General features: G+C 72.6%; 59 protein-coding genes and 1 pseudogene (2 of these 60 running past the window's edge). 23 read left to right on the top strand and 37 right to left on the bottom strand.

What is annotated here, in order from left to right:
- Together KBX46_RS15055 and KBX46_RS15050 are read right to left on the bottom strand one after the other, a co-directional pair.
- Window positions 1-974, bottom strand: partial view of a bifunctional 2-polyprenyl-6-hydroxyphenol methylase/3-demethylubiquinol 3-O-methyltransferase UbiG gene (locus KBX46_RS15055; protein ID WP_141912627.1) — the 5' portion only. 457 nt of this gene lie to the left of the window's left edge; 974 of the gene's 1,431 nt are visible here — the first part of the coding sequence; its start codon is at window positions 972-974; its stop codon lies off the left edge, out of view.
- Window positions 975-991: 17 nt separating this feature from the next.
- Complete coding sequence (locus tag KBX46_RS15050; RefSeq protein ID WP_179778832.1) at window positions 992-1,141, bottom strand: hypothetical protein; 150 nt, start codon at window positions 1,139-1,141, stop codon at window positions 992-994.
- 191 nt (window positions 1,142-1,332) lie between these two features.
- On the opposite strand from KBX46_RS15050, the gene KBX46_RS15045 reads away from it, so the two are divergent.
- Complete coding sequence (locus KBX46_RS15045) at window positions 1,333-2,190, top strand: arginase family protein (RefSeq protein WP_210792965.1); 858 nt, start codon at window positions 1,333-1,335, stop codon at window positions 2,188-2,190.
- Window positions 2,191-2,202: 12 nt separating this feature from the next.
- On the opposite strand, the gene KBX46_RS15040 is transcribed toward KBX46_RS15045, so the two are convergent.
- From KBX46_RS15040 to KBX46_RS15020, 5 genes are all read right to left on the bottom strand, one after another.
- Complete coding sequence (locus KBX46_RS15040; protein ID WP_210792964.1) at window positions 2,203-3,453, bottom strand: dolichyl-phosphate beta-glucosyltransferase; 1,251 nt, start codon at window positions 3,451-3,453, stop codon at window positions 2,203-2,205.
- Window positions 3,450-5,648 (bottom strand): glycosyltransferase family 39 protein, encoded by a 2,199-nt coding sequence (locus KBX46_RS15035; RefSeq protein ID WP_210792963.1) that lies wholly within the window; start codon window positions 5,646-5,648, stop codon window positions 3,450-3,452. Before KBX46_RS15035 ends, KBX46_RS15040 begins: the two co-directional genes overlap by 4 nt.
- A gap of 44 nt (window positions 5,649-5,692) precedes the next feature.
- Complete coding sequence (locus tag KBX46_RS15030) at window positions 5,693-7,198, bottom strand: HAMP domain-containing sensor histidine kinase (RefSeq protein ID WP_210792962.1); 1,506 nt, start codon at window positions 7,196-7,198, stop codon at window positions 5,693-5,695.
- Window positions 7,176-7,916, bottom strand: a complete 741-nt coding sequence (locus KBX46_RS15025; RefSeq protein ID WP_370453086.1) for a response regulator transcription factor — start codon at window positions 7,914-7,916, stop codon at window positions 7,176-7,178. The genes KBX46_RS15030 and KBX46_RS15025 overlap by 23 nt, the downstream gene beginning before the upstream one ends.
- A 119-nt stretch (window positions 7,917-8,035) precedes the next feature.
- Window positions 8,036-8,266, bottom strand: coding sequence for a hypothetical protein (locus tag KBX46_RS15020; protein WP_088947960.1), 231 nt, complete (start codon window positions 8,264-8,266; stop codon window positions 8,036-8,038).
- A 199-nt stretch (window positions 8,267-8,465) separates the two neighbouring features.
- Here KBX46_RS15020 and KBX46_RS15015 point away from each other — a divergent pair, with 199 nt between their 5' ends.
- From KBX46_RS15015 to KBX46_RS15005, 3 genes are all read left to right on the top strand, one after another.
- Complete coding sequence (locus tag KBX46_RS15015) at window positions 8,466-9,413, top strand: serine/threonine-protein kinase (RefSeq protein WP_210792961.1); 948 nt, start codon at window positions 8,466-8,468, stop codon at window positions 9,411-9,413.
- Window positions 9,414-9,486: 73 nt separating this feature from the next.
- A complete protein-coding gene (locus KBX46_RS15010) occupies window positions 9,487-9,912 on the top strand; it encodes an OsmC family protein (protein ID WP_088947958.1) in 426 nt (141 codons plus the stop codon).
- Window positions 9,913-10,207: 295 nt separating this feature from the next.
- The gene (locus KBX46_RS15005; RefSeq protein ID WP_210792960.1) at window positions 10,208-11,059 is read left to right on the top strand and encodes a hypothetical protein; all 852 of its coding nucleotides are present in this window, start codon (window positions 10,208-10,210) and stop codon (window positions 11,057-11,059) included.
- Window positions 11,060-11,089: 30 nt separating this feature from the next.
- Here the strand turns inward: KBX46_RS15005 and KBX46_RS15000 are convergent, their stop codons facing one another.
- The 5 genes from KBX46_RS15000 to KBX46_RS14980 form a co-directional block, all read right to left on the bottom strand.
- On the bottom strand, window positions 11,090-11,611 hold the full coding sequence (locus KBX46_RS15000) for an ATPase (protein ID WP_210792959.1): 522 nt from the start codon (window positions 11,609-11,611) through the stop codon (window positions 11,090-11,092).
- 115 nt (window positions 11,612-11,726) lie between these two features.
- Window positions 11,727-12,173: a response regulator gene (locus KBX46_RS14995; protein ID WP_088951715.1), complete on the bottom strand. Its 447-nt coding sequence runs from the start codon at window positions 12,171-12,173 to the stop codon at window positions 11,727-11,729.
- A gap of 67 nt (window positions 12,174-12,240) precedes the next feature.
- The gene (locus KBX46_RS14990; protein ID WP_088947956.1) at window positions 12,241-12,588 is read right to left on the bottom strand and encodes an STAS domain-containing protein; all 348 of its coding nucleotides are present in this window, start codon (window positions 12,586-12,588) and stop codon (window positions 12,241-12,243) included.
- 105 nt (window positions 12,589-12,693) lie between these two features.
- Window positions 12,694-13,731, bottom strand: a complete 1,038-nt coding sequence (locus tag KBX46_RS14985) for a B12-binding domain-containing protein (protein ID WP_210792958.1) — start codon at window positions 13,729-13,731, stop codon at window positions 12,694-12,696.
- Window positions 13,728-15,494, bottom strand: a complete 1,767-nt coding sequence (locus KBX46_RS14980) for a PP2C family protein-serine/threonine phosphatase (protein ID WP_210792957.1) — start codon at window positions 15,492-15,494, stop codon at window positions 13,728-13,730. Before KBX46_RS14980 ends, KBX46_RS14985 begins: the two co-directional genes overlap by 4 nt.
- 221 nt (window positions 15,495-15,715) lie before the next feature.
- Between KBX46_RS14980 and KBX46_RS14975 the strand changes: the two genes are divergently transcribed.
- Complete coding sequence (locus tag KBX46_RS14975) at window positions 15,716-16,045, top strand: STAS domain-containing protein (RefSeq protein ID WP_210792956.1); 330 nt, start codon at window positions 15,716-15,718, stop codon at window positions 16,043-16,045.
- 67 nt (window positions 16,046-16,112) lie between these two features.
- On the opposite strand, the gene KBX46_RS14970 is transcribed toward KBX46_RS14975, so the two are convergent.
- Entirely contained in the window at window positions 16,113-16,427 is a 315-nt protein-coding gene (locus KBX46_RS14970; RefSeq protein ID WP_088947952.1) for a hypothetical protein, read from the bottom strand.
- A 200-nt stretch (window positions 16,428-16,627) separates the two neighbouring features.
- Between KBX46_RS14970 and KBX46_RS14965 the strand changes: the two genes are divergently transcribed.
- The 3 genes from KBX46_RS14965 (at window position 16,628) to KBX46_RS14955 (ending at window position 19,699) form a co-directional block, all read left to right on the top strand.
- Window positions 16,628-17,605, top strand: coding sequence for a DUF2267 domain-containing protein (locus KBX46_RS14965; RefSeq protein WP_210792955.1), 978 nt, complete (start codon window positions 16,628-16,630; stop codon window positions 17,603-17,605).
- A gap of 115 nt (window positions 17,606-17,720) precedes the next feature.
- Window positions 17,721-18,503, top strand: a complete 783-nt coding sequence (locus KBX46_RS14960; protein ID WP_210792954.1) for a spermidine synthase — start codon at window positions 17,721-17,723, stop codon at window positions 18,501-18,503.
- A gap of 95 nt (window positions 18,504-18,598) precedes the next feature.
- Window positions 18,599-19,699, top strand: coding sequence for an AI-2E family transporter (locus tag KBX46_RS14955; protein ID WP_210792953.1), 1,101 nt, complete (start codon window positions 18,599-18,601; stop codon window positions 19,697-19,699).
- A 20-nt stretch (window positions 19,700-19,719) separates the two neighbouring features.
- Here the strand turns inward: KBX46_RS14955 and KBX46_RS14950 are convergent, their stop codons facing one another.
- The 3 genes from KBX46_RS14950 to KBX46_RS14940 all read right to left on the bottom strand — a co-directional run bounded on the left by KBX46_RS14950 (window position 19,720) and on the right by KBX46_RS14940 (window position 22,804).
- Complete coding sequence (locus KBX46_RS14950; protein WP_141909214.1) at window positions 19,720-21,021, bottom strand: NAD(P)/FAD-dependent oxidoreductase; 1,302 nt, start codon at window positions 21,019-21,021, stop codon at window positions 19,720-19,722.
- Window positions 21,022-21,212: 191 nt separating this feature from the next.
- On the bottom strand, window positions 21,213-21,740 hold the full coding sequence (locus tag KBX46_RS14945) for a GNAT family N-acetyltransferase (protein ID WP_308159525.1): 528 nt from the start codon (window positions 21,738-21,740) through the stop codon (window positions 21,213-21,215).
- A gap of 62 nt (window positions 21,741-21,802) precedes the next feature.
- Window positions 21,803-22,804, bottom strand: a complete 1,002-nt coding sequence (locus tag KBX46_RS14940; protein WP_210792952.1) for a LacI family DNA-binding transcriptional regulator — start codon at window positions 22,802-22,804, stop codon at window positions 21,803-21,805.
- Between the two features lie 123 nt (window positions 22,805-22,927).
- Between KBX46_RS14940 and KBX46_RS14935 the strand changes: the two genes are divergently transcribed.
- Window positions 22,928-23,491, top strand: coding sequence for an ABATE domain-containing protein (locus tag KBX46_RS14935; protein ID WP_210792951.1), 564 nt, complete (start codon window positions 22,928-22,930; stop codon window positions 23,489-23,491).
- Here KBX46_RS14935 and KBX46_RS14930 read toward each other — a convergent pair.
- Complete coding sequence (locus KBX46_RS14930; protein ID WP_247667517.1) at window positions 23,488-23,877, bottom strand: nuclear transport factor 2 family protein; 390 nt, start codon at window positions 23,875-23,877, stop codon at window positions 23,488-23,490. The genes KBX46_RS14935 and KBX46_RS14930 overlap by 4 nt on opposite strands.
- A 68-nt stretch (window positions 23,878-23,945) precedes the next feature.
- Between KBX46_RS14930 and KBX46_RS14925 the strand changes: the two genes are divergently transcribed.
- Window positions 23,946-24,725 (top strand): helix-turn-helix domain-containing protein, encoded by a 780-nt coding sequence (locus KBX46_RS14925; RefSeq protein WP_210792950.1) that lies wholly within the window; start codon window positions 23,946-23,948, stop codon window positions 24,723-24,725.
- Here the strand turns inward: KBX46_RS14925 and KBX46_RS14920 are convergent.
- A complete protein-coding gene (locus KBX46_RS14920) occupies window positions 24,715-25,467 on the bottom strand; it encodes a VOC family protein (RefSeq protein ID WP_374224976.1) in 753 nt (250 codons plus the stop codon). The genes KBX46_RS14925 and KBX46_RS14920 overlap by 11 nt on opposite strands.
- A gap of 113 nt (window positions 25,468-25,580) precedes the next feature.
- On the opposite strand from KBX46_RS14920, the gene KBX46_RS14915 reads away from it, so the two are divergent.
- The gene (locus KBX46_RS14915; RefSeq protein ID WP_141909209.1) at window positions 25,581-25,988 is read left to right on the top strand and encodes a pyridoxamine 5'-phosphate oxidase family protein; all 408 of its coding nucleotides are present in this window, start codon (window positions 25,581-25,583) and stop codon (window positions 25,986-25,988) included.
- 251 nt (window positions 25,989-26,239) lie between these two features.
- Here the strand turns inward: KBX46_RS14915 and KBX46_RS14910 are convergent, their stop codons facing one another.
- From KBX46_RS14910 to KBX46_RS14890, 5 genes are all read right to left on the bottom strand, one after another.
- Complete coding sequence (locus KBX46_RS14910) at window positions 26,240-26,533, bottom strand: DUF6510 family protein (protein WP_210792949.1); 294 nt, start codon at window positions 26,531-26,533, stop codon at window positions 26,240-26,242.
- A gap of 31 nt (window positions 26,534-26,564) precedes the next feature.
- The gene (locus KBX46_RS14905) at window positions 26,565-27,326 is read right to left on the bottom strand and encodes a ferredoxin reductase (protein ID WP_210792984.1); all 762 of its coding nucleotides are present in this window, start codon (window positions 27,324-27,326) and stop codon (window positions 26,565-26,567) included.
- 7 nt (window positions 27,327-27,333) lie between these two features.
- Window positions 27,334-27,933, bottom strand: coding sequence for a sulfite oxidase-like oxidoreductase (locus KBX46_RS14900; protein ID WP_099852975.1), 600 nt, complete (start codon window positions 27,931-27,933; stop codon window positions 27,334-27,336).
- A 76-nt stretch (window positions 27,934-28,009) separates the two neighbouring features.
- Entirely contained in the window at window positions 28,010-29,035 is a 1,026-nt protein-coding gene (locus tag KBX46_RS14895) for a TerC/Alx family metal homeostasis membrane protein (protein ID WP_088947942.1), read from the bottom strand.
- A gap of 231 nt (window positions 29,036-29,266) precedes the next feature.
- Window positions 29,267-29,677: a DUF2267 domain-containing protein gene (locus KBX46_RS14890; RefSeq protein ID WP_088947941.1), complete on the bottom strand. Its 411-nt coding sequence runs from the start codon at window positions 29,675-29,677 to the stop codon at window positions 29,267-29,269.
- Between the two features lie 154 nt (window positions 29,678-29,831).
- On the opposite strand from KBX46_RS14890, the gene KBX46_RS14885 reads away from it, so the two are divergent.
- Both KBX46_RS14885 and KBX46_RS14880 read left to right on the top strand, forming a co-directional pair.
- On the top strand, window positions 29,832-30,104 hold the full coding sequence (locus KBX46_RS14885; protein ID WP_088947940.1) for a DUF2795 domain-containing protein: 273 nt from the start codon (window positions 29,832-29,834) through the stop codon (window positions 30,102-30,104).
- Window positions 30,105-30,146: 42 nt separating this feature from the next.
- Window positions 30,147-30,815: a DUF1345 domain-containing protein gene (locus KBX46_RS14880; RefSeq protein WP_210792948.1), complete on the top strand. Its 669-nt coding sequence runs from the start codon at window positions 30,147-30,149 to the stop codon at window positions 30,813-30,815.
- Window positions 30,816-31,106: 291 nt separating this feature from the next.
- On the opposite strand, the gene KBX46_RS14875 is transcribed toward KBX46_RS14880, so the two are convergent.
- The 5 genes from KBX46_RS14875 to KBX46_RS14855 all read right to left on the bottom strand — a co-directional run bounded on the left by KBX46_RS14875 (window position 31,107) and on the right by KBX46_RS14855 (window position 35,945).
- The gene (locus KBX46_RS14875; protein WP_210792947.1) at window positions 31,107-31,775 is read right to left on the bottom strand and encodes a hypothetical protein; all 669 of its coding nucleotides are present in this window, start codon (window positions 31,773-31,775) and stop codon (window positions 31,107-31,109) included.
- Between the two features lie 106 nt (window positions 31,776-31,881).
- On the bottom strand, window positions 31,882-32,856 hold the full coding sequence (locus tag KBX46_RS14870) for a pirin family protein (RefSeq protein ID WP_210792946.1): 975 nt from the start codon (window positions 32,854-32,856) through the stop codon (window positions 31,882-31,884).
- Window positions 32,857-33,037: 181 nt separating this feature from the next.
- Window positions 33,038-34,045, bottom strand: coding sequence for a hypothetical protein (locus KBX46_RS14865; RefSeq protein ID WP_247667516.1), 1,008 nt, complete (start codon window positions 34,043-34,045; stop codon window positions 33,038-33,040).
- Window positions 34,046-34,327: 282 nt separating this feature from the next.
- The gene (locus KBX46_RS14860; RefSeq protein ID WP_210792945.1) at window positions 34,328-34,894 is read right to left on the bottom strand and encodes a hypothetical protein; all 567 of its coding nucleotides are present in this window, start codon (window positions 34,892-34,894) and stop codon (window positions 34,328-34,330) included.
- Between the two features lie 739 nt (window positions 34,895-35,633).
- Window positions 35,634-35,945, bottom strand: a complete 312-nt coding sequence (locus KBX46_RS14855; protein WP_210792944.1) for a MazG-like family protein — start codon at window positions 35,943-35,945, stop codon at window positions 35,634-35,636.
- Window positions 35,946-36,301: 356 nt separating this feature from the next.
- On the opposite strand from KBX46_RS14855, the gene KBX46_RS14850 reads away from it, so the two are divergent.
- Window positions 36,302-37,672 carry a S9 family peptidase gene (locus tag KBX46_RS14850; RefSeq protein WP_210792943.1) on the top strand — a complete coding sequence of 457 codons (1,371 nt, stop codon included), beginning with the start codon at window positions 36,302-36,304 and terminating at the stop codon, window positions 37,670-37,672.
- Window positions 37,673-37,779: 107 nt separating this feature from the next.
- Here the strand turns inward: KBX46_RS14850 and KBX46_RS14845 are convergent, their stop codons facing one another.
- From KBX46_RS14845 to KBX46_RS14835, 3 genes are all read right to left on the bottom strand, one after another.
- The gene (locus tag KBX46_RS14845) at window positions 37,780-38,493 is read right to left on the bottom strand and encodes a hypothetical protein (protein ID WP_088947933.1); all 714 of its coding nucleotides are present in this window, start codon (window positions 38,491-38,493) and stop codon (window positions 37,780-37,782) included.
- A 245-nt stretch (window positions 38,494-38,738) separates the two neighbouring features.
- Complete coding sequence (locus tag KBX46_RS14840; RefSeq protein WP_308159523.1) at window positions 38,739-39,920, bottom strand: DUF3626 domain-containing protein; 1,182 nt, start codon at window positions 39,918-39,920, stop codon at window positions 38,739-38,741.
- Window positions 39,892-40,347 carry a VOC family protein gene (locus KBX46_RS14835; protein WP_210792942.1) on the bottom strand — a complete coding sequence of 152 codons (456 nt, stop codon included), beginning with the start codon at window positions 40,345-40,347 and terminating at the stop codon, window positions 39,892-39,894. The genes KBX46_RS14840 and KBX46_RS14835 overlap by 29 nt, the downstream gene beginning before the upstream one ends.
- 58 nt (window positions 40,348-40,405) lie before the next feature.
- Between KBX46_RS14835 and tsaA the strand changes: the two are divergent.
- A pseudogene (gene tsaA, locus KBX46_RS14830) lies at window positions 40,406-40,801 on the top strand (tRNA (N6-threonylcarbamoyladenosine(37)-N6)-methyltransferase TrmO); the annotation flags it as partial.
- A gap of 15 nt (window positions 40,802-40,816) precedes the next feature.
- On the opposite strand, the gene KBX46_RS14825 reads toward tsaA, so the two are convergent.
- The gene (locus KBX46_RS14825; protein ID WP_210792941.1) at window positions 40,817-41,446 is read right to left on the bottom strand and encodes an MBL fold metallo-hydrolase; all 630 of its coding nucleotides are present in this window, start codon (window positions 41,444-41,446) and stop codon (window positions 40,817-40,819) included.
- Window positions 41,443-42,531, bottom strand: a complete 1,089-nt coding sequence (locus KBX46_RS14820) for an S-(hydroxymethyl)mycothiol dehydrogenase (RefSeq protein ID WP_210792940.1) — start codon at window positions 42,529-42,531, stop codon at window positions 41,443-41,445. Before KBX46_RS14820 ends, KBX46_RS14825 begins: the two co-directional genes overlap by 4 nt.
- A 183-nt stretch (window positions 42,532-42,714) precedes the next feature.
- On the opposite strand from KBX46_RS14820, the gene KBX46_RS14815 reads away from it, so the two are divergent.
- From KBX46_RS14815 to KBX46_RS14805, 3 genes are all read left to right on the top strand, one after another.
- The gene (locus tag KBX46_RS14815) at window positions 42,715-43,137 is read left to right on the top strand and encodes a hypothetical protein (RefSeq protein ID WP_210792939.1); all 423 of its coding nucleotides are present in this window, start codon (window positions 42,715-42,717) and stop codon (window positions 43,135-43,137) included.
- Between the two features lie 20 nt (window positions 43,138-43,157).
- Window positions 43,158-44,339 (top strand): low temperature requirement protein A, encoded by a 1,182-nt coding sequence (locus KBX46_RS14810; protein WP_210792938.1) that lies wholly within the window; start codon window positions 43,158-43,160, stop codon window positions 44,337-44,339.
- 81 nt (window positions 44,340-44,420) lie between these two features.
- Window positions 44,421-45,881: a cryptochrome/photolyase family protein gene (locus tag KBX46_RS14805; protein WP_210792937.1), complete on the top strand. Its 1,461-nt coding sequence runs from the start codon at window positions 44,421-44,423 to the stop codon at window positions 45,879-45,881.
- 12 nt (window positions 45,882-45,893) lie between these two features.
- On the opposite strand, the gene KBX46_RS14800 is transcribed toward KBX46_RS14805, so the two are convergent.
- The 4 genes from KBX46_RS14800 to KBX46_RS14785 form a co-directional block, all read right to left on the bottom strand.
- Window positions 45,894-46,805, bottom strand: a complete 912-nt coding sequence (locus KBX46_RS14800; RefSeq protein ID WP_088947925.1) for an SDR family oxidoreductase — start codon at window positions 46,803-46,805, stop codon at window positions 45,894-45,896.
- 23 nt (window positions 46,806-46,828) lie between these two features.
- Complete coding sequence (locus KBX46_RS14795; protein ID WP_210792936.1) at window positions 46,829-48,346, bottom strand: NAD(P)/FAD-dependent oxidoreductase; 1,518 nt, start codon at window positions 48,344-48,346, stop codon at window positions 46,829-46,831.
- Window positions 48,347-48,414: 68 nt separating this feature from the next.
- Window positions 48,415-48,873, bottom strand: coding sequence for a hypothetical protein (locus KBX46_RS14790; protein ID WP_210792935.1), 459 nt, complete (start codon window positions 48,871-48,873; stop codon window positions 48,415-48,417).
- On the bottom strand, window positions 48,873-49,352 hold the full coding sequence (locus KBX46_RS14785) for a hypothetical protein (RefSeq protein ID WP_088947922.1): 480 nt from the start codon (window positions 49,350-49,352) through the stop codon (window positions 48,873-48,875). The genes KBX46_RS14790 and KBX46_RS14785 overlap by 1 nt, the downstream gene beginning before the upstream one ends.
- A gap of 44 nt (window positions 49,353-49,396) precedes the next feature.
- Here KBX46_RS14785 and KBX46_RS14780 point away from each other — a divergent pair, with 44 nt between their 5' ends.
- From KBX46_RS14780 to KBX46_RS14760, 5 genes are all read left to right on the top strand, one after another.
- Entirely contained in the window at window positions 49,397-50,374 is a 978-nt protein-coding gene (locus tag KBX46_RS14780) for a YafY family protein (RefSeq protein ID WP_210792934.1), read from the top strand.
- Between the two features lie 93 nt (window positions 50,375-50,467).
- A complete protein-coding gene (locus tag KBX46_RS14775) occupies window positions 50,468-51,100 on the top strand; it encodes an ATP-binding cassette domain-containing protein (protein ID WP_185755283.1) in 633 nt (210 codons plus the stop codon).
- Entirely contained in the window at window positions 51,097-52,374 is a 1,278-nt protein-coding gene (locus KBX46_RS14770; RefSeq protein WP_210792933.1) for an extracellular solute-binding protein, read from the top strand. The genes KBX46_RS14775 and KBX46_RS14770 overlap by 4 nt, the downstream gene beginning before the upstream one ends.
- Window positions 52,371-54,137 carry an ABC transporter permease subunit gene (locus tag KBX46_RS14765; protein ID WP_210792932.1) on the top strand — a complete coding sequence of 589 codons (1,767 nt, stop codon included), beginning with the start codon at window positions 52,371-52,373 and terminating at the stop codon, window positions 54,135-54,137. The genes KBX46_RS14770 and KBX46_RS14765 overlap by 4 nt, the downstream gene beginning before the upstream one ends.
- Window positions 54,138-54,196: 59 nt before the next feature.
- On the top strand, window positions 54,197-54,833 hold the start of the coding sequence (locus KBX46_RS14760) for a tetratricopeptide repeat protein (RefSeq protein ID WP_088947917.1). The gene runs 1,685 nt beyond the window's last position; 637 of the gene's 2,322 nt are visible here — the first part of the coding sequence; the start codon lies at window positions 54,197-54,199; its stop codon lies beyond the right edge, outside the window.

Below are 54,833 nucleotides of genomic sequence, written 5' to 3'. Positions count from 1 at the left end.
ACGGCGACCACGTAGTCGGCGTGCCCGGCCGCCAGCCGGGAGTACCGGCCGTCGTTGGCGCCGAGGTCGAGCACCAGGCGGGGTCGGGCGCCGGCGGCCACCGAGGCGGCGACGAACTGCTCCTTCGCCACCCGGTCGCGTGCCGAGTAGCCGCAGGTGCGCTGGTAGTCCGACCAGTGGGTGCCGGCCGGGCGGTGGTCCAGTTTGCGGACCAGTTTCTCGATGCCGCGTACGGTGGCCAGCAGCAACTCCCGGGAGAAGCCGGCGGCCCGCAGTTGGTCGCGGACGTCGCTGGTGCTGGCCGCGGCGTTGCGCTGCTGCATGGCACCGTGCAGGTGCAGGTGGGTCAGCACTCCGGGGCGCAGCCGGCGGGCCCCGCCGAAGAGCGGGCGCAGCTCGTCGGCCTCGATGCCGTCGACGCGGGCGCGCAGCCACGGTTGGAAGTCGACGCCCAGGTGGGCGGTGAGCATCAGCGGGTAGAGCATGGTCTGGCAGAACTGCCGGTAGCCGGCCCACGCTTCGCCGTCGCGGACCGGTTCGAAGGAGCCGATGTCGATGAAGACCGGCTCGGTGCCGTGCCACTGGAGGTTGTACGCCGAGCCGTCCTTGGTGGTGAAGCCCTCACCGAGCGCGGCCCGCAGGATCTCCACGTGCAGCAGCGCGGCGTCGCGCAGCATGCTGAACGACCACTCGTACGGGTGGGAGACGAACGGGATGCGCTCGTGGCGCAGCACTGCGGCCCACGGCGCCCCCGTCGCGGCGGGCACCAGTGTCGACGGGGCGTCCTCGGTGGCGCAGACCTTGCCCGCGGCGACGAGCGCCGGGAAGAACCTGCTGCCGGTCAGCGCCCGCCAGTGCTCGGCGGCCCGGGTGTCCAGCCCGCGCAGAACCTCGTCGCCGACGTGGAAGACCCGGTTGGCCGGGTCGCGGAAGGAGGCCGGTTCGGGCCGTACCTCGGTGGGTGAGATCGCCATCGTGGGGACCGGCCCGCTCACCGCTGGTCGGTGGGTTGCCGGCGGAACCGGTCGACCAGCCGTCGCCAGTAGAGCTTGGCGGCGACCGCGGCGCCGGCCACCCCGCCGACGACCGCCTGCACGATCAGGCTGCCGGATCCCGCGTCCAGGTAGGCCAGATGTCTCACCGATCGCTCCTTGCCCTCGCCGTCTCGATACCGGCGTCCCGGGCGTACACCGGTGAGGCTTTTGACCCAGAAAGCCGGACTTGTCCCTCACCGTACGCCGGTCGTCATCGCCGTCGCGGGCACATCGGCGTACTCCCAGCCTCGCCACAGAATGTGGCCGGGAGGCCGGACCTCGCCGGTACGCTGCGGACGTGCGCTGGACGGTCGTGGACGCGCCGCTGGACTCGTCCGGCGCTGGGCGCGGTGAGGAACGGGCCCCCGCCGCGCTGCGCGACGCCGGCCTGCTGGACGCCCTGGCCGCCGACGACGGTGGCCGGGTGGACGAGGCGTGCCTGCGCGACGCTGTCCGCGACCCGGCGAGCGGGGTGATCGGCGCCGCCGGCCTGGTCCGGGCCGGCGCGGCCATCACCGCCAGGGTCGTGGCGCTGATCGCCGACGGCCGGCGGCCCCTGGTGCTCGGCGGCGACTGCGCCATCCTGCCCGGCATCTGCCGTGCCCTGCCGCCGACGACCGAGCTGTGGTTCGTCGACGCCCACCCGGACTTCCTCGACGGCGTGACGTCGCCGACCGGCGAGGCCGCCGACATGGACCTCTCGATCGTCACCGGGCACGGCCCGGTCGCCGCCATCGGCTGCGACGGCCCGCTGCTCGACCCCGGTCGGGTCCACCTGCTCGGGCACCGACCGGCAACCGACGACAGCAGCCGCGCCGAGGCCGCCCGGATCGACCCGGCCATCCACCAGGTGCCCGCCGCCGAGCTGCTGCGGCGGGGCGCGGGCACGGTCGGGGCGGGCCTGGCCACCGGCGCGGACGGCCCCGCCTGGCTGCACCTCGACCTGGACGTGGTGGACCCGCGGGACCTGCCGGCGGTGACCTACCCCGAGCCGGACGGCCCGCGCTGGGCGGATCTGATCGCGCTGGTCACGCCACTGGCCCGCGCCGACCGGCTGCTCGGGATGAGCGTCACCGACCTGAACACCGACCAGGACCCCGACGGGCGTCACACCCGACGCGTCGTCGAGGTCCTCGCCGAGGTGCTGGGCGACTGACCGGCTGGCGCCTCAGGCGCGCCGGTGGTGCATGCCGAGGCGCAGCAGCACGAAACGCAGCACGGTGGCGGCCAGGTTCGCGGCCACCAGCACGGCCAGCTCCACCGGCCGCGCGGGAGCGGCGTGCGCCGCGTGCAGCACGGCCAGCGACCCGCTGGTCAACGCGAGGCCCAGGCCGAAGGCGAGCAGCCCCTGCAGGTGGTGCCGGCCGGCGTGCCGCCGACCGCTGATGCCGAACGTCAACCGCCGGTTCGCGGCCGTGTTGGCCACCGCGGTCAGCAGCAACGCCAGCAGGTTCGCCGGCTGCGCGCCGAGCGCGCCCCGGGTGGCCACGAAGAGCACCAGGTACGCGAGGGTGCTGGCCACCCCCACCGCCGCGAACCGGACCAGTTGCCGGGGCAACCCGACCGGCACCTGCCTCAGCGGCGCTCGGTCGAGCTGCTCCGGGCGCGCGGTCAGCGGCGCCCGGCCGAGCTGTGCGCGCAGGTCGGTGAGCGGCAGCGCGCCGGTCAGCAACGCCCGGCCCAGCCGACCCATGCCGCGCAGGTCGGCCAGGGCCGTGGCGACGATGTCGACCCGACTGTCCGGGTCGTCGACCCAGTCCACCGGCACCTCGTGGATGCGCAGCCCGGCCCGCTGCGCGAGCACCAGCAGCTCGGTGTCGAAGAACCAGCCGGTGTCGCGCACCAACGGCAGCAGCTCGACTGCCACGTCGGCGCGGATCGCCTTGAACCCGCACTGCGCGTCGGAGAACCGCACGGCCAACGCGCCGCGCAGCAGCAGGTTGTAGGCCCGGGAGATCACCTCCCGCTTCGCACCGCGCACCACCCGGGAGGTACGCGCCAGCCGGGTGCCGATGGCCAGGTCGGAGTGCCCGGAGATGAGCGGCGCGACCAGCGGCAGCAGCGCCGCCAGGTCGGTGGACAGGTCCACGTCCATGTACGCCAGCACCGGCGCGGACGAGGCGGACCAGGCCGCCGACAGCGCCCTCCCCCGCCCCTTGGCGTCCAGGTGCAGCACCTCGACACCGGGCAGCTCGCCGGCGAGGCGGTGGGCCACCGTCAGGGTGTCGTCGACGCTGGCGTTGTCGGCGATGGTGATCCGGAACGGGTACGGGAAGTGCTCGCGCAGGTGCGAGTGCAGCCGGCGTACGCACGGCCCGAGGTCGGTCTCCTCGTTGTAGACCGGGATCACCACGTCCAGCACCGCACCGGCGGCGGGTCGGGCCTGGACGGCGGCCCGGGGGCCGCTGAGCGCGGTCACGACGCGTCCCTGCCGGTGCTCAGGTCGTAGACGGTGACACCGTCGACGGTCTGCGCGGTGAAGTTCTCCGTGACCCAGGCGGCCATCTCCTGGGAGGCGGAGCTGCCGCCGTTGGCCCGGAAGCCGCCACCACCGATGAAGTAGTGGATCTTGCCGTCGGCGACGTGGCGCTGGAACTGCGCAAGGGTCGGTGACGGGTCGCTGCCGTTGAACCCGCCGATCGGCATCACCGGGTCACCGGTGGCGAGCTGGTAACCGGAGGCGTTGTTGGAGCCGACGGTGGCCGCGACCCAGGTGTAGTCGGCGCTGTCGCGCTCCAGCAGCTCACGCAGGGCGGCACTGGGCTCGCGGGTGTCGAGCAGCCCGCCCATTCCCCCGCCGCCGGGGCGTCCCTGCCCACCGGGTACCTGTCGACCACCACCAGGAGCGGTGGGCGTCTGACCGCCGTCACGGCCCCCGCCCGGGAACTGGCCGCCGCCGTTCTGCGCGCCACCCGGGAACTGACCGCCACCGTTCTGCGCGCCACCGGGCAACTGACCGTCGCCGGGGAACTGGCCGCCGTTCGGCAGTCCCATGCCTCCGGGTGGTCGTCCGCCGGGGAAGCCGCCGCGCCCGAACCCGCCCGCCACGGACGGGCCGGCGCTGGGAATCGACCCGGTGTGCGGGGTCGCCGCGGTCTGGACCGCGTACGCCACCGGGCCCGCGAGGGCCGCGGCCGCGCCGAGGCCCAGGACGACCGGCACCAACCGGCGGGGAAGCCGGGTGACCAGCAGGATCAGCGCCGCGCCGAGCAGACCGGCGACCAGCACGGTGGTGCGCAGCCACGGGTACCAGTCGGGGCTGCGCCCGAGCAGCACCCACGCCCACCAGACGGTGACCGCGAGGGTGCCGGCGAGGGTCGCCGTGGCCGCGAGGGGACGCCACCGCTGCCAGCGCGAGCCGGCTGGCGCGTCGTCACCCGGTGCGGGCTGTGGGTGGCGCTGCCGCCAGAGCACTGTCACGCCGATGCCGACCAGCGCGCCGATCGCCGGGGCGAGCGCCACCGTGTAGTAGGCGTGGAAGATCCCGGACATGAAGCTGAAGATCAGGCCGGTGACCAGCAGCCAGCCGCCCCACAGCAGCAGCCCGGCCCGGGTGCGGTCGGTGCGGGCCGCGCGACCGGCCACCAGCAGGCCGGCCACCAGCAGGATCAGCGCGGCCGGTAGCAGCCAGGAGATCTGACCGCCGATCTCGCCGCCGAACATCCGCAGCACGCCGGTCTGACCGGAGAACGGGCCACCGCCGCCTCCCGGCCGCCCGCCACCGCCGCCGACGCTGCCCACCTCGTCGCCGGTGATCCGGCCAAGGCCGTTGTAGCCGAGGGTGAGTTCCAGGACGCTGTTGCCCTGCGACCCGCCGATGTACGGGCGGGCGCTGGCCGGGACCAGCTCGACGAGCGCCACCCACCAGCCGGCGGAGACCAGCACCGCCAGGCCCGCCAGCAGCAGTTGCCGGACCCGCCGCCACAGCCCGGTCGGCGCGGCCAGCAGGTACACCCCGGCGAAGACCGGCACCACCAGGAACGCCTGGAGCATCTTGGTGAGGAAGCCGAAGCCGACCAGCACGCCGACCAGCACGATCCACCGGGTGCTGGCCGTCTCCAGGGCGCGCACTGTGGCGTACGCCCCGGCGACCAGCAGCAGGACCAGCAGCGCGTCGGGGTTGTTGAACCGGAACATCAGCGTCGCCACGGGGGTGACCGCGAGGACCGCTCCGGCGATCAGAGCGGCGCCCGGCCCGTACCAGCGCTTCACTGTCGCGTACAGCACGCCCACCGAGGCGACCCCGCAGAGCGCCTGTGGGACGAGCATCGCCCAACTGTTCAGCCCGAAGATCCGCACGGACAGCGCCATCAGCCACAGCGACGCGGGTGTCTTGTCGACGGTGATGGAGTTGGCGGCGTCCGACGAGCCGTAGAGGAATGCCTTCCAGCTCACCGATCCGGCCTGCACGGCCGCCGCGTAGAACGAGTTGGCCCAGCCGGAGGCGCCCAGGCCCCACAGGTAGAGCAGGCCGGTGGCGAGCAGCAGGACCACCAGCGCGGGCGTGGCCCAGGCCGCGGATCGGCGCGCCGGCGGCTGGTGCTCCTCGGGGCGCGTGGCCGTCGGCGGCTCGGGTGCGGCGGGTGCCGTCGGCAGGGTCTCGGTTCTGTCCATGCGGCCAGCCTCGACGGCCGGGCTGGCGCGACGCCGTGCGCCGACTATGCGTCAGCTGTGGGATTCGGCAACCGGACGGTGAACACGGTCCGCCCCGGGCGGCTGTCCACGTCGACAGTGCCGTGGTGGGCCTCCACGACGGCCGCCACGATCGCCAGACCGAGGCCGGTGCTGCCGTGCGCCCGGGACCGGGAGCTGTCGCCGCGCGCGAACCGCTCGAACATCTCCGGTTGCAACTCCGCCGGTATCCCGGGCCCGTCGTCGGCGACGGTGAGCACGGCGCTGCCCGCGTCGACGGCCAGTGTGGTGGTGACGATGCTGCCGGGTGGGGTGTGCACCCGGGCGTTGGCCAGCAGGTTCGCCACCACCTGGTGCAGCCGGGCGGCGTCACCGGGAACCCGGATCGCCACCTCGGGCAGGCCGAGCTGCCAGTGGTGTTCGGGGCCGGCGACGTGCGCGTCGCTGACCGCGTCCACCACCAGGGCGGTCAGGTCGACCGGGTCGACCGCGAGCGGCCGGCCGGTGTCGAGGCGGGCCAGCAGCAGCAGGTCGTCGACGAGGCTGGTCATCCGGGTGCTCTCGGACTCCACCCGGCGCAACGCGTGTGCCACGTCGGGAGGAACCTCGTCGCGGCCACGCCGGGCCACCTCGGCGTAGCCGCGGATCGCGGCCAGGGGTGTGCGCAACTCGTGGCTGGCGTCGGCGACGAACTGGCGTACCCGCGTCTCGCTGGCCTGCCGGGCGGAGAGCGCATCGGCGACGTGGCCCAGCATCCGGTTCAGCGCCGCGCCGACCTGACCGACCTCGGTGCGCGGGTCGGTGTCCGCGGCCGGGACGCGGACGGCGAGGGCCACCTCACCGCGATCCAGGGGCAGCTCGGTGACCCGGGTGGCGGTGGCGGCGACCCGATTGAGCGGGCGCAGCGTGGCCCGGACGATCAGCGCGCCGGCCGCCCCGGCGATGACCAGCCCGATGGCCGCCACCGCGGCCTGCGCGGTGACCATCCGCCAGACGATCTCCTGGACGCCCGAGAGGGGGATCGCGACGACGCGGACCCTGCCGTCCCAGTACTGCCGGCCGACCGCCCGGTAGTCGCCACGGGTGCCGAGGTCGACGGTGCGTGGTTCGGTGCCGACCGGCACGTCGGCCAGGGTGGCGACCTCGTCGACCGGAACGGACTGCTCGTCGGGGAACGGGTCGTCACTGGACGGGCTGTTGGTCAGGGTCCGCGCGCTGGTCACCCGGCCGCCGGTGACCTCGGCGACCACAGTGCCGGACGGCAAGCCGGGCGGGATGGCCGGCCCGGTGCCCGGAAACGCCGGCCGCCCCGGACGGTCACCCCGCATGACCGTCGCGGGGGCCAGTTGGGCGTCGAGCCGCTCGATCAGGAAGTGCCGCAGCGCCACTGTGGTGAGCCCACCGATGGCGACGCTGACCACCGCCAGCAGCGCGAGAAGGGCAAACACCAGTCGGGTACGCAGGGAGCGGCCGGCCAGCCAGCGGCGGGCGGCGCGCAGAGGGCGGCGTCTATTCGGCGGGTTTGAGGACATAGCCCGCGCCGCGCAGGGTGTGGATCATCGGTGCCCGGCCGGCGTCGATCTTCTTGCGGAGGTACGAGATGTACAGCTCCACCACGTTGGCCTGGCCACCGAAGTCGTAGTTCCACACCCGGTCGAGGATCTGCGCCTTGCTGAGCACCCGGCGGGGGTTGCGCATCAGATAGCGCAGCAGCTCGAACTCCGTCGCGGTGAGGGTGATCAGTTGGCCGTCCCGGCGCACCTCGTGGCTGTCCTCGTCGAGGCTGAGGTCGCCGACGGTGAGAACGGCGTCCTCCCGGGTGGCGACCGCGAAGCCGGAGCGGCGCAGCAGCGCGCGCAGCCGGGCGATCACCTCCTCCAGGCTGAACGGCTTGGTGACGTAGTCGTCGCCGCCGACGGTCAACCCGGCGATGCGTTCCTCCACCGCGTCGCGGGCGGTCAGGAAGAGCACCGGCACTGTGGGGGCGTGCTCGCGCAGCCGGCGCAGCACCTGGAAGCCGTCCAGGTCGGGCAGCATCACGTCGAGCACCACGGCGTCCGGCTGGAACTGCCGGGCGGCGCTCAACGCCGCCATGCCGTTGCCGGCGCTGCGGACCTGCCAGCCCTCGTAGCGCAGCGCCATCGACAGCAGGTCGGTGAGGGTGGGTTCGTCGTCGACCACCAGCACCCGGACGGGTTCACCGTCGGGGCGGCGCAGCTCGATCCGGCTCGGCGCGCCCTGCCCGTTCATGACCATGTCCGCCATCGTGGCCGCGACGCCTGTGCCGCGCCCCTGCGGAGGCTGTGCCCCAGCTGTGCGGCCGGGCCGACGGGACGCCGGCGTCGCCACCGGTCAGCCCCGCCTCGTGGTCACTCGGACACCCCGTACGCGTCGGTGCGCACGAAGCGCATGCTCCAGCCACCCGCGTCGTCGGGCCGGTCGCGTTCGTAGAGGTGGTCGGGACCGGGCTGGACCGGACCGGTGCCGTCCGGGTGCCGCATGATCCAACGTGGTGGTGGGGCGCCGTCCGACCCGGCCGGCAGCAACCGGACCAGACCGTCCGCGGGCCCGCCGACGAAGCGTACGGTGACCTCGCTCATCGCAGCGCCCTCTCGGGTGACCGTGCCGGCACAATCGGTGACACCGGCTCTGGCTCGCAAGCTACCGCACCCACCGCCGTCGGCGCAGCGCGCTGCGCGCGGGGGTCGCCCGGAATGCCGCTGCGGTTTGCCCAGCTCGGAGCCCGGGTACCGCGTCCGGTGCACCCGTCGTCGGCGGGGCGGGGACGAGGAGTGATCGATGCGCACGCTGGACGGGCGGTATCAGCTCGAGGAGCGCATCGGCGTGGGTGGGATGTCCGAGGTGTGGCGGGCACACGACCAGGTGCTCGACCGCTCGGTCGCGGTGAAGCTCATCCTGCCCGGCCCGGGCGACCAGGACGGCCCGGTGGAACGGATCCGCGCGGAGGCCCGGTCGGCCGCCCGCCTGGTGCACCCGAACGTGGCGAGCGTGCACGACTTCGGCACCTCGTCGACCTGGCCCGGCCGGCCGGTGCCCTACATCGTGATGGAGCTGGCCGAGGGTGAGACGCTCGCCGCGCACCTGCGGGCCGGGCCGCTGGACTGGCGGATCTCGGTGCGGGTCTGCGCGGAGGTCGCCGCGGCGCTGGCCGCCGCGCACGCGGAGGGCATCGTGCACCGCGACGTCAAACCGGCCAACGTCATGCTCACCCCGGCGGGGGTGAAGGTGCTCGACTTCGGCATCGCCATCCCGGCCGGCGCACCGGACCCGCTGCCGACCGGGGTCGTGCTGGGCACCCCGGCGTACCTGGCGCCCGAGCAGCTGGACGGGGAGCCGGCCACCCCGGCAGCCGACATGTACGCCCTCGGAGTGCTGCTCTACTACAGCCTCACCGCCCGCCTGCCGTATGACGCGGTCACCGCCAGCGAACTGCTCGGCGTACGCCGACGTCAGCCACCGGAGCCGCTGCCCGAGATCGACGGGCTCCCGCCTGAGGTGGTGGAGTTGTGCCACTCCTGTCTTGCCGACGAGCCCGGGCAGCGTCCCACCAGCCTGGTCGCGGCGCTGCTGCTGGCCGAGGCGGTGGACGCCCGGGTGTACGTGCCGATGATGATCCCGACGGCCCGCCACGCGGCTCCGACCTCACCGTGGACCGAACGGGCCGCAGCGGAGCCCACCGAGGCGGTGGCGGTGTTCGACGAGTCCTACCGCAGCGCCGGGCGCTGATGCCGGTAGGGCCTCCGGCGTTTCGCCGGGAGGTGGCCGGGTAGCCGAGCCGGTGAGCGACGGGAGAAACGCGATGCCGGAAAAGAGTTCCTGGCTGCGTGAGGCCACAGCGACCGCCGAGGGCGGTCACGTACGCACCGACGATGGCGGGCTCTCCACCGCGCTGGCTTCGCCGCTGGCGCCGCACTGCACCGGGTTGACCCCGGAACAGTTGCTGGCCGCGGCCTTCGCCTCCTGCCTGCACCACGCGGCCGTGGAGGTGGCCGGGGAGATCACCGACGAGGCGCACACCGTCCAGGTCCGGGCGGAGGCGAAGCTGGGGCGCGACGACGACGGCCGGTACCGGGCCGACGTGCACGCGGAGATCTCGTCCGCCGGCCTGAGTCGGGATCAGCTGGCCGACCTTGTCGAGTACGCCGACCGGCTCTGGCCGTTCTCCAGCGGCGACACCAGCAGGCACCGGCTGACCGTCACGCCGGCGGAGAACGGTCGACACTGAGATCCGGGTGACGACGGCTCCCGATGGGCAGGCGGGCGAGGCGCTGCGGACCGTTCGAGGGAACTGGCACCGACCGTTCGGCTGAGCCTGTCGCGCGGTCTCATGCGGGACGCCAATCGCGGTGGCGTGGTCGCATTAGCCCAGCAAATCGGTAATACCCGTCTGGCCCGATCCACGAGGTTGATCGCTCTTGCTGCACCTTCGCCCCCGGAAATCCCCAAGATCGGGACAAACTGTGGCGCAGGCCACTGTACGGGCAGGCGATATCGAGCAATTGGGTCTTTAGCCTCGTCAGGTGCATCCCGACGACCCCTCCGACCAGAAGCTGACCGACGCGCGCCCGACCACCCATCCGGGCGACGCCGCATCAACCGAACGGACGATCGGCCGTCACCGCGTCCCCGAACCGCCCCGGCACACCCTGCTGGGCTCGACCCCGGTGCGGGTGGCCCTGGCCACCGGTGTCACCTGCTGTCTCGGCCTCGTCGCGGTGGCCACCGCCCGGGGCAGCGACGACGCGCCCCGCGCCGTGGAGCCGCTCGCCGAGGCCGTGGCCGACCGTGCCGCCATCGCCGACGAGCGCGCCTCCCGGTCACTGGACCGCGACCTCGCCCCCGCGCGGGTCCTGCCCAGCCCGACGGCGGCGTCGCCCACCCCGCGCCCCACAGTCGTGCGCAAGGCGCCCAAGAAGCCGGTCAAGCCCCGCCGACCCCGACCGGTCGCCGGCCTCGACCAGGCACAGATGGACAACGCGAAGATCATCGTGGACGTCGGCCTGGACATGAAGATGCCGCGCCGCGCCCTGGTGGTGGCACTGGCCACCGCGATGCAGGAGAGCAACCTCTACAACCTGGCCAGCGACGTCCTGCCGGAGTCGGCGAACTACCCGAACCAGGGCAGTGGCTCCGACCACGACTCGGTCGGGCTGTTCCAGCAGCGACCCAGCAGCGGCTGGGGCACGGTGGCCGAACTGATGCGCCCGTCGTACGCCGCACGGGCCTTCTACACCGCGCTCAACGAGATCCCCGGCTGGCAGGACATGAGCATCACCTACGCCGCCCAGTCCGTGCAGATCTCCGCCTACCCCGACGCGTACGCGCAGCACGAGGACCGGGCGACCACCGTCGTGGCGGCGCTCACCGCCTGAGCCGGGCACCCACGCAACGGCCTTCCGGCGTCAGCGACGGCCGGGCGGCTGCTCCGCGGCCGTGTCCTGCCCGCCGACTCCCACCCGACTTCCCGGCACGCCGGCAGCCGCGGTAGGGGTGTCGGCGGGCACCTGGTCCTCCGTCACCTGGCTGAGGATCTCGTCCACCCGAGCCTCACGTCGCCGGCGGACGTACAGCGCCGCCTCGAAGTCCCGTCGGGCCTGCACGGCGTCGGCGTACGCCCGCTCCCGCACCTGCCGTGCCTCCTCGCGGGCCTCGGCCAGCTCGGCACGGGCCTGGGCCCGGAGGTCGGCTGCCTCGCGCCGGGCGCCGTCACCGGCGTGCCGGCCGGCGGAGGTGTCACCGAGGTCCAACCTCTGCAGGAGCCCGCTGAGCCAGGTGGCCTCCTCGCGGATCTCGTCCCACTCCCGGGTCGCTCCGGCGGCACCCTGCGCCCGCGCCGCCAGCCGGGACAACCGGATCCCCAGTTCGTCCAGGCAGGAATCCACCTGCCGCTGGTCGTAGCCGGTCTCAACGACGGAGAACCTCATACTGTCGCCCCCCAGGCAGCTGCTGTTACTTCCCCACCTGGATCCTCGGCCCAGAGGGCGACGGCCGAGGGGGTTCGGGAAAAATGTTCAGCATGCGTGCGCGGCGGGGCCCGCGTCAGACGCGCTTGGGCAGCACGACAACCCGGCCGAAGAACTCGTCGATGCGGCGGACCACGTCGTTGAAGTCGTCCAGGTCGATCGGCTTGGTGACGTACGCGTTGGCCTGCAGCGTGTAGCTGCCGACGATGTCGGTGTCGGCGTTGGAGGTCGTCAGCACGACGATCGGGATGGTCCGCAGATCCTCGTCCTGCTTCACCGCGCCCAGCACCTGCCGACCGTCCATCCGCGGCATGTTCAGGTCGAGCAGGATCACGTCCGGGCGGCGGGCGTGCTCGTGCCGGCCTTCGGCGCGGAGAAACTCCATCGCCTCCTCGCCGTCGCTGACCACGTCGATGACCTTGTCGACGTCGGAATCCGCCAACGCCTCCTCGATCATCAGCACGTCGCCCGGGTCGTCGTCGACCACCAGGATGCGTACCGGCTGCGCGCTGTCTGCGCCCATCACTACCTGCTTCGGGTCGGCGGGACGGGACCGGACGGTCACCGCGCTGGCGGGGAAATGTAGCCCATCAGGAGGCACTGCGCGACGCGGGGTCGACCGCCTCCGGTTCGTACCGCAGCACGTCGGCCAGGCCGGTGACCCGCAGCACCCGCTCGACCCGGCCACTGGCGCCGGTGAGCCGCAGCCAACCGCCTTCGGCCGCCGCCCGGTTGTCGCCGCGGACGAACACGGCCATCCCGGTGGAGTCGCAGAACGTGAGGTCGGTGAGGTCGAGCAGCACCCGGGTCTCGCCAGCGGCGGAGAGCCGGTCGATCGCGGCACTCAGCTCGGGAGCGGTGCTCAGGTCCAGCTCGCCCGTGAGGCGCAGACAGGCAACACCGCCGTCGCGCTCGACGTGGCGGACGCTGAACGTCACCGTTCTCCCCCTCGCTCCACCCTGGGGTGGGACGTTTGCAGTGCGGCAAGTATACGCAGTGTCGGCTCGTCCGCCGACCGGCCCTGGTAGCCGGCGACGGGTCCGTCAGCGGTCGGCGGCGGGCAGCACGGCGCGCCCCAGGGCCAGCACACGCACCGCCCGGGGGAAGTCACGCAACGCGACGCCGTAGTGATCCAGAGGCTGGGCGACGGCGCCGGCGGGCACCCCACGGCTCAGCAGGATCTCCGACAGCCACTCCACGAACTCGGTGAACAACGAGGGGTCGTCGACGTAGACCGCCGCGGCCAGGAAATCCACTATGTGACCCAGGTCGCTCACCGTCGCGTCCAACTGGGTGGGGCTGTAGGCCCGTGTCGCCGGCACCCGCTCCCGCAGGTCGGCCAACGCGCTGTCGATCAGCTCGCCACGACGCCGCACCAGGCTGGCGTACTCGTCGTCGGCCAGGTGGGCCAGCCGCGCCGGCGGCACCCCGCGCAGCGCCCGCTCGTCGGCGATCAGCTCGGCCGCCGCGGGCGCGTTCGGCGCCCAGGCCACACCGAGTCGGCGCGCCCACCGACCGTCCGCACCGAACCCACGCCCACCGACCACCACCGGCACGTCGGAACGACGGCAGGCCTCGATCATCCGGTGGGCGTACGGCAACCGCATCGGCAACGCGCACGCCAACGCGACCGCGTGGGCGTCGTAGCGGTGCAGGTACGACACGAGGTGCGCAGCCGGGACACTGGCGCCCAGGAAGGTCACCTGCCAGCCACGCAACCGCAGCACCTCGGCCACCAGCCGGGGCGGCAGCGCGTGCCACTCGCCGTCCATGCAGGCGACCACGACCCGCCCGCCGGTCGGGCGCGGGTTGGCATGCGCGGCGACCGCCGCCACCACCTGCTCGCTGATGTGCGTGGCGGCGTGCTCCTGGGCGACGCTCCACTCGTTGCGCGCCCAGCGCTCGCCCACCTCGGACTGCGCGGGCGCGACCAGGTCGAGCAGGACCCGCTCCGCCGGCACGCCCGCGTCGAGCAGGCCGATCGCCATGTCGATCGCTGCGTACTCGTCGGCGTCGGCCAGGCAGTCGAGATAGCCCGCGTACGCGTCGATCGGGTCGGCGGCCGTCGTGGCAGCGGTCACGCGTCGGTCTCCCTCTGTCGGTCGGCGCCGGCCTGCGCGGGCACCGAGTGCAGGTGCCGCGACCCGCGACCACCCGGACCGGTCGCCCGCAGCGCCAGCACCGCGATGTCGTCGTGGTCGCCGTGCGCCAACCAGTCGCAGGTGACCTGCTCGACCCGCTCGGCCAGGGCCGGCGCGGGCATCCGTTGGCAGCCGGTCACGGCGGCGACCAGGCGTTCCGTGCCGAACTGCTCGTCGCCGCGGCGGCCACCCCGGGCCTCGGTCACCCCGTCGCTGTAGAGCAGGCAGGTCTCCCCCGGCGCGAGCCGTACGGTCACCTCACCGACGCGGGGGTCGGGCACCACACCGATCAGCATGCCGCTCAGCGGCACCGACTCCACCTCACCGGAGTTGCGCAGCACCAGCGGCGGCATGTGCCCACCGCCGGCCATGGTGAGGGTCAGGCCGCCGTCGCGCTGTGGGCGGGCCACGCCGAGCACCATCGTGGCGAAGCGGCCCTGGCCGTGCGCCTGGGTGGTTTCCAGCAGCGCGTCGTTGAGCAGCCGCAACAACCGCCCGGGGTGCGACTCCAACCGGTGCAACGCCTGTAGGCACTGACGCAACTGGCCGGTGAAGACGGCAGCCTCGACGCCCTTGCCCGACACGTCGCCGAGGAAGAACACCGAGCCCCCGTCGGCGAGCCGGTGCGAGCCGTAGAAGTCGCCGCCGATGCGCAGCCCCGCCTGGGCGGGCCGGTACGCGGTGCCCCACTGCACCCCAGCGGCCTCGGCCGGCTCGACCGGCAGCAGGCTGGCCTGGAGGGTGTCGGCCACCTCCGCCTGGTCGCGGTAGAGCAGGGCGGTGGTCAGGGCCGCGCCGGCACGGGCCGCGAACGCGCGAGCCAGCTCGACGTCGGCCTCGTCGTACCAGCGGGTGGAGCGGCGGGCCACCAGCAGCACGCCGACGGGCGCGTCGCGGCCGGGCAACGGAACGACCCGGGCAGCGCTGTCGGTGCCGGCGAGCCCGGGCAGCCAGCCGGCGTCGACCGCCTGCTCGACCAACCAGTCGACCGCGTGCGGCTCGACCCCGGTCAGCCCGTCGGCGATGGCGGTCGGCAGGTCCCCGCCGGCCAGCACGCCGCTGTCCACCGTCGGGGCCTCGTCGTCGGAGCGCGAGGCCCGCCACCAGCGGGCACGACCGCCACGGGGGGCGAGCACGAGCACGGCCACCTCGGCCAGGGTCGGCACGGCGAGGCGGACGACCGCGGCAGCGGCCCGGTCGGGGTGCAGTGGGTTGCCGAGCTTGTCACCGACCACGGCCAGGAACGCCGAGCGGGCCCGCTCGGCGAGCAGCGCGTCGGCGCGGCTGACGCTGTCGGTGACGTCCTCGACGTACCAGCAGCAGCGGGCACCGGAGAGCGGCACCTGGCGGGCGGTGAGCCGGCGCCCGTGATGGGTGAAGCCACCGGCGTCGCCGTCGCTCAGCCCGGGCACACCGGCCGCGCTGAGCAGCTCGCCGGGCGTCACCTCGGGCAGCAGTCGTTCGGCCACCGGACTGACATGTCGTACGACGCCGTCGGCGTCGCAGACGACAAGGCCTTCCCGGAAATGCTCGACGACCTCGGACCAGTCGGGGGCGGCCGGATCCCGGTCGGGGGCGAGCGGCGGCAGTGCGGCGGTGGACCGGGGCGTGACGTCGGCGGACCACGCCGGGGACCGTGTCGTACTCGGCGTGGGAAGCCGTCCGTCGCCCGGGTCCCAGTCCCTGACGTCGGTAGCAGTCACCAGCTGAGCCTCACTCCTTGTCGTCCACCCGAACCCGTGCCGGAACCGGCGTCCATGGTCAAAAGTCTTCCGACCACCCTACGCCGGCCCGCGGAAACCGGCACCTCAGAGCCGTTGCCGAGCGTCGCCACCACGGCCTGAAGGGTGCCGGGCGGTCGATTTGGACGCGCGGATGTCGCCCCCGGCTTTGCGTTCTCCCGCAGGGCTGGGAACATGGTGGGATGTCCGATCAGCTGTTGACCATCGAGACGACCCGGCTCGACGCCGGGCACGTCCTCCTTCAGCTGATCGGAGAGCTCGACTACGACACCGCGCCCGAGTTGACCGCCGTGGCGGCCGACCTCAGTGGCGACGACGAGGTGCTGATCGACCTGACCCGCGTGAGTCTCTGCGACTCCTCCGGGCTCAGCGCGCTGCTGGTGGTGCTGCGGATCGCCCGGGCGATCCGGTTGACCGGGGTCAGCCCGCAGTTGCAGCGGATGCTCGACCGCACCGGCCTGACCGAGTTGCTGGCCGTCGAGCACGTCGGCGACCTGCGCGCCACCGGCTGATCTCCGGCCACCCCGGGACGGGGTGGCCCCCGACCCTGGGACCTGGGGTCGGGGGCCGGAGGAATGTCTAGGGTGCCGTCACCGGCTGGAGCCGGGGGCCGCTCTCGCGCAGTTCGCCGGTCGAGGGCGGTTCGACGTCCTCGGGCTGTCCCGAATCGGGCGTCTGGTACAGGTAGCGGACGAACTGCCCACCCGCCTCGTTGTCGTCCGCGCCGGGCCACTGGCCGATGCAGTCCATGCCGACCACCTCGCGGCCCGTCCCGTCGGCCTCCTCCAGCAGCGCCCACAGGCTCACCGGGTAACACCTGGTGAGTTCGGGCGTGAGTTGCCAGCGCGCGTACCAGCCCGGTCGAGCGGGGACGATCTCGACGATCTGCTTCATGACGACCTTCCTTCCGCGTACCTCGGAAGAACTCCGGTCCTGAGCTGATCGTGCGGGCCGAGCGGGTGAGCACCCCTCACCCCGCCCGGATGAAGCGTGGCGAAGGCCGGTCCGACCCGGCCGGCGGCCTCCGTTTCCTTCTCGGGGACGGCGGGAACGCGACCGGAGCAGCCACTGTCCCCAGCGGAAGGGATGCCAGCATGCGCAAGCAGATGGAAGGCGACAACCAGAGGCGCCGGGCACTGGCCCGGCAGGCCCGGGAACAGAATCGCCAGCCCAGTGAGGTCGGCGCCAGCCTGAGCGCCACCAAGCAGCTCAAGAGCCTCGATTCGGGCAAGCGGGCCGGCCCACCGGCCGCCGGGCTGCACAAACCGGACAGCACGCGTGGCGGGCCGGCGCCGCCGCCACTCGGCACCGCCGACAACCCGAGGCCACAGCCGTCCCCGCCCAGCGGCGCGGCCGGCGTGAGCACCATGGGCTACCACGACCTCGTCGACGAGGTCCGGCGTCGGGCCGGGGTCGACTTCAAGACGGCCAAGGTGGGCACCGAGGCGACAGTGCTGGTCCTCGCGTTCGCGCTGGAGGCGGCCGAGCGGCAGCGCCTGCTCGCGGCCGTGCCCGCGTCCCTGCACGACGTGCTGCCGGTCGACGGCATCGAGCGGCACCAGGACCTGCCCGGCTTCCTGGCCGAGGTGGGCCGGATCAGCGGCAACACCCCGGAGCAGGCCCGCTACCAGGCCGAGGCGACGATCGCCGCGCTCGCCGAACAGGACGGCGACCTGGTCGAGTCGTTGCACGTACCCGACGGTCTGCGTGACCTGCTGAACCCACCGGAGGCCGGTGGTGGCCTCGTCGGCGCCTCCACCACCACGCCCACCCTGGACGCGGACGAGATCAGTGCGGCGCTGGACGACCTGCCGTACTGGGCCGGCGACAGCCAGGGCCTCTACCGAGTGGTCGCGCTGCCACCGGACAACCTGGACCGGGTGCTCGCCCGGCTCGACCGGCTGCGCCAGGACAACGGCCGCGGCCCGAGCATCGGACGCCCCGGTGGCACCGCCGCCGTGTTGACCGTACGGACCAGTCAGGCCGACGGGGTGACCGCGCTCGACGTGGACCTCGCCCACCAGATCGACGACGCGATCGACGAGGTGGGGGCCGGGATGGCCGGCGGCTGACCGGCAGCCCTGACCCGGGCGGGCCGGCGGACGGGGATCAACCCCGCTCCGCCGGCCCGTCGGCCGTGCCGGGCCACCGGCGTCGTGGACCGTGGGCTCGGCTAGCGTGCCGGTCATGAACCGCGCCGCCGACCGGCTGGAGCTGGTCGCCGACCCGGTCCGCCGGACCGGGCGGACACTGCTGTCCGCAGGGGTCGAGCAGTCGTACGTGGATGTCTCCGATCCCCTGCACCTGCACTTCGAGTACGTCCGACGGATCGCCTCGGCGGTGGAGGTGGCGGCCCCGGCCGGCGTCCCGTTGAGCGTTCTGCACCTGGGAGGCGGCGCGTTGACGCTGCCCCGATGGTTGGCCGCCACCCGGCCCGGCTCCCCGCAACGCGTCGTCGAGCGGGACCCCGCCGTGGTGGAGCTGGTCGCCCGGGAGTTGCCGCCGCTGCCGCCGCAGGTGCGGGTGGAGGTCGCCGACGCCCGGGACGCGCTCACCGCCGCCCCGGCCGGTTCCTACGACCTGGTGATCGCCGACATCTACCGGGCGGCCCAGATGCCCCGGCACGTGCGCACCGTCGAGTTCGCCGCCGAGGTGGCCCGCACCCTGCGCCCGGACGGGACGTACCTGGTCAACGTCACGGACCTGCCGCCACTGGTCGGCACCCGGGCGCAGGTGGCCACGTTGCGGGCGGTCTTCGCCGACGTGTGCATCCTCGGTGACCGGCGGATGCTACGCGGCCGGCGGTACGGAAACCTGGTGCTGGCCGCGACGTCGCGCCCCGGCGGCCTGCTGGTCGGGCGGCTGGCGGTGGCGGCCCTGCGTGACCCGGTGCCCGGCGGTCTGCTGCACGCCACCGCGCTCGACACCTTCGTCGCCGGCGCCCAACCCGTCACCGACGACGACCGCTGAGCACCTACGCCCTGTCGGCTCGCGTCTGGACCAGAACACACCGTCGCGCCCGCAATGCCGGGTTTCCGACGGCGAGCGGGGGGAAGGCGCGGCGGATGAGCAACGCCGACGATCGGGTGACCGCCCGTCACACCCTGATCGTGATCGGTCTGGTCCTGGCGACCGCGTTCGCGCTGGCGTTCGTGTACGCGACCCGGCGGGTGCTGGTCTGGGTCGTGGTCGCCGCGTTCTTCGCCGTGGCGCTCAAGCCCCTCGTGGACCGGCTGCAACGGCGTCTCGTCCGGCGTCGGGCCCTGGCCACGCTGCTGGTGTTCCTCGCTGCTTTCGTGCTGGTGGCGCTCCTGGGCGCGCTCATCCTGGTGCCGTTGTTCGGGGAGCTGGGCCGGTTCGCCGACCGGGCGCCCGAGCTGCTGCACGACGCCCGCGCCGGCCAGGGTCCGCTGGGGCAGCTGCTGGAGCGCACCGGCGCACGCCGGTACGTCAGCGAACACTCCGACCAGCTCCGCGATCTGGGCACCCGACTGCGTCAACCCGCGGTGGGCGTGCTGCGCGGCGTCGTCGAAACGGTCGCCGGGCTGGTCACGGTCGTCGTGTTGGCGTACCTCATGGTGTTGGAGGCGCCGCGGATCACCCGCCGCCTGCTCGCGGCGGCCGGGGACGGTCAGGGTGACCGGCTGCGCCGGGTCGGCCGGGAGGTGTCGCGCACCGTCACCGGTTACCTCACCGGCAACCTGCTGATCAGCGTGATCTGCGGGCTGTTGACCTACGTGGTGCTGGCCCTCACCGGCGTGCCGTTCGCGGCCGTGATCGCCCTGTTGGTGGCGGTGACCGACCTGATACCGCTCGTTGGTGCGACGTTGGGCGCGGTGATCGCGGCCGGGGCCGGCTTCCTGCACTCCCCCACTGCCGGGATCGTCGTGCTGGTCTTCTTCGTGGTCTACCAGCAGGTCGAGAACCACCTGCTCCAGCCGCTCATCCTGTCCCGGGCGGTCCGGCTCAACCCGCTGACCGTGCTGGTCAGCGTGCTGCTCGCCGCGGAGCTGGCCGGCCTGCTCGGCGCGCTGCTGGCCATCCCCGCCGCCGGCATCGTGCAGACGCTGCTGCGCGAGTACGGGCCACGCCGACTTCGGCCCGCCCCACCGGCCGGTCCGGAAACGCGGTCACGCCGACCGGCCGGTCCCGCCCCGCAGGGCTGACCGGCCGGGTGGTGCGTGCTTCAGCGGGCCCGCGTCGCGACCTCGGGTGAGGTGCTCTCCAACGGCACCGCGTTGGCCGGCACCAACCCCAGCTGGACCGCCGAGCGGGTCAGCGCGGCGTCCAGCGCCCAGTCGGCGGTGACCCGCGTACGGTTTCCCGGCATCGCCATCAGGTGGTACGCCCGGGTGACCGCCTTGGCCGGCAACCCGGCCAGGTTGACCTGCAACGGGTTCGCCGCCGCGTCCTTGCCACCCAGGTCGACGACCCAGCCCAGGTCGTGGTGCTTGTACGGCTTGCGCTTGCCGAAACCGTAGGACGCGGCGATGTTGTACGCCGCGCGCTTGCCCTGCCGCTGCGCGTGCTGGGCGGTCATCCCGCAGACCTTGCCCGGGTTGACGAGGTCGGGCACCGCGGCGGCGTCGCCGCACGCGTACACCTCCGGATAGCCGGGCACGTTGAGGAACTCGTCGGTGACCAGTCGACCCCGGTCGGTCCGCAGACCCAACTCGTTGACGAACGGGTCGGGGCGCACCCCCACACACCACACCAGCGTGCAGGTCGGCACGTACTCGCCGTCGGTGAGCTTCACCCCGTCGCAGGTCGCCTCGGCCACCGAGGTGCCCATCCGCACGTCCACCCCACGCCGGTTGAGCACCTTGTGCGAGGTGTCCGACATCCGCTTGTCCAGCTCCGGCAGCACACGCGACGCGACGTCGAGCAGCATCCAGCGGGGGCGGAGGGTGAGCCGCGGCCGCTGGGCGTGCAGCGCGTCGGTGAACAGCTGCCCGTGCGCGGCGACCTCGGTGCCGGTGTAGCCCGCGCCGACCACCACGAACGTGGAGCGGGCCCGCTGCTCCGCCGGGTCCTCGGCCTGCTCGGCCAGCTCGATCTGACGAACGATGTGGTCGTGCAGGTAGACGGCCTCCGGCAGACCGCGGAAGCCGTGCGCGTACTCGGTGACCCCCGGGATGGGCAGCAGCTTGTTGACGCTGCCCACGGCGAGCACCAACCGGTCGTACGCCAGCCGGTTCTTCTCCCCCTCGGCCTGGGTGAAGCCGACCCAGCGGTTCTGCAGGTCGACGTGGTCCGCCTCGCCGATCACCACGCGTACGCCCTTGAGTGTCCCGGTCAGCGGCACCGCGATCCGCTTGGGCTCGACCACCCCGGCCGCCACCTCGGGCAGCAACGGCAGGTAGAGGAAGTAGTCGGTGGAGTTCAGCAGCACGATCTCGGCCCGGTCCCGGGCGATCCGGCTCAACGTCTTCGCCGCGTGGTAACCGGCGAACCCGGCCCCCACGATCACCACACGAGGTTTCGTCATTGCGGGCCGTTTCCCGTCGAAGCCCTCGACAAACGTCCGACGCGACGCTGCGCCCCTCCGCCGGTGGCACCCGCCGCCGGGCCGACCCCAAGATCCGGGCAACATCAGGGATCCTGCTGTCTCAGCAGCTCGTGAGGCAGCACTTTCCCCGATCTTGCGCGGATCTTGGGCCGGCGCAGCGGGGCCGACGGTCAAGCGGGGGTTGGCGCGGTGATCGCCCAGCGCTCGTGGTCGCGCCAGGCGCCGTCGATGAACAGGTAGTCCGGGGAGAACCCCTCCAGCCGGAAGCCGAGCTTGCGGGCCACCCGCCGGGACGGCTCGTTGCCCGGCTGGATGTTCGCCTCCAGCCGGTGCAGCCCGACCGCGGTGAACGCGTGGTCGATCACCAGGGCGACGCCCGCCGACGCGTGCCCGGTCCCGCTGTACGGCCGGAACGCCGCATACCCCAGGAACCCGCCGCGCAGCGCGCCAAGCACGATCCCGCTGATGTTCACGTAGCCGGCGATCTCGCCACTGGCCCGGTCGCAGATCAGGTAGCCGGCGCTGTCCCGGCGGCGGATCCGGCGCAGGTAGCTGTCGTACTCCTCGGGGCTGCCGGGCGCGACCAACCAGGGGTGGTGCAGGTCGTGGCTGCGCCGCACGGCGGCGATGAACTCGGCGGAGTCGGTGGGCCGGGGCCGCCGGATCGCGGCGGGACCACCGGTACGCAGGTACCTCACGGCGGACCACTCTGACCGACCGACGCCGCCGTTGTCCAACCGGTTACCGGCCGTCGCCCCGGTCACCGGGGCGTGGTGTCGGTGCTCTCCCGGGGGAGCACTGTGTGCGGCGCGATGATGTCGGCGACCGCGGCGTCGGGTTGACCGATCCGCACGGCGAGGCGGGCCACGGCCTCCCGGGCGAGAAAGCCGGTGTCGACAGCGACGGTGCTCAGGGTGGGCCGTGAGTAGCGCCCCTCCTCGATGTCGCCGATGCCGATCACCGCGACGTCGTCCGGCACGCGCAGCCCGACGTCGAAGGCGGCCCGCATCGCCCCGATGGCGAGCGGGTCGGAGGAGCAGAGGATCGCGTCCGGGCGGTCCGGGCCGACGAGCAGTTCGCGGGCGGCGCGGTAGCCGTCGGCCCGGCGGTGGTGGGGCGCCGGCAGCAGCCGACCGGACACCGGCACCAGCCCGGCCCGACGAAGCGCCCGGTGGTATCCGGGCGTACCCGGGTGTGGGCTGGCTGCGGGGCGTTCACCGATCGCGGCGATCCGGCGGCGACCGGCGCGCAGCAGATGGTTCGTCGCGTCCTCGGCGGCCTGGGCGACGTCGATGCCGACCCGGTCGCACCGCTGATCGTGGGGTGCGCCGCCGATCAGCACGACGGGTGGACCGGTGGCGGTCACAGCGCGGCCCAGGTCGCCCGGCGTGACGGGGGCACCGACCAGGACCCCGTCCACGGGGATCGCGCGGGCGTCGTGCAGGCCCGACGACGTGGGCTGGTCGTGGTCGTGCGCGACGACGACGCGGTAGCCCTGCTGTGCCGCCGCGTGGACGACCGCACCGGCGAGGTCGCCGGCGTACGGCAGGTCGGTGGTCGGTAGGACGAGAGCGAGCATGCCGGTGCGCCCGGTGCGCAGGGTCCGGGCGGACGCGTTCGGCCGGTAGTGCAGCTCGGCGACGGCCGTCTCGACCCGACGTCGCACGTCGGGGCTCACGTGGGGATAGCCGTTGACCACGTTGGAGACGGTCTTCACCGACACCCCGGCGAGCCGGGCCACGTCCCTGAGCGTGGAGGCCACGAGCCGCCCTTCCCGACCGAGATCACACCGGCAAAACCATTTCGCTGGTGTAGTTCCGACACTCGCAGGCGATTTGAGACCTGTCAAGGCGATACGGTGGTGTCAAGAAGAGGGAGGTGGTCGGTGGACGACGACGCAGGGGTGCCGGCCGCCGCCCGGCTGATCCGGGACTTCGTCAACACCGTCGAGCCGCAGATCGACCACGAGACGCTGACGAGCCCCGACCACCTTCGCGACTGGTTCGTCGAACGGCAGCTGATGCCGGTCGGCACGCAACTCGGGCCCGCGGACCTCGACCTGGCCCTCACGGTCCGGGAGGGCCTGCGCGCGGTGCTGCTCGGCCACGCAGGCCACCCCGCCGACGCCGGCGCGCTCGACCGACTCAACCAGACGCTGGCCGGGCTGCCCGTCACGCTGCGCTTCGCGGACGACGGCCACCGCCTGGTCACCGCCGCCGGCACACCCCTGGGCCCGGCCGTCGCCGGATTGGTCGACGCCGTCCGCCGGGCCGCCGAGGACGGCACCTGGGCGCGGCTCAAGGTCTGCGCCCGCGACACGTGCCGCTGGGCCTACTACGACTCCTCCCGAAACCAGGCCCGCCGCTGGTGCTCGATGGCCGGGTGCGGCAACTACATCAAGATGAAGCGGGCGTACGCCGTCCGCACCGGCCGCACGCCGCCGGTCTAGAGGAGCGCTGGTTCCCACCACGCCCCGTTGGCGGCGACCTGGGCCACGGGTTCGATGATCTCCCACACCTCGGCGATCAGCCCGTCGGCGACCCGCAGGACGTCGACGACCACGATCTCCGGTCCCGCGTCGGGTAGCCAACGTCGCGAGTGCACCACGACGTGATCGGCGTCGGCCAAGAGGTGAAGGATCTCGACCTGCATGCCGGCGGTCGGGCCGAGCGCGGCCTGGACAGCGGCGAGCCATTCCACCTTGGTCGAGCTGGTCGAATCCGACCGGTGGTGGAGGAAGTCGTCGCTGAGGAACGAGGCGAGGGTGTCCACGTCGCCCGTCTCGATCAGCCCCGCCAGCGCCCGTTGGACGATGCCCTTGTTCTCAGTGGTCATGGGCCCCAGTGTTTCCACGGCCGCGGCGGTTGTCGATGAAATCGCACTTCATGGCGTACGGCGCGACGATGAGTACGCTCCTGGTCGTGTACACGGTCGGGGCACTCCTGCGGCAGTGGCGGCAGCGCCGGGGGCTCAGCCAGCTCGACCTGGCGATCGCCGCGGACGTCTCGGCTCGTCACGTCAGCCTGGTCGAGACCGGGAGGTCCACACCGAGCGCGGACATGATCCTGCGGCTCGCCGACCAGCTCCACGTCCCGCTGCGGGATCGCAATCCGCTGCTGCTCGCCGCCGGCTTCGCACCCCGGTACGCGGAGCGTCCGCTCGACGACACCGCTCTGTCGGCTGCCCTCGACGCGGTCCGCCGGGTGCTCCAGGCACACGAGCCGTATCCGGCGCTGGCGTTCGACCGCCGGTGGAACATCGTGCTGACCAACCGCGCGGTGGACCCGTTCTTCGCGCGCGTCGCGCCCGATCTGCTGCGACCACCGGTGAACCTGGTGCGGCTGGGCCTGGACCCGCGCGGGCTCGCTTCCCTGGTCGTCAACCTGTCAGACGTACGGGCGGTGTTCCGCAGCCGGATCTCGCGCCAGCTCGCCATCGCCCCCGACGTGGAACTCACCGCGCTCTACGAAGAACTGCTCCACCAGGTGCCCGAGGACACGGTGGGCCAACGGGTCGACGCCGACGTGGTGATTCCGATGATCCTCCGGATCGACGGACGGGAGCTGAGACTGTTCTCCACCATCACCACGTTCGGCACCCCGATGGACGTCACGATCGACGAGATCGCCATCGAGTCCTACTACCCGGCAGATGCGCAGAGCGCCGCCTACTTCACGCGGTAGACCCCGGCTGTCGGGGCGTCAGCAGGCAGAACGCGGTGCCGTCAGGATCGGCCATCAGCACCCGGCCCGTGTCGCTCCGGCCGTCGGTCAGGAGCGTCGCCCCGAGCGAGAGCAGCCGGTCGACCTCGGCCTGCTGGTCACCGTCGGCAGGCGGGGCCACGTCGAAATGCAGCCGGTCCCTGCCGCCGTTGGGCATCATCGGCGGCCCACCCCAGGTGATCTTCGTGCCGCCGAGCGGCGACTGGATCGCGGTCTCCTCGTCCTGGTCCCAGACCAGCGGCCATCCCAGCGCTTCGCTCCAGAAATACCCGACCGCCTGCGAACCGTCGCAGGCGAGCGCGCCCATGAACCCGCAACCGGCGAGGAAGTTGTTGCCCGGCTCGATCACGCAGAACTCGTTACCCTCGGGGTCGGCGAGCACCACGTGCCTCTCCTCCGGGAGCTGACCGACGTCGGTGTGCCGTCCGCCGAGCTCCAACGCCTTGGCCATCGTCCGCTGCTGCTCCTCCAGGGAGCCGCTGGTCAGATCGAAGTGCATCCGGTTCTGCACGGTCTTCGGCTGCTGGTGCGGCACGAAGCGGAGTCGAAGCTCGGTGTCAGCGTGAGGCAGGACCAGGACGCCGTCCCGTGGGTCATCCACCATCTCCCGCCCCAGGAGCCCGGCCCAGAACCTCCCGAGACGGACGGGGTCGGCTGCGTCGTAGCTGATCGCGAACAGGTGGGACGTCATCGCTTCGCTCATCTCCGATCCGGCCGCACGCCGTGCGGACCGTGAGGCGGCAAGCCTAGGGAGGAGCCGGGTCACCCGCACCCGAGTATTCGTCGAGCAGTGCGGCGCTGTGATCCACTGGCCCGGTGAGCCCATCCCCCTCAATCCTGCCGGCCGACGTCGAGGTGCGACTCGGTCGGGAGCGGAACGTCTGGCTGTGCACGGTGCGGCGCGACGGCTCCCCCCACCTGACGCCGGTCTGGTTCGTCCACATCGCCGGGACCTGGTGGATCGGCACCGACGGCCGCAGCGTCAAGGTCCGCAACGCCCTGGCCGATCCACGGGTGTCCCTGGCCCTGGAGGGGGGCGACGCCCCGGTCGTGGCCGAGGGCGCCGCACGCGTACACCGCGACGGGTTCCCGAGCACGGTCGTCGAGGCGTTCGCGAGCAAGTACGACGGTTGGGACGTCAGCCGACAGGTCGGCCCGGGCAGCGAGCGAGTGCTGCTGGAGATCCCCGTCCGGCGGTGGCTGCTCGCCGGAACGGCACGGTAGGAAGTGCCATTCGTCGCCGCCGGCCGAGAATGAGGACGCCCGCCGCTCTGCCACGCCGACCCGCCCTCGGGGACACGGTCGAGATCTGCGCAACTTCAGCGAAATTGCTGCCTCGGGTGCTTTGGAGGCAGCAACATCCCTGAACTTGTGCGAATCGTGCGCCACGGCAGGGCCGCCAGCGGTGTGGAACCCCATCGGCCGGCGCTCATCCGGCCATTCTGCCTCCGCCGGGCAACGCCGACCGGGATCGGTCAGAGGGGCCCGGGGAAGGGCTGCTCCATCGGCATCGGCACCTGGAGGAACGTGGTGCCGCGCAGGTCCAGCCAGGCCCGGTCGGGCCCGCGGACCAGCCGCAGCATCACCTGCTCACAGGACGGGCAGCGGGCGACGAGGCCCGGGGCGTGCGAGTAGACGTGCAGGCTGGCCATCGAGCCGGTCATCCCGCAGCTTTCGCAGCGGCCCGTCGCGCTGCTCAGGTCCACGGTGAACAGCTCGCGCATCGGGCCGTCGAGCATGTTGCCGTCCAGGTACGACATCTCGGTCATCGGATCTCCTCGACGTTGCGGGGGCGAGCGGTCAGCCGGTGGGACCGAAACGTTCGGTCTTGACCTGCCGTGACGGGTGGCCGAGCCCCACCAGCAGATCGGCCACGGTTTCCACGAACGCGGTCGGGCCGCAGACGTAGGTGAGCGGTTGCAGGTCCGGTGGCCAGCCGTGTGTGTTGACGTCGGCCAGCCCGATGCGGTGCGGTTCGCCGCGCCAACCCTCGGGCGCCTCCCTGGTGTAGACGTACGCGATGTCCAGGCCGAAGTCGTCGCGGACCCTGCGGCGCAACTCGTCGGCGTAGATCACGTCCCCGGGGGTGCGCACCGAGTAGATCAGCCGGAACGGCGCCTTGTTGCCGGCCGCCCGGCGGGCCCGGATCATCGCCATCAACGGCACGATGCCCGAGCCGCCGGCGACGAGCTGCACCGGCGCGGTCTCCTCCGGCCGCCAGATGAACCATCCACCGAGCGGTCCGCGGACCTCCACCGGGTCGCCGTCGGAAAAGACATCGATGAGGTACGGGGACACCTCGCCGTCGTGCACACGCTGGATGGTCACCTCGACGCGCGGCCCGCCCGGCCCGTCCACGACGGGCCCGGCGATGGAGTACGACCGGGCCGCCTGGTAGCCGTCCGGGGCGGTCAGTCGCAGGTCGACGTGCTGCCCGGGCAGGTGCCCCGGCCAGTCCGGGACCTCCAGCACCAGGGTCTGCGCGGTCGGCGTCTCCACCCGGCGCTCCACCAGCCGGCCCACCTGCCAGCGGTTGGCCGTGCGGGGTTTGCTCGTCGCCACGGCGCGCTCAGTCACCCTGGTACCGCTGTTCGCGCCACGGGTCGCCGTAGTCGTGGTAGCCGGCGGTCTCCCAGAACCCCGGCTCGTCCATCGTCTTGAGCCGGATGCCGCGCACCCACTTGGCGGACTTCCAGAAGTACAGGTGCGGCACCAGCAACCGCGCCGGCCCACCGTGCTCGGCGGGCAGCGGCGCGCCGTCGAAGGTGTGCACCACCCAGGCACGGCCGCCGCGCAGATCGTCCAGCGGCAGGTTGGTGGTGTACCCGCCGTAGGAGTGAGCGAGCGCGAAGTGCGCCCCCGTGTCCACGTCGGCGAGGAGCGTGTCCAGGGAGACGCCCTGCCAGTTGGTGCCGAGCTTGGACCAGCGGGTGACGCAGTGGATGTCCACCATCGGCGTCTCCTGCGGCAGGGCCATCAACTCCTGCCACGACCACCGGTGTTCGCTGCCGTTCTCGGCGGCGATGACGAACTCCCAGGTGTCCAGGGAGACCCGGGGCGTCGGGCCGGCCGAGAGCACCGGGAAGTCCTCGGTCAGGTACTGACCGGGTGGCAGGGCCGGCTCCTGCGTTCGGGGCCGACCCTGAAAGCCCGGTGACACGATTCCCATTGCACAGTCGTACCACCCGCGCCGGCCGGGGCGGGAGCTTTCCCGCGTACCTCCTCGTCGCCCCGGCGGGGCGTGGTCAGTGCCGCTCCGCGACCACCTTGCGGTCCTCGGGCAGGTCTCCGCCGCGGGTGGCGCGCAGGCTGGTCAGGGTGACCACCACCAGCACACCGATGATCACGCCGAGCGAGGCCAGGGTGGGGATCTCCGGCACGCTGTCCCAGATGCCGTGCGCCCAGTGCAGACCCAGCTTGAGGCCGATGAAAGCCAGGATGACGGCCAGGCCGTAGCTGAGGTGCACCAGCCGGCTCAGGGCCGCGTGCAGGACGAAGTAGAGCGCCCGCAGGCCGAGCAGGGCGAACGCGTTGGTGGCGAAGACCAGGTACGGGTCCTCGGTGATGCCGTAGACCGCCGGCACCGAGTCGACAGCGAACACGATGTCGGTGGCCAGCACCGCGACCACCACCAGGGCGAACGGGGTGAGTGCCCGCTTCGCGCCCTGCCGGACGGTCATCCTGGTGCCGTGGTATTCGTCGACCACCGGCATGAACCTGCGCAGCAGCTTCACCGAGCGCATCTTGTTGATGTCGACTTCCTGCTGATGCCCGGACATGGCGTCGCGCAGCAGCTTCACCGCGGTGGCGAGGAGGATGATCGCGAAGAGCAGGAAGGCGAAGTCGAGGGTCTGCAGCGCCGCCGCGCCGAGGGCGATGAAGACGGCCCGCAGCACCAGCGCGCCGGCGATGCCGTAGAGCAGCACCCGCTGGGCGAGCACCGCTGGCACCGCGAACGCGGCCAGCAGCAGCATGAAGACGAACAGGTTGTCGACCGAGAGCGACTTCTCCACCAGGTAACCGGTGAGGTATTCCACGCCCTGCTGGGAGCCGTAACGCGACCAGATCCAGGCGCCGAACGCCAGCGGCAGCGCGATGTAGAACGCCGACCAGCCGATGGCCTCCCGCATCGACACCTCGTGCGGGCGACGCGTGACCAGGAAATCCAGCACCAGCAGCAGGAGTACGCCGATGATGGTGACCGCCCACAGCGTGGGCGTGCCCACCGACGACAGGTCACTGGCGGCGGACAGATATGACACTTCGCTCATGTGGGGTCTCCTCGAACACCGTCATGTTCGAGGTCTCCTTCACCCACCACCTGATGGGCAACCACCCGAGGCGCGCCGGGCGCGCCGTACTGACCGGAATGGTTCGTGGGAAGTACTCCCCTCGCCACGACAAGGTTAGGCCAGGCTGAATCGCCATGCCAAGCGGGACATCGATGGTTGCCCTGGTAAACCGCTGTGCGTGCCCGGGACGACCGCTGTGCGTCGTGCCCGTCAGCCACGACGCAGCGTCGCCCCGGGAGCCATCGCCTGCTCGACCAGACCCCGGTAGTCACGCGGCAGCTGAGTCGCCACGTCGTCGAACTCACCACCGGTGATCGCCTCACGCAGGGTCGTGAAGACCGCCCGGCTGGCGTCCCGGGCGGCCGACTCCTCCACCCCGGCGCGCAACGCGACCCGGGCGACGAACTCGGCAGCACCGAACCGGTCGGCCTGCTCGGTGCTCGGGCTCGGCTTGAGCACCAGTTGCAACGGTTGGGGCAGCTGGGCGGCCAGATCCAGGTTCTCACCGCCGGTCAACCGCTCCGCGAACGTCTCCAGCACGGCCCGGGTCAACTCGACCGCCCGCTCGGACGACGTCGCGGTGCGCTGGGAAACCTGGTCGATGAAGGTGTCGTAGTTCATCGCGTACTCCCTTGGCTCGCGTCGGCGCCTGCGGGTACCCGCGACGGCCCGGCGGAAACGGCGCCTGTTTCCTGCGCTGGGTGGGCGTGACCGGCCGGCGGGCGGGTAACCGCCGCCGGTCGTCACCACATCGATGCCCGAGGGAGCCCATGCCATGGCGAGCTACGCCGACGTCCTGCAGTACCTGTCGAGCCTGGACTACCCGGCCGAGAAGAACGACGTGGTCCGCGAGGCCGAACGGGAAGGCGCCCCGCCGGACGTGCTGAAGGCGCTGCGCGCCCTCCCGCCGGTGGATTACGCCAACGGGACCGAGGTCGCCCGGTCGGCCGGGATCGAGGCCGCGCCCGAGGTGAGCCCCGCCCAGCGGGCCGAGCAGGCCCGGGACAAGAAGCACAACCGGGTCTCGCAGCATCTGCGCGGCATCTGACCCGGCGGTGGCGCCCACCACCCCGACCCGGGAGCGTCCCGGATGACCCAGACCGGCCCCGACCGCCCAGCGGACGTACGTTTCCCGGCTGCTGCGAAGCAGCTGGCCGTGGTGGCGGTGGTCGGCGTCCTCGCCGGCGGTGTCTTCACGCTGATGCTGCCAGTGCCGCTCGCCGCGCTGGCCGGCTGGGACGTGGGCGCACTGAGCTGGCTCGTGCTGGTCTGGCACAAAATCTGGCCGATGGACGCCGAGCGCACCGCCGAACTGGCCGTACACGAGGACCCGAACCGGGCGATCCGGGACGCGCTGCTGCTCGTCGCCTGCCTGGCCAGCCTGCTGGCCGTGGGGTTGGTCGTGGCCAGCGCGCAGAGCGCGCCACCCGGCATGGCCCGGGAACTGCACAGCGGCCTGGGCGTCCTGAGTGTGGTGCTCTCCTGGTTCGTGGTGCACACCGTCTTCGCCGCCCGTTACGCCCGGATCTACTACACCGGCCCGGACGGCGGGGTGAACTTCAACCAGCACGACCCGCCGCGCTACTCCGACTTCGCGTACGTGGCGTTCACCATCGGGGCGACGTTCCAGGTCTCCGACACCAACCTGACCAGCAACGAGATGCGTCGTACGGTGCTGCGGCACTCGATGGTGTCGTACCTGTTCGGCGCGTTCATCATCGCCGTGACCGTGAACCTGCTGGCGGGCCTGGCACGCTGAGGCTGGGCCGTTGGAATGGCTCTGTCGGCTGGCTGGGCGGCCTGGCGACCCCGGGGGCGTCACGGGGTGGGGGCTCGCCTGAATCGCCGGGACAGGCGGGCGCCCCTGGTCACGAACCGCGACCTAGGGCGCCACGCAAACCTGCCCAGGCGGTGAGCCGCTTCCGAACCGGTCGCGGTCACCAGGCGGTGGATGCCCGCTCGAACCGAGCGGCCAGCACTGCCGGGTCCAACCATACGACAGAACATCCTCCGTTTGGTCAGAATTTGGCGAAGTGTGGGCCAGGGCACGTCACGGCCTGCCGGTGACCTCCGCGTACCGGTGCTCAAGGTCGACCCGGGCCAGCGCCCCCACCAACCAGGCCAGTTGCTCCGACTCACCGCTGGCCAGACCGGCCAGGTCGTTCGCCGACCTGCCCAGCCCGAGGCGACGGGCCGCGGCCAACGCCCGCCGGTCCGCGACCGGCGCCACCTCCCGCCACAGTGCCTGCGCCTCACGCAGAAACAGGTCGACGACCTGATCGTCCACGCCGGGAAGCTCCGCGAGGAGCGCCCGCTCCCGGACCGGATCGTGGTGCGCCACCGCCCGCAACCGGCGCAGATCGCCCCGGTACCGCTCGACCACAGAGCGGCCCAGGTCACCGAGCGCGCTGGCCAACGCGTCCACGTCACCGCGCTGACCGCTGACGCGCAGCACCCGTACCCGGTCCTCGTGCAACGACCGGGCCAGCCTCGCGGCGCTGTCCCACCCCTCGTCACGCAACGCCCGGGCCCCGTCCAACGCCCGGCGGAAGTCACCCCGACGGGCCAGCAGCACCGCAAGATAGAGCACCTGGAACAGGCTCGCCGGGTTGTTGGTCACCCGAAAGCCGTACTGCTCGGCGAAGCCCCGCCCGCTACCGGCGAGCCGGCGCGCCAGGCGCTTCCGGTCCTCGACCGGGGTGATCAGAGTGGTCGGCATGTCGACGACTACCCGCGCGACAGTGGGTCACACGGGCCGCGATGTGCTGGCGCCCGTGCAGGCTCGGGCCTGCGTGTGGCCCTGGCGTGGGCGCCCTGGCGTGGTGTCAGCCGTGCAGGCCGCCGGTGCGGTCGCGGGCCTTGAGACGGGTCGTGGGCAGGGCGGGCGCCGGCAGCGGAGGCGCCGAGTCGTCGGCGACCACCCCGAATCGTCGGTCCCCCGCCATCCAGTCCTCCCGGGCGGCGGCGATCTCCTCGTGGGAGCGGCCCACGAAGTTCCACCACATCACCAGCGGCTCCTCGAACGGCGTACCGCCCAGCAGCAACAACCTCGCCCCGGCCCCACCGCGCACGGTCAGCTCGCGGCGGCTCGAGCCCAGATAGAGCAACGCCCCCGGCTCGAACCCGACCCCGGCGGCCTCCGCCGACCCGGACATCGCCAGCAACGCGTACTCGAAATCGGGCCGCAGCGACAGCGTCGTCGGCGCCTCGCCACCCAACTCGACCTGCACACCCACCAGCGGGGTGTGCACCACCGCCGGTGACCGATGCCCGCCGAACTCGCCGACCAGCAGGGTGCAGTCCAGATCGCCGTCCCGCCAGCGCGGCAGGTCCGCGTGGTGCGCGAAGTCCGCCGCCCCGGCCCGCGCGGGGTCCGGCAGAGCCACCCAGAGCTGCACGCCGTGCATCACCGGCGGGTGGACGGCCGGCGACCGCTCCGAGTGGGCGATCCCGTTACCGGAAGTCATCACGTTGAGCTGACCGGGCCGGATCGGCTGCACGTTGCCGAGGCTGTCCCGGTGCAGGATCTCCCCTTCCAGCAACCAGGTCACCGTCTGCAGACCGGTGTGCGGGTGCGGCGGCACCTCCATGCCAGGCCGCTGCTCCACATCGTCCGGGCCGAAATGGTCGACGAAGCACCACGCGCCAACCATCCGGCGGGGACGCTGCGGCAGCAGTCGCCGCACCGTGGTGTACCGACCCAACGGCACGTCGTGGCCGGGCAGCAGCACGCTGCCGGGATCAACGTCGGCCACACCAGGTGGTCGGGTCTGCGCCAGCATCGATTCAGTACGCTCCACCGCCCGACTGTACGCTCACGCCCGCCCACGACCGCGGCGCTTCCAGCAGGGCGGGTGGGGTCCGCCGGGTTGGCTCAGCGGCTTGTTGCACAGCGGGTTGGGCGCAGGGGGTTGGGTGCAGGGGGTTGGGTGCAGCGGGGTGGGGTTGGGCTCAGCGGCTGCTGGCTCAGCGGTTGCTGGCTTACCGGTTGGCGGACACGGTCACGGTGTTGGCGCCCGCGACCAGATCCAGGAACAACCGCGCGGCCGAGCGGTCCCAGCCCGGCGTACTCAACACCGCACCCGCCGCCACCCCATCCCAGCGGTCATCGCGTACCACAACCGAGCCGGCGCCAGCTCCCACGCGGACCCGCACCGGCGGCTCCCCGGCGGCCCGGATGTCGAGCTGGCTGGTCCCACCGATGAGTCGTACGGTCATGATGCTGGTGCTGTCCGGGTCGCTCGCGTTGCCGGTGCTGGTGGCGGTGATCGGTGGCAGCAGGATCTCGGTGCGCGACGACCCGCCGGCGAGTTCCACTCCCAGCAGCCGGGCTCGGGTCAGATCCAGCACCTGACTGCTCACCCCGCCGACGAGCTGAAGACGCCAGGCGACCCGCTCGTTGAGCGCCACCCGCAGGCTGCGCGTCGCGGAAGCCCCTGACTTCACGACCTCAAGCCGGACGGTCTCCCCGACCACAGTCGGTCGACCCAGCACACCCGAACCTGCCGGGCTGCTGATCCGGTACAGGTCATCCCCCAGATCAGCCACCCCCAGCTCGAACGAGGACAGCCCGTCCGCGAGCACGAAGGTGCCCTTCTGGCGGCCCGCCAGCGGCGCGGTCAGCAACTCCCCGCCAGCGGCACCCGGTCGGCCGTCAGCCGCGTCCGGGTCGGCACCTCCGGGACGGCCGGCGTCACCGGGCCAGGTGCCGTCCGGTCGCGTGCCGTCCGGTCGCGTGCCGTCCGGTCGCGTGCCGTCCGGTCGCGTGCCGTCCGGTCGCGTGCCGTCGGGTGCGCCGGAGTAGGTCATGCCGAGGCGGTCAGGGTCGGCGACGATCACAGCCACGGCGGCCGCGCCAAGGACAAGCACGACGGCTGCGGCAGCCACCAACAGGCGAACCCCGGTGGACCAGCGCCCTGGTGTGGCGTCGTCGGCAGGTTCCGGCGGTGACTCCGGTTCGCGATCCGTGCCGTACCCCACCGCGGCCATTCCCTGTCCCTCCGCCGGTCCCCCGTCGGGAGGTACGTACCCCTCCGCCGATCGGATCACTCCGCGCCGATCACGGCACTCCGCCGCGTCGCCAACGCGAGATCTTGGACAGTTTCCGTTAGCGGGGCAACCACCGGTTGAGCCCGCCCGGCTAACGGAAAGTGTCCAAGATCTGCCGGGCCTGGTTGTCGGTGTTCTTGTGGTTGTGCGGGATATGCCGCTGGCCGGCACCCCGGGTGGGGGTGCCGGCCAGCTGTGCTGTGCGGTGTGTGTGTTGGCGGGTCAGCTGTTCCAGTACTGGCCGACCAGGTCGGTGGCCTGCTGCTCCCACTGGGCGTACGCGTCCGGGTAAGCCGACACCTGGACGGTCTGCGCGGCGTCAGTCAGCGCCATGTCCTGCCACCCGTCAACCTGCTTGAGGCCCTTGAGGAACGCGGTCGTCGAGTAGGCCGGGTCGGTGATCTGCTCCGGCGTACCCCAACCACTGGTCGGGCGCTGCTGGAACAGGCCCAGCGAGTCATGGTCATTGGCGTCGCCGAGGTGGCCCAGGTTTTCCAGCTTCGACTCCTGCAGGCTCGTCGCGATCGAGATCACCGCGGCGCGCTCGGGCAGGCCGGCCTTCTTCGTCGCGGCGATGATCGCCTTGACGTTCGCCGTCTGCTCATCATTCAACGTGATGTGGGACTGCTCGCCCTGGGGCTTCGGGGCGGCCGACTGCACCGCCACCGCCACCGGCTTGCCATCCACGGCCGGGCTGGCAGCGTGGGCGGCGATCGGGCCGGCGAAGACACCACCGGCGAACGCGAGACCAGCAACAGACAGCATGCTCTTACGGAAGATCGTGTTCATGGGGGTAGCTCCTTCGGGGGTAGGAACACCCGCACCGCCAAGGGGGGTCGGCGACGCAAGGGTGTGAGCACCTCGTCCGGCGCTGCATCAAAATCAAGGGAAAAGTCTTAGGGGAGATCGGCACCGTCAAGCGGGGGGCTTGCGGGGGCCGGGTCGGCTGCCTGCGAGCGGGGCTCGGGCGCCGGGTTCATGTGTAACGACCGGGGGTCGGGGGTCATTCCCCGGTGGGCCCACCCGTCGACGTCCGCTCGGGTGAAGCGGTGCTCGGGTGGTCGCTCGTGGGGACTGCAACGACCGGGGACCCGGGGTCATTCCCGGGGGCGGGCCATCCCGTCGCACCCGTTGGAGCGGGGTGCTGGGAGGCTTCAACGATGCGGACCGGGTCGGCATTCCAACCCCGCTACCAGCTGTTCCAACCCCGGTTGGGCGGGGCGGTGAGGCGGTGGTCCTGCGATCGTCAGAGTGTGTAACGACCCCGCCCCGGCCATCATTCCGACCCACCGGTGCGACCGCTCACAGGCCAAACGCCCCGAAGGCCGCAACCCTCGTGGCGCGGTGCTCGGCGCACCCGACACAAATACCTATAACGGACAGACGCCCCTACGCGTCGAACATGACTGGGCCCCAGGGCCACCCGATTGACCTTGATCGACTCGGCTTTCTGAAAATCGGGGCATCTGAGACGGCATGACACCCCGACTTCGTGAAAGCCGAGTCGATCACCACGAACGAGTGCCACTCAGCCCGTGAGGCGGGAGCGCACCTTCGCGGCGCAGGCGTCCAGGACCGTCTGCGCGTCAAGCCCCAGGCTCTCGATGGCCACCAACGCCGTGAAGGCGACGTCGGCCAACTCTGCCGCGACATCGTCGCGCGTGTGGGTGACACCTTTGCGCGGATTCTGCCCGAGCAGACCGATCCAGGCGGCCGACGCCTCCCCCGCCTCCTCGGTCAACTTGAGGATGCGGCAGGTCATTTCGGTTTGCCCGGCCCCGTTCGCCGCGTCCAACCAGCTACGCGACGCGCGGGCCGCCTCCCAGATCGACTCGTCCACGGCGACCAGTCAACCCGACCGACTCCCCGACCCGCGCGACCGGGTACGGCGAACGACAGACGCCTGGCAAAGAATGGATCGCCGCCCGGAACACGAGGGCGGACGCCGACGAGGGCGGACGCCGACAAGAGCGCCGCCCCGGCACGACGAGGCGGAACACGAGGGCAGCCGCCGACGAGAGCGCCGGGCATGGGGAGCGCCCCGGGCTGATCGGCCGGACAGTCGTGCTTGACCGGCCGATCAGCGTAGCCATTGACACTGTTCGACGGCGGTCCTAGGTTCAGGACGCTACCGGCCGGTAGGCAACCGTCCCGCCTGGTCGCCCCCGGGCGACGTCCGTCCGATGGGGAGCATCGATGCTGTCCACACCCGTTCGTACCCTTCGCCGGCTGCTCGCCGCCACCGCGACGCTGACCCTGGCGGTCGGTCTGGCCGGCGCCGCGCCGGCCAGCGCCACCGGTCGCGACCCGAAAGGCGGCGAGCCGCTGCCCGGGTACACCATCGAGAATCCGCCGCTGGCTCCGCTGGTCGTGGGCGGCAAGCCGACGACGGTACGTCAGGGCGTGCACCGCCACGCCGGGTACATCATCGAGGTCCCCGCCCGGTGGAACGGTGACCTGGTTCTGTGGGCGCACGGCTACCGGGGCCAGGGCACGGTGCTGTCACCGGAGCAGCCGGGCTTCGGGCTGCGCCAGCGACTGCTGGAGCAGGGGTACGCGTGGGCGTCGTCGTCGTACGACAGCAACGGCTTCAACATCCGGTCGGGGGTGCTGGGCACCAAGGATCTCGCCGACCACTTCGGGCGGACGGTCCGCCGGCCGCAGCACACCTACATCGCAGGGGTGTCGATGGGCGGATACGTCATCGGGCGTTCGCTGGAGCGGTATCCCGGCTACTACGACGGGGCGCTGCCGATGTGCGGAGTGCTCGGCGATCAGACGCTGCTGGACTTCTACCTGGACTACAACCTGGTCGCGCAGGCGCTCGCCGAGGTGCCGGCCTATCCCACCCCGGCCGACTACCTGACCAACGCGGTGCCCCGCATCCAGGTGGCGCTCGGTCTGGCCGGGTTGACTCCCACCGGGCCGGACACCACCACCGAGCGGGGCAGGCAACTGCGGGCGATCACGGTGAACCGTTCGGGCGGGCCGCGTCCGGGAGCCGACGCCGCGTTCGCGGTGTGGAAGGACTTCCTCTTCTCGATCAGCGTGCCCACCGGCAGCGGCAACTCCCCCGCCCAGCGGCCCGGTCAGCTGTCCACCAACCTGCTCACCCGGTACGTCCCGAACAGCCCGGTGAACGTCAACGCCACAGTGCAGCGGGTCGCCCCGGAGAACGTGGTGCAGCGGCTCCTGCCGACGCTGACCGAGGTGCCGCGGATCGCTGGTCGGCCCACCGCGCCGGTGCTCAGCCTGCACGGCCTCGGTGACATGTTCGTCCCGTTCAGCATGGAGCAGGCGTACGCCAGTGACGTGGCGCGCAACGGTCGCAGCAAGCTGGTGGTCCAGCGTGCCATCCGAGCCACGCAGCACTGCGAGTTCAGCCCGGCGGAGGCGGGCGCCGCCTGGGACGACCTGACGTCCTGGGTACGCACCGGCAAGCGCCCCGCCGGCGACACCGTGACCGACCCGGCGGTGGTGGCCCGGCCGGACTACGGCTGCCGGTTCAGTGACCGGGACGCGTACGCCGCGGGCGTCGGCACCCGGCGCCTCTACGCAGCCTGCTGAGCAGTCGACCAGCACGAAAACAGCACGACACAAGCCAGCACGACACCGAGCAGCACAAAACCGGCCGGCTCCCGTGAAGGGGAGCCGGCCGGCGTCGTGTGCGGGTGTCACCACATCTGCTGGACGATGTCCGCCGCCTGCTCCTCCCACTGCGCGTACGCGTAGGGGAAGGCCGAGACCTGGACGGTCTGCGCGGCGGTGGTCAGCGGCAGGTCCTGCCAGCCGCCGACGTTCTTGAGCGCGGTGAAGAACGCTGTGGCGGAGTACTCCGGGTCGGTGATCTGGTCGGGCGTGCCCCAACCGGACGACGGGCGCTGCTGGAACAGGCCCTGCGAGTCGTGGTCGTTGTAGGCGCCGAGGTGGCCGAGGTTGTACAGCTTCGACTCCTGCAGCGAGGTGGCGACGCCGATCACCGCGCCCCGGTCACCGACGCCGGTCTTCTTGGCGGCGTCGACGATCGCCCGGGCGTTGGCCAGTTGTGCGTCGTCGAGCGGTACCCGCGACTGGGCACCCTCGATGCCGTGCGGGATCAGTTGGTCGCGGCTGGGCTTGCCCGCCGGCGGCTTGCCGGTGGCGGAGCCGGTGGTGAGGCCCGACTCGACGGGCTGGTCGTCCTGGCGGGCCTGGGTGGCTGCCTTGCCGGTGGCGCGGTCGATGGCGGCGACGGCGCCCTGGTGCGGTCCGGAGGTGACCGGTGCGGCGACCGCGGTCGGCGCGAGGGCCAGACCACCGAGAGCGGCCACACCCGCCACGCTCAGCGCGGTCTTGCGGTACGAGTCCTTAGCGATGGCGGGGAGCCATCGAGTGAAGTCGACCTTCACGATGGTTGCCCTTTCGATCGTGCGGAGCGCTCCGGGGTGAACACTCCTCGGGAGATGACCGCGGAAAAGGGTTTGGGCTCCGGCGGTACGGGGGACACAACCAGGTTCACGTGTCGGTCATTCCGGAAATGCCGGGGCCTGGGTGAGGTGCGGTCCCGGTCACCTGGGGAAATGGGACGGTCGACGACAGCGGCCGAACGTCGGCGGGAAACGGACGATCGGCGCAGACGTGACGAGCCGGCAGATCAGGTGCCGTACGGCGTGCCGAAACGGACCAGCACGTGCCAGAGCTGCTTGAGGTGCTGAAGGGTGTCCGCGATCGGGCCGCGATCCGCCCAGCGGTGCGGTTCGGCGACCACCGAGGCCGCCGCGCGACCGATCAGCGCCGCGTCCACCGGGTCGCCCGACCGGGCGAACTCCCGGTGCACCCGGGCTGCCAGCACGGGGATCGCCGGGCCCCGGAACTCCGCGTCGACCTGGTCGACGGCCAGCACGAAGCCGGGGTGCCATCGCAACGGGAAACCAAACCGCGCCGCGATCGATTCCAGGGTCGCGCCGGTCGGGGTGCCGGCGAAGGACGGGTCGACCACCAACTCCTCGACGTCGTCCGCGAGGTCGAGCGTGCCGTGGACCTGGGCCTCCACGTAGTCGTCGAGCGCGCGACCGACCGCGCCCGGGGTGGTCGGCACCCCCTTGGCTCGCGACTGCGGGGCTCGCAAGCCCGGCTCACTTCTCGCGCTCGGCTGGTCCAGCAACGTCCGCGCCAGCGCGGCGACGCCCGTCCCGGCACGGCCCAGGCATTCGCCGGTGGCGGCGACGCTGGCCAGGAGCCCGGCGAGGACCGCCTCGAACGCGTCGGCCGTGCCCACCACCTCCGGGCTGAGGTGGCTGTCGCCGAGGCAGAAGGTCGCCCGGCTCAGCACCGCTGGGCGCAGCCGCAGGTGGCAGGAACCGAAGCGGGGGCAGGCGCCGTCCGCGTGGTCGAGCAGGTTCAGGCCGCCGTACGTGGGCCGCTGCGCCAGCGTCACGCCGGGCCGCTGGTACGCGCCGCCGAACATCCGGTGCTCCCAGCGGTCCCGGTCACCACCGGGATACGCGGTGAGCCCACCGTTGGAGATCCCGGTGACGAACTGGCTGCGGTAGACCCCGTCCTCGGCCAGCGCGTCGGCGACGGTCCGACCGTCGGCACACAACCGGTCGGGGTGGAAGTTGACGGTCAGCCGCCCGGACCCGATGGCCCCGAGCAGATGCTCCGGGCGGTGGCCGACGTCGGCGGTGGTGAGTTGCCGGGCGATGGTGGCCAGCGCGGCAGGACGTTCGACCACGGCCAACGACCGCACGTACGCGACGGCAGCCGTCTGCGCCGGGGTGAGAGCGGCGGCGCGCGGGCCGCGCCGCTCAGACGTCGCCGTCATGTCTGTGGTCATCGTCGTCCACCCCGGTGCCCAGCTCCTGGAAGATGGTGATGTGCAGGTCGGCCGGGGCGTCGAGGCGGGAGTTGAGCGACTGCCACGGCGTGCGGGTGGGCGGGGCGACCTCGTTGGCCCCGGCGGCGACCAACCGGGCGGTGGTCGCCTCGGCGTCGTCCACCTCGAAGGCAACCCGGATGCGGGGCGCGACCTGCCGACCCACCTCAACCTCGTCGATCATGCGCTTCTGCGCCGGGTTGGCAATCTCCAGGGTGGCGCGGCCGGCGTCCAGGATCACCACCCGGGCGTCGCCGTCGCCGCTGAACGCCGCCTCCTCCGGCATGCCGAGTGCGTCGCGGAAGAACGCGACGGCGGCGTCGTGGTCGGCGGCCTCCACCACGAGTCGCAGCTGACGGACAACGGGGGCGGGCGAGTCGGCGGCCATGTTCAAGATCCTAGCGCCGCGGCGAGGTTAGGTTGGGACCGTCCAGAGGGGAGCAACAGTGGTCGAGGCGGCGAGCGATGACACGTACCTGCTGCGACCGGTCGGGCGGGTCGCCTCGCCGCTGACCGACGCGGCGAGCGCACCGCGGCAGGGCGACGAGGGCGCGCCAAACGCGTGGCTGATCTTCGACGCGCCTGTCGAACGGGCCCTGCGCGACCTGCACGTCGGCGCGGAGCTGCTGGTGCTGACCTGGTTGGATCGCGCCCGGCGCGACGTGCTGGCGGTGCACCCGCGCGGCGACGAGAGTCGGCCGGAGACCGGGGTGTTCAGCACCCGCTCCCCGCACCGGCCCAACCCGATCGGGCTGCACCGGGTGCGGGTCCTGACGGTGGACGGCCTGCGTGTCCAGGTGGCAGACCTGGAGGCCCTCGACGGGACCCCGGTCCTGGACGTCAAGCCGGTGCTGGGCTCAGTGGCCGCGGTCCAGCCACTCCTGCAGGTGCGGCGCCTCCGCGCCGATCGTGGTGTCGTCGCCGTGACCGGTGTGCACGACCGTCTCCGCCGGAAGGGTGAGCAGGCGGGTGCGGATCGACCGGACGATGGTGTCGAAGTCGCTGTACGAGCGCCCGGTCGCACCCGGCCCTCCGGCGAAGAGCGTGTCGCCGGTGAACACCACGCCCAGGTCGGGGGCGTGGAAGCTGCACGCGCCGGGGCTGTGCCCGGGGGTGTGCAGCACCCGCAGCGTCGTGCCGCCCACCTCGATGTCCTGCCCGTCGTGCAACTCGCCGTGCGGCGGCAGGTGCGGGTGGACCATGTCCCACAGCACCCGGTCGGCGGCGTGCAGCAGCACCGGCGCACCGGTGGCCTCGGCCAACCCGGGTGCCACCCGGACGTGATCGTCGTGGGCGTGCGTCGCCAGGATCGCCCGGACCTGGCGATCACCCACCAGGGCGAGGATCGCGGCCACGTCGTGCGGCGCGTCCAGGACGACGCACTCGCGGTCGTCACCGATCACCCAGACGTTGTTGTCGACGTCGAACGTCTGCCCGTCCAGGGAGAAGGTGCCCGAGGTGACCGCGCGGTCGATCCGGGCGGTCACGGGAACACCACCACCGAGCGCAGGACGTCGCCGTGGTGCATCCGCTCGAACGCGTTCTCGACCTGGTCGAGCGCGATCTCCTCGGTGACGAACGCGTCCAGGTCGAGGCGACCCTGCAGGTACAGATCGGTGAGCATCGGGAAGTCCCGGCTGGGCAGGCAGTCGCCGTACCAGCTGGACTTCAGCGCACCGCCGCGTCCGAAGACGTCCAGCAACGGCAGCTCGATCTGCATCTGCGGGGTCGGTACGCCGACCAGCACCACGGTGCCGGCCAGGTCCCGGGCGTAGAACGCCTGCTTCCACGTCTCCGGCCGACCCACCGCGTCGATCACCACGTCGGCGCCGAAGCCGCCGGTGGCGGCCTGGATCGCCTCGACCGGGTCGGTCTCCGAGGCGTTCACTGTGTGCGTGGCACCGAACTGGCGGGCCCAGTCCAGCTTGCGGCTGTCGGTGTCCACCGCGACGATCGTCGTGGCGCCGGCGAGAACCGCACCGACGACCGCTGCGTCTCCGACACCGCCGCAGCCGATCACCGCGACCGAGTCGCCGCGGGTGACGTTGCCGGTGTTCATGGCCGCGCCCAGCCCGGCCATCACACCGCAGCCGAGCAGGCCCACGGCGGCCGGCCGGGCGGCCGGGTTGACCTTCGTGCACTGCCCGGCGTGCACCAGGGTCTTCTCGGCGAACGCCCCGATGCCCAGCGCCGGTGCGAGTTCGGTGCCGTCGGTGAGGGTCATCCGCTGGGTGGCGTTGTGGGTGTTGAAGCAGTACCAGGGGCGGCCCCGGCGGCAGGCGCGGCAGACCCCGCAGACCGCGCGCCAGTTGAGGATCACGAAGTCACCCGGGGCGACGTCGGTGACGCCCTCGCCCACCTGCTCGACGATGCCCGCCGCCTCGTGGCCGAGCAGGAACGGGTAGTCGTCGTTGATGCCACCCTCGCGGTAGTGCAGGTCGGTGTGGCAGACGCCGCAGGACTGGATCCGGACAACGGCCTCACCGGGGCCGGGATCGGGCACCACGATGGTGGTGACCTCGACCGGTGCTCCCTTGCTGCGGGAGATGACTCCCCGGACTTCCTGGCTCACTTCGCCTCCTGCTGGTGGTCTGCGGCAGGGCCGGGCGCCGGGTGGGCGAGTGTGCCACGGGCTCGGCGGTGGGCCCCCGGCGAACCTACCGCGACCACCACGGTCAGCCCACCCGGCCCGGCGGTTATCGCTGGCGGTCCGGGGTACGCGGGCCGCATTCGACCACGGCCATCGGGAGTGACCATGAAGCTCGCACACCTGCCGTTGCGGGTCAGCATCGGCGCGTACGTCCTCAACTCGGGTCTGGGCAAGCGCAACCTGGAGGGCGCCGACGCGGAGGGCATGCACGGGATGGCGGTCGCCGCCATGCCCCAGCTCGGCCAGTTCGAGCCGGCGCGCTTCGCCAAGCTGCTGTCGTACTCGGAGATCGCGCTGGGGGCCGCGCTGCTCGCGCCGTTCGTCCCGGCGCCGCTGGCCGGGCTCGGCCTGACCGCGTTCGGCGCGGGCCTGGTGCAGCTGTACCTGAAGACGCCGGGAATGCGGGAGCCCGGGAGCGTACGCCCGACCCAGCAGGGCTCGGGGCTCGCCAAGGACATCTGGCTGGTCGGCGCGGGGCTGACCCTGGTGCTGGAGGGGCTGACCCACCGCCGTCGGTGGCACCGCTGAGCCCGGCCTGAGGAGCGGCGTTGACCGTCTCCCGTTCGGTGCGGCCGTTCTACCGGCCGATGCGACCTCGTCGCCGCGACGAGCCGCACCGCGCGGCCACGCCGCTGGAACTCTTCTTCGACCTGTGTTTCGTGGTGGCGGTGGCACAGGCCGCCAGCAGCCTGCACCACGACGTCGCCGAGGGGCACCTCCGCCACGCCGTGACCAGCTACCTCATGGTGTTCTTCGCGATCTGGTGGTCGTGGGTGAACTTCACCTGGTTCGCCTCGGCCTACGACACCGACGACGACGTCTACCGGATCACCACGCTGGTGCAGATCTGCGGAGCGCTGATCCTGGCGGCCGGGGTGCCGCCCGCCTTCGCCGACGGCAACTTCACCGTCATCACCTACGGGTACGTGGTGATGCGGCTGGCCGCCGTCGTGCACTGGAGCCGCGCGGCGGCCGGCGACCCCCGGCACCGCGCGGCGGCGCGTCGCTACGCGATCGGCGTGAGCGTGGTGCAGCTCGGGTGGCTGCTGCGGCTGTTGCTGCCCGCAGAGTGGGGCATCGCGTCGTTCGTGCTGCTGGTGCTGGCCGACCTGCTGGTGCCGGCGGTAGCCGAACGCCCCGGGATGACCCCGTGGCACCCCCGGCACATCACCGAGCGGTACGGGTTGTTCACCCTCATCGTGCTCGGTGAGGCGGTCCTGGCCATCTCGATGGCGATCCAGACCGGGCTGGACGCCGGCGAGCACGACCTGTGGTCGCTCGCGGCGGCCGGCGCCGTCATCGTGTTCGCGCTCTGGTGGCTCTACTTCGACCGGCCGATCGAGGCGCCCGACCGGCTGCCGTACTCCTTGATCTGGGGTTATGGCCACTACCTGGTCTTCGGCGCGGTCGCCGCGGTCGGCGCCGGCCTGGGCGCGACGGTGGACGTCGAGCGGCACCTCGCGCACATCTCCGAGACCACCGCCGGGTACGCGGTGGCCATCCCGGTCGCGGTCTTCCTGCTCACGATCTGGGTGCTGCACGTGCGCCGGCACCAGCACGGCGCGGTGGTCGTCGCCTTCCCGGTGGTGGCGCTGCTCGCGCTGCTGGCGCCGCTCGGCCCGGCCCCGGTGTACGTGCTCGCGGCCCTGCTGGTCGCCCTCGTGACGCTGACCGTGCTGCTGCGCGGCCGCGACCTCGGACCCGCAGCGACGGTGTCCGACCCGGCCTGACCCGACGCCGCGCGGAATCCGGTGCCCGACCTACCGGACCGGCGTCGGTTGCGACGGCCGGAAAGTGGGCAGAATTGCGGCATGTATCGCCGCCGATGGTTGCTGGCCGACCAGCTCGGGCCACACTTCCTCGACGACCCCGATCAGCCGGTGCTGCTGGTGGAGATCCGAGAGCTGTTCCGCCGACGGCCGATGCACCGGCAGAAGGCTCATCTGATCCTGTCCGCGCTGCGCCACCGGGCGGCCGAGCTGGGCGACCGGGCGCTGCTGCTGCGGACCGGCACGTTCCGTGAGGCGCTGGCGCAGGTCGCCGAGCCGGTGGAGGTGTGTCATCCGCACTCCCGGGCGGCCCTGCGTTTCGCCCGTTCGGTGCCGGAGCTGACAGTGCTGCCACCTCGTGGGTTCATCACCAGCCGGGCCGACTTCGCCGGCTGGGCGGACCGCCCCCGGCGCGGCCCGCTGCGGGTGGCCGACTTCTACCGGTACGCGAAGCGGCGGCACGACATCCTGACCGCGCCGGCCGCAGCGGCCGGGCCGGGGCGTCGAGCCCGCGCCGAGGGGCGGGACGCGTCGGCGGTGTCGCCGCCGCCCCCACCGATCGTCGAGGACGACATCGACGCCGAGGTCCGCCGCGACCTGGACCGCTGGGCGGCCGACGGGGTGCGGTTCGTCGGCCGGGACGGCCCCCGGCGGCACCCGGCCACCCATGCCGAGGCGCAGGCCCGGCTGGCGCACTTCCTGACCCACCGGCTACCGGTGTACGGCCGCTACGCCGACGTGATGAGCGGCGACGACCCGGTGTTCGCGCACTCGGTGCTGTCGTCCTCGTTCAACCTCGGGTTGCTCCACCCGGAGCCGGCCGTGCGGGCCGCCGAGCAGGCGTGGCGGGACGGGACGGCCCCGCGGACGGCGGTGGACACCTTCGTCCGGGGGTTGCTCGGCTGGCGGGAGTTCCTCTGGCAGCTGTACTGGTACTTCGAGCCGCGTTTCCGGGGGGCGAACTGGCTGGCCGCGACCGAGCCCCTGCCGGAGTGGTTCGCCGAGTTGGACGCCGACGCCGTGGAGGCCCGCTGTCTGGCGGACGTCCTCGGCGGCGTCCGGGACCGGGCGTGGACCCACCACACGCCCCGACTGATGGTGCTGGGCAACTACGCGTTGCAGCGCGGCTGGCGGCCGACCGAGCTGGCGGACTGGTTCCAGCGCTGCTTCGTGGACGGCACCGACTGGGTGATGAACGCGACGGTGATCGGCATGAGCCAGTACGCCGACCTCGCCCGGTTGGACACCCGCCCGTACGCGGTGGACGGCACCGACATCGACGAGATCAGCGACTACTGTGCCGGCTGCCGGTACGCACCGGAGCAGGCGCTCGGCGAGCTGGCGTGCCCGTACACCGGGGGTTTCGAGAGTTTCCTGCACCGCAACCGGGGTCGGTTGGTGGGCGACCCGCGGCTCGCCGCCGAGCTGGCCCGCCGCGACGAGCCGGAGCACCGCGAGGCGGTGCTGGCCCAGGAGGAGAAGCGGGGCAGCACACCCCCGTGACCGGGACGCCGGTCACGCCACCTCACGGGCCGGGTCGACAGCGGCGTCGCCGGGGCGTTGCGCGGGTACGCCGGGGGTCGGCGGCGCCGGACGGACGACGCCCCGGTTCAGACCGGTGACCAGAAGCCGGTTGTACGAGGCCGGCAGGACCCGGGCCAGCAGGTCGGGCAGCTTCGCCGACCAGCCGATCAGCACCCGGCCCCGACGCCGCTCGACGCCGCGCAGGATCACCTCGGCGGCCCGCTCCGGCGAGATGGTGAGCAGCTTCTCGAACTGCGCCCGGCCGGCCGCGTACTCCTCGTGTGAGACGCCGCTGCCGATCCGGGCGTTCTCGGTGATGCGGGTGCGGATCCCGCCGGGGTGCACCGACGTCACCCCGATGCCGTCGTCGACCAGCTCGTGGCGCAGCGCCTCGGTGAAACCGCGCACCGCGAACTTGCTCGCCGAGTATGCGGTCTGCCCGGCCGGCGCGATCAGCCCGAACAGGCTGGAGATGTTGACCAGGTGCGCGCCCGGCTCCGCCTTGAGGGTGGGCAGCAGCGCGTGGGTCAGCTGCACGACGGCCCGGAAGTTGACGTCGATCACCCAGCTGAACTCGTCGAACGTCACCTGGTCGAACCGGCCACCGAGGCCGACGCCGGCATTGTTCACCAGCAGTCGGACGCGCGGGTGCCGCTGACCGATCTCCGCGGCCACCTGGGCGGTAGCCGTCACGTCGGCGAGATCCACCAGGTACGTGTGCACCTGGCGGCCCGGGTGGTCGAGACGGATCGCGGCGGTGACCGCCTCCAGCCGCTCGGCGTCACGGTCCAGCAGGACCAGATCACTGCCCCGGCGGGCCAGCGCGTGCGCCAGCGCCGCGCCGATGCCGCTGGCCGCACCGGTGACCACGGCCGTGGCGCCGGCGAAGTCGAACCTCTGCACGATGGGTGCTCCTCTCCGGGCGGTTACCTACGAGCAGACGGACTGGTCGGGACGGGACGCTGGACCCCGACGGGTGTGGCCACCTCGCCGGCCCGGGTGAAGCGCACACCCTCGTCGGTGAGCCGGCCGTGCCGCATCAACAGCACGTCACGGGCGTAGTTCTGGTGCAACCGCCACGGCGCGGCCGCACCCTGCTTGGGCAGGGCGTCGACAGCGCGCAGCACGTAGGAGGAGCGCAGGTCGATCAGCGGCACCCGCCGCGCGTCGGGCGGCGGGAGCGGGGTGACGACCTGCTGGCCGGTGCGGTCCAGGTGCCGCAGCAGCCGGCAGACGTACCCGGCGACCAGGTCGGCCTTGAGCGTCCACGACGCGTTCGTGTAGCCGATGGTCAGGGCGAAGTTCGGCACGCCGGAGAGCATCATGCCCTTGTAGGCGACGCTGTTCGCCAGGTCGACGTCGACGCCGTCCACGCGCACTGTCAGACCACCGAGGGCCAGCAGGTTGAGCCCGGTCGCGGTGACCACGATGTCGGCGGGCAGCTCGTCGCCGGAGGTCAGCCGCACGCCGTGCGCGGTGAAGGTGTCGATGGTGTCGGTGACCACCGACGCCCTGCCCTGCGCGACGGCCGTGAACAGGTCGCCGTCGGGTGCCACGCAGAGCCGCTGGTCCCACGGGTCGTAACGGGGCGAGAAGTGCCTGTCGACGTCGTACCCGACCGGGAGCCGGCCCTTCGCGGCCCGGCGCAGCACCCGCTTCACCAGCCCCGGCGCTCGCCGGCTGAGCTGGAAGTTGACGGTGGACAGCAGCACGTTCTTCCACCGCACCACCGGATACGCGGCCTTCGCCGGCAGCCGGCGTCGCAGCGCGTCGGCCAGCCGGTCACGCGAGGGCAGCGCCATGACGTACGTGGGTGAGCGCTGGAGCATCGTCACGTGGGCGGCCCGCTCCGCCATGGCCGGCACCAGGGTCACCGCCGTAGCGCCGCTGCCGATCACCACCACCCGCTTGCCGGCGTGGTCGAGATCGTCGGGCCAGTGCTGTGGGTGCACCACCTGCCCGGCGTACGCGTCGAGACCGGGCAGCGCCGGGGTGTAACCCTCGTCGTAGCGGTAGTAGCCGGTGCAGGCGAACAGGAACGAGCAGGTCAGCACCACGGTTTCGGCGGTGTCGGTGCGCTGGGCGTGCACCGTCCAGCGGGCGGCGGTGCTGTCCCAGTCGGCGCGCAGCACCCGGTGCCGGAAGCGGATGTGCCGCTGCACGTCGTACTCCCGGGCGGTCTCCCGCACGTACTCCCGGATGGTCGTGCCGTCGGCGATGGCCTTCGGGGCGGTCCACGGCTTGAACGAGTAGCCGAGGGTGAACATGTCCGAGTCCGAGCGGATGCCCGGGTAGCGGAACAGGTCCCAGGTGCCGCCGACGGCGTCGCGCGCCTCCAGCACCGCGTACGTCTTGTCGGGGCAGTCACGACGAAGGTGGCAGGCGGCCCCGATGCCGGACAGGCCGGCACCGATGATCAGCACGTCGACGTGGTCGGAGGCCAAGGCGTTCCTCCATCCGGGGCGGTGGACGGACACTAACACCGCGACCACCGCCCCACCATCGTCCTGCGTCAGTCCCCCACCCGGGTGGACGTCATGATCCAGTTGGTCTCCCAGGTCTGCTCGCCGTCGACGGAGAACGCCTGCTCCCAGCGGGCCGTGGTCGCGCTGATGTCCGACCAGATGAACCGGCACCGCACCGGTCGGCCCTCGTGCTGGTCGTCGGCGTAGAAGCGGCCCACCCCGTCGACGAAGCGGCCCACCATCGGCGGCAGCCCCAGCACGCCGTCAACGCTGCTCATCCAGTAGATCGACCACTCCTGCCGGGCCGGGTCGAAGATCCGGACCGTGGCGCCAGCGGAGCCCTTGGTCGGGAAGGTGATCTCGTCGAAGTTGCCGCCACCACCGAAGAAGCTGTGCGCGACCGACACCCCCGGAAACTCCTCCCACTCGTCGGAGCCCACCAGCCGCTCGCGCAGCCGCCGGTTCACCACGTTCCAGGTGCCCACATAGAAGTCGAAGTCGCCCATCAGCGGCCCACCGGCCCTTCCGCTCGCGTGTCACGCAGATAACCGATCAGATTCGGGCTCTCCGGCGTCAGCATGTGCCGGACCCAGGCGGCCCGCTCGTGCTCCAGCACCGCCAACTCCCAGACGCAGCCCACCGCCGGGCGGCGTAGGTGGACGAAGTGTGCCGGGTCGTCGTCGGGACAGTCCAGCGCCGGCTGCCCGGCCGCGGCGACGCGGACCTCCACCGCGTTGTCCCACACCCAGGTGTACGCCAGCAGGTAGGCGCCGGTGTCCGCGCCCCGGTGCAGCACCACCCACCCGGCGGCCGGGGTGCCGTCGTCGACGACGTCGGCCAGCAACGCCGGCAACAGGTCGTACGCGGCCTTCTCCACCTCCGGCTCGATCGGCCGCTCCGGCTGGTCGACGTGGTAGCGCTTCAGTTGTCGACCGTCCACCGTGATCGGTCCCGGTGTTGTCAGATCCTTGTCGCGAAAAGCCATGCCGGCACCGTACGAGCGCTCCCCTGACAGCTAGTGTCAGTGAAGTGCGGGCCAGTCGACTCCTTTCCGTCCTGCTGCTGCTGCAGTCACACGGTCGGTTGACCGCCGCGCAGCTCGCCGACCGGTTGGCCGTGTCCCCCCGCACCATCTACCGCGACGTGGAGTCGCTGCACGCCGCCGGCATCCCGCTCTACGGAGAGGCCGGGCACGCCGGCGGCTACCAACTGGTCGACGGCTGGCGGACCCGCCTGACCGGGCTGACCGCCGACGAGGCCGACCGGCTCTTCCTGGCTGGGCTACCCGGCCCCGCCGACGAGCTGGGCTACGGCGACGTGGTCGCCGCGCTGCAACTCAAGCTGCACGCCGCCCTCCCCGCACCGCTGCGCGACCGGGCCGCCCGACTCCAGCAACGCTTCCACCTGGACACCCCCGGCTGGTACGCCGACGGCGACGCCTCCCCCGAGCTGGCCCGCACGGCCGAGGCGGTCTGGCGGCAGCACCGCGTCGAGGTGCGCTACCGCGGCTGGAACGGTGAGGTGACCCGGGTGCTGGAGCCGTACGGCCTGGTGCTCAAGGGTGGCCGGTGGTATGTGGTGGCCGACCAGCCCGGCCGGGGCTCGCCTGCGACGTACCGGGTCAACCAGATCCTCGCGCTGACCCCCCTGGCGCAGGAGTTCGACCGACCCGCCGACTTCGACCTGCCGGCCTGGTGGCGGGCGCACGTGGTGCGGTTCCGCGCCCAGCTGCACCGCGACGAGGCAACCGTCCGGCTCTCCCCCGCCGGTCGCCAGCGCTTGCGGGAGATCGGCAGCGATCCGGTGGTGACCGCGGTGGACGCCAGCGCCGGGCCGCCGGACGCACGTGGCTGGGTGACCGCGGTGCTGCCGATCGAGTCGCTCACCCATGCCCACGGTGACCTGCTGCGCCTGGGCGCCGACGTCGAGGTGCTGACCCCGGTGGCGCTCCGCGAGCGTCTGGCCGCCACGGCGGCCGGGCTCGCCGCGCTCTACGGGCCCGACTGAGAAGCTCCGCCATCTCCACAGTGGAGGTGGTGAGGACATCGATTGTCGGCACGATGTGCCACCCTGGGGACGTTCGCCCAGCGGTCACCGGAGGTGAGGGCCACGTTACGGCTACGCGCACTGGTCGCCGTCCCCGGCACCGGGCCGGTGACCCTCGACGTCCCCGCCGGCACCCTCGCCGCCCTGGTCGCGCCGCCCCGGTTCGGCACGGCGGTCGCCCGGGTGCTGGCCGGGCTCGCCGCCCCGGTGACCGGTCGCATCATGGTCGGCGACCGGGACGTCACCACCCTGCCGCCGCCGCGCCGGCAGATCGGCTACGTGCCCGCCGGTGGCGCGCTGCTTCCCCAGCTCACCGTGCGCCGCAACATCGAGTACGGCCAGCGCAAACGCGAACGGGTGCACGAGGTGGCCGACGACTGGACGGCCACCGTTGTCGACCGTCTCGAGCTGGCGTTCTCACTCACCCTGCTGCCGCACCAGATCAACGCCGCCCAGCGGTTCCGGGTGGCGCTCGCCCGGGCGGCGGCCTGCCTGCCCGAGGTGCTCGTCATCGACCTGCCGGCCGGGTCGGCGGGCGACAGCGCCCTCGGTGACCTGATGCCTCGACTCTCCCCACCGGCCTCCCCCGGGGTGGCGGTGCTGGTCTGCACCGCCGACCCGGCCACCCTCGCCGAGATCCCGGTGCGCCACGAGCTGGTCACCGAGCCGAGCGAGGCCACCCCATGACGCCGACCGTCCGACTGGGTCGCCGTACGCTGCTGCGGGCCGCCGCCGCGGGTGCCGCGGCCCTGGCCGCCGGCTGCTCCGGCGGGACCCGGTCGGTGCAGGTCGCGGTCGTCTGGAGCACCAGCGAGCTGGACCGGTTCCGCGAGGTCGTCGCCGACTACCCCGGCGACGTGCAGGTGGTCAGCGCCGGCAACGACATCGACGCGTTCCTGCGGGCCCGGCACCTCGCCGGCACCAGCCCGGACGTGGCGATCCTGCCGCGCCCCGGCCTGGTCACCGAGTACGCCCAGCGCGGCTGGCTGAGCCCGGTGCGCCCGTCCACGGAGTACGCCGTGCCCGACGCGCTGGGCGAGCTGCTGACCGCCGAGGGCCGGCGCTACGGCGTCTGGGTGAAGGCGGCGCACAAGTCGCTCGTCTGGCACCTGCCGTCCGTGCTGTCCGAGCAGCCGGCCAACTGGGACGAGCTGGTCGCGCTCACCCGCCGGCTCGGCGGGGCCGCACGGCGCGACGGCGGCCCGGCGCCCCTGGCCATCGGCGCGGCGGACGGGTGGGTGCTGACCGACTGGTTCGAGAACGTGCTGGCCGACGTGGCGCCCGAGAGCTACAACATCCTCGCCCGGCCGGACGCCGACTGGCAGGCCAGGCCGGTGCGCGACGCCCTGGGTCGGCTCGCCGAGCTGTGGAGCGTCGACGGCGCGTTCCTCGGCGGCGGGCGTCGGGCCCTGCTCACCCAGTACGAGGAGTCGGTGATCCAGGTGGTGCACACCCGGCGTGCGGTGATGCTCTTCGGGGCCGACTTCACCGCCGACGTCGTCGGCCCGTTCCAGCGGGGCCCGGAGGCACCGACCACGTTCCCGTTCCCGGGGGCCCGGCCGGGCGGCGGCCCACTGATCGTCGGCGGGGACGCCGCGGTGGCGTTCACCGGCGCCCAGGGCGGGGTCGAGCTGGTCGAGTGGCTCACCAGGGCCGGCTCGTTCGGGCCGTGGCTGCGCGCCGGCGGCTATCTCTCGCCCAACACCAACGTCCCGATCAGCAGCTACACCGACCCGGTCGGCCAGCAGTTGGCCCGGGAGATGCAGGCACCCGGCACGTTGCGTTTCGACCTCTCCGACCAGCTGCGCGGCGCGTTCACCGGCTCGGACGGGGTCGGCATCTGGCGGATCATGCAGGGCTTCTTCGCCGACGTCACCGACGGCGTCGGCGCCGACGAGGCGATCCGACGCGCCACCGGTCAGCTCGCTCTGGCGGCCCGCAGCGCGGGTGGCGGCCGATGAGCCAGGTGCGGGTCCTCGGCGAGCTGGCGGTGCTCGACGACGTCGGGCCGCCCCGGCGCGGCCGGGCCTATCCGGCGGCGGGGGCGACCTCCGCACTGTTGCTGCCGGCCGCGGTGCTGCTCGGTGGGCTCGTGCTCTGGCCGGTGCTGCGGACCATGCACGCCAGCGTCACCACCGATGGCCGCTGGGTCGGCGCGGAACACTTCCGCACCGCGCTCGCCGCCCCGGGCACCGGCGCGGTGGTCGGCCGGACGGTCCTCTGGGCACTGCTGGTGCCGGCGGTCGTGACGGCACTGGGCTATCTGCTCGCCGCCGCCTCCCGCCGCTCACAGGAGGGCGGGCTGGTCCGGTTGATCCTCCTGGTGCCGGTGGCGTTGCCGCTGGTCGTCACCGGGGTCACCTTCCGGCTGATGTACGACCCGGACCCGCGCCGGGGGCTGGCCACCCTGGTCGCGGCCAGGCTGACCGGCCGCTCGTACGACGACGCGCCGCAGCTGCTCGGGCCGGGGCTGGTCACCGTGGCGTTGATGTCGGCGTTCGTCTGGGCCTGGGTGGGTTTGGCCGTGCTGGTCTTCCGGTCCGCGCTGGACGCGGTGCCGTCGAGTCTCGCCGACGCGGTCCGCGCCTACGGCGGGGGGCGTCGGCATGTCCTGTGGGACGCGCAGTGGCGGCCACTGCTGCTGCGCACGACCGCTGTGGTGTTCGCGTTGGTGGCGGTCGGCACCAGCCGCACGTTCGACCTGATCCTGGTGATGACGCCCGGCTCGGTCCGGGACGAGGCCTCCGTGCTCGCGCTGCGGATCTGGCAGACGTCGGGCGGCACCACGACCGGCGACGGCGCGGCGCTCGGAGTGGTGTGGCTGGTGGCTGTCGTCGGCGGGATCATGGTGGCCGCGCTCTTCGTCCGACAGGCCTGGCCCCCGCCGCGCGCCGAGGCGGCCCCGGAGCCGGGCCCCGTCGCCCCGCCCCGGCGGGTGTTCCGGCTGCTCGCGGCGGGCGCGGCGATCGCCTGGCTGGTGCCGCTGGGGGTGCTGGTCGCCACGTCGGCACACGGCAGGGTGGACGCCGCCGCGCGGGGCTGGTGGTCGGCGCCGCCGAACGGCGAGTCCTACCGCGATCTGATCACCGGCACCGAGCTGTGGCACACGCTGGGCTTCACGCTGCTCCTGGCCTCCGCGGTGACCGCAACGGTGCTGGTGGTCGCGCTGTTGGCCGCGTACCCGTTGGCCTGGTTGACCGGGCCGGCCGCGCAGGCCACCGGGCTGGTGCTGCTGGCGGCCAGCGTCGTGCCGATCCAGGTCATCGCCGGGCCGGTCAACGAGGTGCTGGGCCTGGTGCTCTCCTCCGGCACGGCCCAGGGCCTGGCCCTGGTGCACATCGCGCTGGGTGTGCCGTTCGCGGTGCTGGTGCTGCGCAACGCGTTCGCCGACCTGCCGGTCGAGCAGGTGCGCGACGCCCGGCTGGGCGGGCGTCGGTGGTGGCACACCCTGCGACGGTTGGCCCGGCACAACCTGTCGGCGGTGGTGGCGGTCTCCGTGCTGGAGTTCGTCCAGGTCTGGAACGACCTGGTGGTGGGTCGGCTGTTCAGCGGGCCGGGGGCGTCGCCGCTCGGCCCGTTCCTGGCCGAGCAGACCCGCAGCTTCGTGAGCAACAGCGGCGCGCTGGCGGCCAGTTCGGTGCTCGCCTCGGTGCTGCCGGTGGTGCTGGTGGTGCTGTCGCGGCGGCACCTGGTCGCCGGGCTCGTCTCTGGAGGTGTCCGCTGACCCGGCCGGGCGGTGGCCGCCGCAGCTCCCGTTGGCCGGCGCTGATCGCGATCGGCGGGGTGGTCAGCGGTGTCCTCGCCAACGTGGTCAGCAATCTCGCCAGCGACCTGCTCTCCGGGCTGGCGGCCAGCGTGCTCGGGCCGACGAGCATCGCCCTCGCCGTCGGGGGCATCGTCGGCTTCGTGGTCTACGAGGTGCGTCGCCGCCGGGCCGACCGGGAGGTCGACCCCGAACCAACGGATGTGCTCACCGCGCCGTCCACCGGCGCGCCGACCCTGCCCTACACGGCCGAGTTCACCGGTCGCGAGGACCATGTCGAGGCGGTGCTCGGGCTGCTCGCCCGCGAGCACGCGGTGGCCGTGCTGGGCCGCCGCGCGGTGGGCACCTCCGCGTGCGCGGTGCAGGCCGCGAACCTGTGTCGGGACGACTTCCCCGACGGGCAGTACTACCTCGACCTGCGGCGGCGCGGTCGAGCTCACTCGGCCCGGCAGGTGCTCACCGCGCTGGCCCGGATCCTGGGCACCGCCCCGCCGGTCTCCGGTCGGCCGGACGCGCTCGTCGCCGCCGCCGACGCCCTGCGCGGCCAGCTCGACGGCCGCCGGATCCTGCTGGTGCTGGACAACGTCGACCGGCCCGAGCAGGTGTGGCCACTGCTGCCACCCACCGCGCGCACCTGCCGGCTGCTGCTCGCCGGCG

The organism is Micromonospora sp. C81 (assembly GCF_018070425.1).
Classification (GTDB): domain Bacteria; phylum Actinomycetota; class Actinomycetes; order Mycobacteriales; family Micromonosporaceae; genus Micromonospora; species Micromonospora zamorensis.
Note: the sequence above shows the minus strand (reverse complement) of the source record. Positions and strands in the feature narration are given on the sequence as shown.

What these genes read in the sequence shown, in the direction of transcription:
- KBX46_RS15035 (WP_210792963.1), bottom strand. Translation starts at nt 5,648, where the DNA reads ATGGACAGAACCGAGACCCTGCCGACGGCACCCGCCGCACCCGAGCCG.
- KBX46_RS15030 (WP_210792962.1), bottom strand. Translation starts at nt 7,198, where the DNA reads ATGTCCTCAAACCCGCCGAATAGACGCCGCCCTCTGCGCGCCGCCCGC.
- KBX46_RS15025 (WP_370453086.1), bottom strand. Translation starts at nt 7,916, where the DNA reads ATGAACGGGCAGGGCGCGCCGAGCCGGATCGAGCTGCGCCGCCCCGAC.
- KBX46_RS15020 (WP_088947960.1), bottom strand. Translation starts at nt 8,266, where the DNA reads ATGAGCGAGGTCACCGTACGCTTCGTCGGCGGGCCCGCGGACGGTCTG.
- KBX46_RS15015 (WP_210792961.1), top strand. Translation starts at nt 8,466, where the DNA reads ATGCGCACGCTGGACGGGCGGTATCAGCTCGAGGAGCGCATCGGCGTG.
- KBX46_RS15010 (WP_088947958.1), top strand. Translation starts at nt 9,487, where the DNA reads ATGCCGGAAAAGAGTTCCTGGCTGCGTGAGGCCACAGCGACCGCCGAG.
- KBX46_RS15000 (WP_210792959.1), bottom strand. Translation starts at nt 11,611, where the DNA reads ATGAGGTTCTCCGTCGTTGAGACCGGCTACGACCAGCGGCAGGTGGAT.
- KBX46_RS14995 (WP_088951715.1), bottom strand. Translation starts at nt 12,173, where the DNA reads ATGGGCGCAGACAGCGCGCAGCCGGTACGCATCCTGGTGGTCGACGAC.
- KBX46_RS14975 (WP_210792956.1), top strand. Translation starts at nt 15,716, where the DNA reads ATGTCCGATCAGCTGTTGACCATCGAGACGACCCGGCTCGACGCCGGG.
- KBX46_RS14970 (WP_088947952.1), bottom strand. Translation starts at nt 16,427, where the DNA reads ATGAAGCAGATCGTCGAGATCGTCCCCGCTCGACCGGGCTGGTACGCG.
- KBX46_RS14965 (WP_210792955.1), top strand. Translation starts at nt 16,628, where the DNA reads ATGCGCAAGCAGATGGAAGGCGACAACCAGAGGCGCCGGGCACTGGCC.
- KBX46_RS14960 (WP_210792954.1), top strand. Translation starts at nt 17,721, where the DNA reads ATGAACCGCGCCGCCGACCGGCTGGAGCTGGTCGCCGACCCGGTCCGC.
- KBX46_RS14955 (WP_210792953.1), top strand. Translation starts at nt 18,599, where the DNA reads ATGAGCAACGCCGACGATCGGGTGACCGCCCGTCACACCCTGATCGTG.
- KBX46_RS14950 (WP_141909214.1), bottom strand. Translation starts at nt 21,021, where the DNA reads ATGACGAAACCTCGTGTGGTGATCGTGGGGGCCGGGTTCGCCGGTTAC.
- KBX46_RS14930 (WP_247667517.1), bottom strand. Translation starts at nt 23,877, where the DNA reads ATGACCACTGAGAACAAGGGCATCGTCCAACGGGCGCTGGCGGGGCTG.
- KBX46_RS14925 (WP_210792950.1), top strand. Translation starts at nt 23,946, where the DNA reads ATGAGTACGCTCCTGGTCGTGTACACGGTCGGGGCACTCCTGCGGCAG.
- KBX46_RS14920 (WP_374224976.1), bottom strand. Translation starts at nt 25,467, where the DNA reads ATGAGCGAAGCGATGACGTCCCACCTGTTCGCGATCAGCTACGACGCA.
- KBX46_RS14910 (WP_210792949.1), bottom strand. Translation starts at nt 26,533, where the DNA reads ATGACCGAGATGTCGTACCTGGACGGCAACATGCTCGACGGCCCGATG.
- KBX46_RS14900 (WP_099852975.1), bottom strand. Translation starts at nt 27,933, where the DNA reads ATGGGAATCGTGTCACCGGGCTTTCAGGGTCGGCCCCGAACGCAGGAG.
- KBX46_RS14895 (WP_088947942.1), bottom strand. Translation starts at nt 29,035, where the DNA reads ATGAGCGAAGTGTCATATCTGTCCGCCGCCAGTGACCTGTCGTCGGTG.
- KBX46_RS14890 (WP_088947941.1), bottom strand. Translation starts at nt 29,677, where the DNA reads ATGAACTACGACACCTTCATCGACCAGGTTTCCCAGCGCACCGCGACG.
- KBX46_RS14885 (WP_088947940.1), top strand. Translation starts at nt 29,832, where the DNA reads ATGGCGAGCTACGCCGACGTCCTGCAGTACCTGTCGAGCCTGGACTAC.
- KBX46_RS14880 (WP_210792948.1), top strand. Translation starts at nt 30,147, where the DNA reads ATGACCCAGACCGGCCCCGACCGCCCAGCGGACGTACGTTTCCCGGCT.
- KBX46_RS14875 (WP_210792947.1), bottom strand. Translation starts at nt 31,775, where the DNA reads ATGCCGACCACTCTGATCACCCCGGTCGAGGACCGGAAGCGCCTGGCG.
- KBX46_RS14865 (WP_247667516.1), bottom strand. Translation starts at nt 34,045, where the DNA reads ATGGCCGCGGTGGGGTACGGCACGGATCGCGAACCGGAGTCACCGCCG.
- KBX46_RS14860 (WP_210792945.1), bottom strand. Translation starts at nt 34,894, where the DNA reads ATGAACACGATCTTCCGTAAGAGCATGCTGTCTGTTGCTGGTCTCGCG.
- KBX46_RS14850 (WP_210792943.1), top strand. Translation starts at nt 36,302, where the DNA reads ATGCTGTCCACACCCGTTCGTACCCTTCGCCGGCTGCTCGCCGCCACC.
- KBX46_RS14840 (WP_308159523.1), bottom strand. Translation starts at nt 39,920, where the DNA reads ATGACCACAGACATGACGGCGACGTCTGAGCGGCGCGGCCCGCGCGCC.
- KBX46_RS14835 (WP_210792942.1), bottom strand. Translation starts at nt 40,347, where the DNA reads ATGGCCGCCGACTCGCCCGCCCCCGTTGTCCGTCAGCTGCGACTCGTG.
- KBX46_RS14815 (WP_210792939.1), top strand. Translation starts at nt 42,715, where the DNA reads ATGAAGCTCGCACACCTGCCGTTGCGGGTCAGCATCGGCGCGTACGTC.
- KBX46_RS14805 (WP_210792937.1), top strand. Translation starts at nt 44,421, where the DNA reads ATGTATCGCCGCCGATGGTTGCTGGCCGACCAGCTCGGGCCACACTTC.
- KBX46_RS14790 (WP_210792935.1), bottom strand. Translation starts at nt 48,873, where the DNA reads ATGGGCGACTTCGACTTCTATGTGGGCACCTGGAACGTGGTGAACCGG.
- KBX46_RS14785 (WP_088947922.1), bottom strand. Translation starts at nt 49,352, where the DNA reads ATGGCTTTTCGCGACAAGGATCTGACAACACCGGGACCGATCACGGTG.
- KBX46_RS14770 (WP_210792933.1), top strand. Translation starts at nt 51,097, where the DNA reads ATGACGCCGACCGTCCGACTGGGTCGCCGTACGCTGCTGCGGGCCGCC.
- KBX46_RS14765 (WP_210792932.1), top strand. Translation starts at nt 52,371, where the DNA reads ATGAGCCAGGTGCGGGTCCTCGGCGAGCTGGCGGTGCTCGACGACGTC.